At 46.0% G+C, this 57,671-nt stretch carries 53 protein-coding genes (2 of these 53 only partly in view); 17 read left to right on the forward strand and 36 right to left on the reverse strand.

From position 1 onward, the window contains the following. Window positions 1–270, forward strand: the 3' end of a protein-coding gene (pth, locus tag EZE20_RS03490; protein ID WP_132114544.1) for an aminoacyl-tRNA hydrolase. It extends 291 nt beyond the left edge of the window; only the last 270 of its 561 coding nucleotides appear in the window; its start codon lies off the left edge, out of view; the stop codon is at window positions 268–270. Between the two features lie 243 nt (window positions 271–513). Further along, window positions 514–984 (forward strand): hypothetical protein, encoded by a 471-nt coding sequence (locus tag EZE20_RS03495; protein WP_132114546.1) that lies wholly within the window; start codon window positions 514–516, stop codon window positions 982–984. Between the two features lie 81 nt (window positions 985–1,065). Here EZE20_RS03495 and EZE20_RS23950 read toward each other — a convergent pair whose 3' ends face one another. The 8 genes from EZE20_RS23950 to EZE20_RS03535 all read right to left on the reverse strand — a co-directional run bounded on the left by EZE20_RS23950 (window position 1,066) and on the right by EZE20_RS03535 (window position 8,998). Further along, the gene (locus tag EZE20_RS23950) at window positions 1,066–2,451 is read right to left on the reverse strand and encodes an OmpA family protein (RefSeq protein WP_165933400.1); all 1,386 of its coding nucleotides are present in this window, start codon (window positions 2,449–2,451) and stop codon (window positions 1,066–1,068) included. Window positions 2,452–2,496: 45 nt separating this feature from the next. After that, window positions 2,497–3,285, reverse strand: a complete 789-nt coding sequence (locus tag EZE20_RS03505; RefSeq protein ID WP_132114548.1) for a PhzF family phenazine biosynthesis protein — start codon at window positions 3,283–3,285, stop codon at window positions 2,497–2,499. 18 nt (window positions 3,286–3,303) lie between these two features. Next, a complete protein-coding gene (gene hxpB / locus EZE20_RS03510; RefSeq protein WP_132114550.1) occupies window positions 3,304–3,972 on the reverse strand; it encodes a hexitol phosphatase HxpB in 669 nt (222 codons plus the stop codon). Further along, window positions 3,969–4,673 (reverse strand): hypothetical protein, encoded by a 705-nt coding sequence (locus EZE20_RS03515; protein WP_132114552.1) that lies wholly within the window; start codon window positions 4,671–4,673, stop codon window positions 3,969–3,971. Before EZE20_RS03515 ends, hxpB begins: the two co-directional genes overlap by 4 nt. A gap of 96 nt (window positions 4,674–4,769) precedes the next feature. Continuing rightward, the gene (locus tag EZE20_RS03520; RefSeq protein WP_132114554.1) at window positions 4,770–5,057 is read right to left on the reverse strand and encodes a YciI family protein; all 288 of its coding nucleotides are present in this window, start codon (window positions 5,055–5,057) and stop codon (window positions 4,770–4,772) included. A 13-nt stretch (window positions 5,058–5,070) separates the two neighbouring features. Continuing rightward, the gene (gene treF, locus EZE20_RS03525) at window positions 5,071–6,642 is read right to left on the reverse strand and encodes an alpha,alpha-trehalase TreF (RefSeq protein ID WP_317129153.1); all 1,572 of its coding nucleotides are present in this window, start codon (window positions 6,640–6,642) and stop codon (window positions 5,071–5,073) included. 137 nt (window positions 6,643–6,779) lie between these two features. Continuing rightward, complete coding sequence (locus EZE20_RS03530) at window positions 6,780–8,105, reverse strand: amidohydrolase (RefSeq protein ID WP_132115095.1); 1,326 nt, start codon at window positions 8,103–8,105, stop codon at window positions 6,780–6,782. A 32-nt stretch (window positions 8,106–8,137) separates the two neighbouring features. Continuing rightward, complete coding sequence (locus EZE20_RS03535) at window positions 8,138–8,998, reverse strand: 3-keto-disaccharide hydrolase (RefSeq protein ID WP_228713512.1); 861 nt, start codon at window positions 8,996–8,998, stop codon at window positions 8,138–8,140. Between the two features lie 296 nt (window positions 8,999–9,294). Here EZE20_RS03535 and EZE20_RS03540 point away from each other — a divergent pair, with 296 nt between their 5' ends. Next, window positions 9,295–9,813, forward strand: coding sequence for an ankyrin repeat domain-containing protein (locus EZE20_RS03540; protein ID WP_228713549.1), 519 nt, complete (start codon window positions 9,295–9,297; stop codon window positions 9,811–9,813). A 64-nt stretch (window positions 9,814–9,877) separates the two neighbouring features. Here EZE20_RS03540 and EZE20_RS03545 read toward each other — a convergent pair whose 3' ends face one another. The 4 genes from EZE20_RS03545 to EZE20_RS03560 form a co-directional block, all read right to left on the reverse strand. Then, window positions 9,878–12,862 (reverse strand): glycoside hydrolase family 3 N-terminal domain-containing protein, encoded by a 2,985-nt coding sequence (locus EZE20_RS03545; RefSeq protein ID WP_132114562.1) that lies wholly within the window; start codon window positions 12,860–12,862, stop codon window positions 9,878–9,880. 163 nt (window positions 12,863–13,025) lie between these two features. Next, complete coding sequence (gene chrA / locus EZE20_RS03550) at window positions 13,026–14,198, reverse strand: chromate efflux transporter (RefSeq protein WP_132114564.1); 1,173 nt, start codon at window positions 14,196–14,198, stop codon at window positions 13,026–13,028. Window positions 14,199–14,265: 67 nt separating this feature from the next. Further along, window positions 14,266–15,222, reverse strand: a complete 957-nt coding sequence (locus EZE20_RS03555) for an isopenicillin N synthase family dioxygenase (protein ID WP_132114566.1) — start codon at window positions 15,220–15,222, stop codon at window positions 14,266–14,268. A gap of 302 nt (window positions 15,223–15,524) precedes the next feature. Then, entirely contained in the window at window positions 15,525–16,391 is an 867-nt protein-coding gene (locus tag EZE20_RS03560; RefSeq protein ID WP_132114568.1) for an SDR family oxidoreductase, read from the reverse strand. 302 nt (window positions 16,392–16,693) lie between these two features. Between EZE20_RS03560 and EZE20_RS03565 the strand changes: the two genes are divergently transcribed. The 3 genes from EZE20_RS03565 to EZE20_RS03575 all read left to right on the forward strand — a co-directional run bounded on the left by EZE20_RS03565 (window position 16,694) and on the right by EZE20_RS03575 (window position 20,137). Then, window positions 16,694–17,629: a D-2-hydroxyacid dehydrogenase gene (locus tag EZE20_RS03565; protein WP_132114570.1), complete on the forward strand. Its 936-nt coding sequence runs from the start codon at window positions 16,694–16,696 to the stop codon at window positions 17,627–17,629. A gap of 71 nt (window positions 17,630–17,700) precedes the next feature. Continuing rightward, entirely contained in the window at window positions 17,701–18,873 is a 1,173-nt protein-coding gene (gene galK, locus EZE20_RS03570; protein ID WP_132114572.1) for a galactokinase, read from the forward strand. Window positions 18,874–18,943: 70 nt separating this feature from the next. Next, complete coding sequence (locus EZE20_RS03575; RefSeq protein ID WP_132114574.1) at window positions 18,944–20,137, forward strand: aldose epimerase family protein; 1,194 nt, start codon at window positions 18,944–18,946, stop codon at window positions 20,135–20,137. A gap of 12 nt (window positions 20,138–20,149) precedes the next feature. Here the strand turns inward: EZE20_RS03575 and EZE20_RS03580 are convergent, their stop codons facing one another. After that, on the reverse strand, window positions 20,150–20,368 hold the full coding sequence (locus tag EZE20_RS03580; protein WP_132114576.1) for a VF530 family protein: 219 nt from the start codon (window positions 20,366–20,368) through the stop codon (window positions 20,150–20,152). 362 nt (window positions 20,369–20,730) lie between these two features. On the opposite strand from EZE20_RS03580, the gene EZE20_RS03585 reads away from it, so the two are divergent. After that, entirely contained in the window at window positions 20,731–21,888 is a 1,158-nt protein-coding gene (locus EZE20_RS03585; RefSeq protein ID WP_207104697.1) for a hypothetical protein, read from the forward strand. A gap of 12 nt (window positions 21,889–21,900) precedes the next feature. Here the strand turns inward: EZE20_RS03585 and EZE20_RS03590 are convergent, their stop codons facing one another. Genes EZE20_RS03590 through EZE20_RS03600 form a run of 3 tightly spaced genes read right to left on the reverse strand, consistent with a single transcriptional unit; the run spans window position 21,901 to window position 26,379 of the window. Beyond that, window positions 21,901–24,192, reverse strand: a complete 2,292-nt coding sequence (locus EZE20_RS03590; protein WP_132114579.1) for an FdhF/YdeP family oxidoreductase — start codon at window positions 24,190–24,192, stop codon at window positions 21,901–21,903. Between the two features lie 15 nt (window positions 24,193–24,207). Then, the gene (fdhD, locus tag EZE20_RS03595) at window positions 24,208–25,026 is read right to left on the reverse strand and encodes a formate dehydrogenase accessory sulfurtransferase FdhD (protein WP_132114581.1); all 819 of its coding nucleotides are present in this window, start codon (window positions 25,024–25,026) and stop codon (window positions 24,208–24,210) included. A gap of 21 nt (window positions 25,027–25,047) precedes the next feature. Continuing rightward, entirely contained in the window at window positions 25,048–26,379 is a 1,332-nt protein-coding gene (locus tag EZE20_RS03600; RefSeq protein ID WP_132114584.1) for a DEAD/DEAH box helicase, read from the reverse strand. Between the two features lie 135 nt (window positions 26,380–26,514). On the opposite strand from EZE20_RS03600, the gene EZE20_RS03605 reads away from it, so the two are divergent. Continuing rightward, entirely contained in the window at window positions 26,515–27,372 is an 858-nt protein-coding gene (locus EZE20_RS03605; RefSeq protein ID WP_132114586.1) for an SDR family oxidoreductase, read from the forward strand. Window positions 27,373–27,696: 324 nt separating this feature from the next. Here EZE20_RS03605 and EZE20_RS03610 read toward each other — a convergent pair whose 3' ends face one another. The 4 genes from EZE20_RS03610 to EZE20_RS03625 all read right to left on the reverse strand — a co-directional run bounded on the left by EZE20_RS03610 (window position 27,697) and on the right by EZE20_RS03625 (window position 33,005). Continuing rightward, window positions 27,697–29,043: an APC family permease gene (locus tag EZE20_RS03610; RefSeq protein WP_132114588.1), complete on the reverse strand. Its 1,347-nt coding sequence runs from the start codon at window positions 29,041–29,043 to the stop codon at window positions 27,697–27,699. A 56-nt stretch (window positions 29,044–29,099) separates the two neighbouring features. Continuing rightward, entirely contained in the window at window positions 29,100–30,335 is a 1,236-nt protein-coding gene (locus tag EZE20_RS03615; RefSeq protein WP_132114590.1) for a nucleoside recognition domain-containing protein, read from the reverse strand. Between the two features lie 80 nt (window positions 30,336–30,415). After that, window positions 30,416–31,717, reverse strand: a complete 1,302-nt coding sequence (eat, locus tag EZE20_RS03620) for an ethanolamine permease (protein ID WP_132114592.1) — start codon at window positions 31,715–31,717, stop codon at window positions 30,416–30,418. Between the two features lie 67 nt (window positions 31,718–31,784). Next, window positions 31,785–33,005 carry an ABC transporter permease gene (locus tag EZE20_RS03625; RefSeq protein ID WP_132114594.1) on the reverse strand — a complete coding sequence of 407 codons (1,221 nt, stop codon included), beginning with the start codon at window positions 33,003–33,005 and terminating at the stop codon, window positions 31,785–31,787. 60 nt (window positions 33,006–33,065) lie between these two features. Between EZE20_RS03625 and EZE20_RS03630 the strand changes: the two genes are divergently transcribed. The 8 genes from EZE20_RS03630 (at window position 33,066) to EZE20_RS03665 (ending at window position 39,642) form a co-directional block, all read left to right on the forward strand. Continuing rightward, on the forward strand, window positions 33,066–34,274 hold the full coding sequence (locus EZE20_RS03630) for an exo-beta-N-acetylmuramidase NamZ family protein (RefSeq protein WP_132114596.1): 1,209 nt from the start codon (window positions 33,066–33,068) through the stop codon (window positions 34,272–34,274). A 358-nt stretch (window positions 34,275–34,632) separates the two neighbouring features. Then, a complete protein-coding gene (locus EZE20_RS03635; RefSeq protein ID WP_132114598.1) occupies window positions 34,633–34,854 on the forward strand; it encodes a hypothetical protein in 222 nt (73 codons plus the stop codon). 2 nt (window positions 34,855–34,856) lie between these two features. Further along, on the forward strand, window positions 34,857–35,279 hold the full coding sequence (locus tag EZE20_RS03640) for a PIN domain-containing protein (RefSeq protein WP_132114600.1): 423 nt from the start codon (window positions 34,857–34,859) through the stop codon (window positions 35,277–35,279). A 302-nt stretch (window positions 35,280–35,581) separates the two neighbouring features. After that, window positions 35,582–36,307 (forward strand): 6-phosphogluconolactonase, encoded by a 726-nt coding sequence (locus EZE20_RS03645; RefSeq protein WP_132114602.1) that lies wholly within the window; start codon window positions 35,582–35,584, stop codon window positions 36,305–36,307. A 130-nt stretch (window positions 36,308–36,437) separates the two neighbouring features. Continuing rightward, complete coding sequence (locus EZE20_RS03650) at window positions 36,438–36,803, forward strand: hypothetical protein (protein ID WP_132114604.1); 366 nt, start codon at window positions 36,438–36,440, stop codon at window positions 36,801–36,803. A 115-nt stretch (window positions 36,804–36,918) separates the two neighbouring features. Further along, complete coding sequence (locus EZE20_RS03655; RefSeq protein WP_132114606.1) at window positions 36,919–37,158, forward strand: hypothetical protein; 240 nt, start codon at window positions 36,919–36,921, stop codon at window positions 37,156–37,158. 151 nt (window positions 37,159–37,309) lie between these two features. Next, entirely contained in the window at window positions 37,310–37,618 is a 309-nt protein-coding gene (locus tag EZE20_RS03660) for a hypothetical protein (RefSeq protein ID WP_132114608.1), read from the forward strand. A 167-nt stretch (window positions 37,619–37,785) separates the two neighbouring features. Beyond that, window positions 37,786–39,642, forward strand: coding sequence for an AIPR family protein (locus EZE20_RS03665; protein WP_132114610.1), 1,857 nt, complete (start codon window positions 37,786–37,788; stop codon window positions 39,640–39,642). Window positions 39,643–39,839: 197 nt separating this feature from the next. Here the strand turns inward: EZE20_RS03665 and EZE20_RS03670 are convergent, their stop codons facing one another. The 11 genes from EZE20_RS03670 to EZE20_RS03720 form a co-directional block, all read right to left on the reverse strand. Next, window positions 39,840–40,682: a universal stress protein gene (locus tag EZE20_RS03670; RefSeq protein WP_132114612.1), complete on the reverse strand. Its 843-nt coding sequence runs from the start codon at window positions 40,680–40,682 to the stop codon at window positions 39,840–39,842. Window positions 40,683–40,703: 21 nt separating this feature from the next. Next, window positions 40,704–41,594, reverse strand: coding sequence for a F0F1 ATP synthase subunit gamma (locus tag EZE20_RS03675; protein WP_132114614.1), 891 nt, complete (start codon window positions 41,592–41,594; stop codon window positions 40,704–40,706). After that, on the reverse strand, window positions 41,594–43,144 hold the full coding sequence (locus tag EZE20_RS03680; protein ID WP_317129150.1) for an alternate F1F0 ATPase, F1 subunit alpha: 1,551 nt from the start codon (window positions 43,142–43,144) through the stop codon (window positions 41,594–41,596). The genes EZE20_RS03675 and EZE20_RS03680 overlap by 1 nt, the downstream gene beginning before the upstream one ends. Window positions 43,145–43,226: 82 nt before the next feature. Then, on the reverse strand, window positions 43,227–44,009 hold the full coding sequence (locus tag EZE20_RS03685; protein ID WP_132114616.1) for a F0F1 ATP synthase subunit B family protein: 783 nt from the start codon (window positions 44,007–44,009) through the stop codon (window positions 43,227–43,229). Window positions 44,010–44,016: 7 nt separating this feature from the next. Beyond that, the gene (locus EZE20_RS03690; protein ID WP_132114618.1) at window positions 44,017–44,286 is read right to left on the reverse strand and encodes a F0F1 ATP synthase subunit C; all 270 of its coding nucleotides are present in this window, start codon (window positions 44,284–44,286) and stop codon (window positions 44,017–44,019) included. Between the two features lie 15 nt (window positions 44,287–44,301). Further along, entirely contained in the window at window positions 44,302–44,982 is a 681-nt protein-coding gene (locus EZE20_RS03695) for a F0F1 ATP synthase subunit A (protein WP_132114620.1), read from the reverse strand. Further along, window positions 44,972–45,292 carry an ATP synthase subunit I gene (locus EZE20_RS03700; protein WP_132114622.1) on the reverse strand — a complete coding sequence of 107 codons (321 nt, stop codon included), beginning with the start codon at window positions 45,290–45,292 and terminating at the stop codon, window positions 44,972–44,974. Before EZE20_RS03700 ends, EZE20_RS03695 begins: the two co-directional genes overlap by 11 nt. 164 nt (window positions 45,293–45,456) lie before the next feature. Then, on the reverse strand, window positions 45,457–45,762 hold the full coding sequence (locus EZE20_RS03705) for an AtpZ/AtpI family protein (protein ID WP_132114624.1): 306 nt from the start codon (window positions 45,760–45,762) through the stop codon (window positions 45,457–45,459). Window positions 45,763–45,764: 2 nt separating this feature from the next. Next, window positions 45,765–46,169, reverse strand: a complete 405-nt coding sequence (locus EZE20_RS03710) for a F0F1 ATP synthase subunit epsilon (RefSeq protein ID WP_132114626.1) — start codon at window positions 46,167–46,169, stop codon at window positions 45,765–45,767. Then, window positions 46,166–47,629, reverse strand: coding sequence for a F0F1 ATP synthase subunit beta (gene atpD, locus EZE20_RS03715; protein WP_132114628.1), 1,464 nt, complete (start codon window positions 47,627–47,629; stop codon window positions 46,166–46,168). Before atpD ends, EZE20_RS03710 begins: the two co-directional genes overlap by 4 nt. An 882-nt stretch (window positions 47,630–48,511) precedes the next feature. Beyond that, a complete protein-coding gene (locus tag EZE20_RS03720; RefSeq protein ID WP_132114630.1) occupies window positions 48,512–49,942 on the reverse strand; it encodes a S41 family peptidase in 1,431 nt (476 codons plus the stop codon). A gap of 547 nt (window positions 49,943–50,489) precedes the next feature. On the opposite strand from EZE20_RS03720, the gene nadE reads away from it, so the two are divergent. Then, window positions 50,490–52,520 (forward strand): NAD(+) synthase, encoded by a 2,031-nt coding sequence (gene nadE / locus EZE20_RS03725; protein ID WP_132114632.1) that lies wholly within the window; start codon window positions 50,490–50,492, stop codon window positions 52,518–52,520. Window positions 52,521–52,613: 93 nt separating this feature from the next. Here the strand turns inward: nadE and EZE20_RS03730 are convergent, their stop codons facing one another. From EZE20_RS03730 to EZE20_RS03750, 5 genes are all read right to left on the reverse strand, one after another. Further along, window positions 52,614–52,997, reverse strand: coding sequence for a hypothetical protein (locus EZE20_RS03730; RefSeq protein WP_132114634.1), 384 nt, complete (start codon window positions 52,995–52,997; stop codon window positions 52,614–52,616). Between the two features lie 196 nt (window positions 52,998–53,193). After that, window positions 53,194–53,793 (reverse strand): DUF6624 domain-containing protein, encoded by a 600-nt coding sequence (locus tag EZE20_RS03735; RefSeq protein WP_132114636.1) that lies wholly within the window; start codon window positions 53,791–53,793, stop codon window positions 53,194–53,196. Next, the gene (locus tag EZE20_RS03740) at window positions 53,790–55,154 is read right to left on the reverse strand and encodes a flavin monoamine oxidase family protein (protein WP_132114638.1); all 1,365 of its coding nucleotides are present in this window, start codon (window positions 55,152–55,154) and stop codon (window positions 53,790–53,792) included. Before EZE20_RS03740 ends, EZE20_RS03735 begins: the two co-directional genes overlap by 4 nt. A gap of 138 nt (window positions 55,155–55,292) precedes the next feature. Beyond that, complete coding sequence (locus EZE20_RS03745) at window positions 55,293–57,149, reverse strand: STN and carboxypeptidase regulatory-like domain-containing protein (protein ID WP_228713513.1); 1,857 nt, start codon at window positions 57,147–57,149, stop codon at window positions 55,293–55,295. Between the two features lie 33 nt (window positions 57,150–57,182). Further along, window positions 57,183–57,671, reverse strand: partial view of a FecR family protein gene (locus EZE20_RS03750; RefSeq protein WP_228713514.1) — the final stretch only. The gene runs 555 nt beyond the window's last position; 489 of the gene's 1,044 nt are visible here — the last part of the coding sequence; its start codon lies beyond the right edge, outside the window — the gene reads right to left on this strand; it ends in the stop codon at window positions 57,183–57,185.

Raw genomic sequence — 57,671 nt, forward strand, 5'->3', positions numbered from 1 at the left:
GGAACGCTGCGACTGAAACCCAAAGGCTCGCACGGAGGACATAATGGCCTAAGGAATATTGAAGAAATTCTGGGCACCCAAACCTACGCCCGCCTGCGCTTCGGAATTGGCAGTGATTTTCCGCGGGGACGGCAGGTAGAATACGTACTTAAAGCATTTACCGACAGAGAGATGGACGAACTTCCCGTGTTTTTGGACCGGGCAGGAGATATAACGCTCTCATTTTGCACGTCGGGCGTTCAGCAAACCATGAATATTTTCAATCAATGATTGTATTAAATAAAGAATTTTAATCTATTGTTCCGGTAGAATAAAACTGTATCGCATACAAGTGGATATAAAATTTAATTTGGTTTAAGGTTCGTAGAAAGTATTTAAATGAGCTTTTATGTAAAAATAAGAAATAATATACAAAATATTATTCGGTAATTGGCCAGATATGCATTTGGCGGAACGGAACAATACATGGATATTTGCATGTTCATTAACTGAAAATAAAAATTGAACAAAACCATGAATAGTTCTAAAAAAAGATTTATATTTGCGTCAGTATTGGGAGTAATACTTTTTGCAAACCCCCTCGCTAGTTTTTCTAATGTAAGTAAAAACGATTCGAGTGCAAGAGCACAGGTACTTTCAAAAGGAACCGAAGTAAAGTTTTCAGCGTATATCTCTGAGAATTTCTCCAAGTTCAGCAAGAAGTCAGAGTGGAGTGTGATTGAAAGAATTGTGACGCAGTACAGCCTTTCACCGTCTAAGTTACTTAGCACCCCCGAAACAGACCGAGTTGCATTTTTGAAAGCGGTAAAATCGCTCAATACAAAACTGAACCGTCAACGGGGCGAAGAAGCCATACAGTGGACGCGTGATTTGAACAAAACAGTTCAGCAAGTTCAGTTTATCTGGAATTTTGATATGAATAGCCTGACCCCCGTGGTTTTTGAAACACCGCTCTATGTAGCACCCACGGCTCCGGCTTTGTAATAAAGATAATTAGTTTTTTCAAGTAGAAAAGGTTAAGGGTTTAGGAATAGTCAGTATAAAGCCTTCTCATATGAGAAGGCTTTATCTTTTTATAGCTTCCACCCAAATCTCTACCCGTCGGTTGCGCTGTCGTGCCGGTTCCGAATTGTTGCTCGCCCGCGGGCGCGTAGGGCCGTAGCCTTGCCCGCTGATGCGTTCGGCAGAAATTCCTTTCTGCACCAAAAAAGCTTTCACAACCAGTACCCGCTGCTCAGAAAGCGCCAGGTTTTTGTCAAATTCACCTACATTATCGGTGTGTCCGTGCAGGATTATTTGTAGATCCGGCCTGCTTTTCAAAAAAATCAGTGCGCTGTCCAATCCTATGATTCCATTTTCTGACAAAGCTGAATCGCTTTGTAAAAAGGGAACGTGTAAAATAGGTTCGTCAAAATCTTCTTCACTGAGATTCAGCAGTGTTTGTACTTCCGTAGTTTCACGCGTAGGACTCACCAAAATACTTCGCTCTTTGAAGCCCTGACTTACGGCGGTAATTTTATAGGTTTCAAAAGGCTTCACCATCACCCGGTAAATCCCATTGGTCGCTTTGGTTCGGGCAACAATTGAGTCGTTACTTACTTTCCGTACAATCAGATCCACACTTGCCAAAAAATCCAGATTCCGATTGTTATAAACCTTGCCTGTGATCTCAATTGTAGGGGTTCTTTTGGGCGCTGTAACCCGTATTTCCGGCAAAATAGGTGTTTCTTTCGGGGGATTTGGAACCTGTGCGGATGCATCAATCGTCCGGGCCAATTGCTGAAACTGCTGCCGCACGAGCACCGGAGTCATGACGCGGTCATAGAGCCGGATCAGCGCCACAGCGCCACTGCTTGCCTCGTTGCGGGCAATCAGATCGTCCTGAAAAAAGTTCAGTACCTGATCTTTCCCCAGCACGGCTTCATCGCCGGGATCGCGAAAGGCTACTTTGGACTCGCCATCCACGTACATTTTGATTTCGTGTGTCTCCACATCTCGTGAAAACACATAGTGTACGTACTCATTGGGTTTGACGGGTGCTTTTTCGCCCGTAGCGAAGTTGAAGAAATTGAGCCTGCCTTCGTAAATGTAGCAACCATTATCAGACTGACGATTTTTAAAATCCAGTACACGTTTCCAGCTTTCGAGGTCGCGCAGGCGAAAGTAAATTTCAATGGTAAAAGATCCGTTCAGAAATCCGTCTGCCGAGCTATTGTCAAATTGTAACCCAGAGTTTTCTTCAAACTGATACACTATTCGCTTTTTTTTACCAAGCTCCGGCAGAACTTCTTCGACAAACTTCCCGGGTTCTCCCAAAGGCAGCAACGACGGGCCGGTACTATCTGTGGAGGACAATCCTTTGCTGAAATCATAGGTCAGCTCCTTTTGAGCAAATACACCTGAAAATGGAATCAGCAGAAGGCCTAATAGAGTTAAAAAAAAGGAACGCACACAGATCATGAACACAACAGATGTAAAAATACGATTTGAAAACCGTTACTCAGTTTCTATTTCTCCGGTCAGATATAACCGAACCTGTCCGCTGATCAAGGTGCGATCTCCGGCAAGTTCACACCGAAGAAAACCGCCTCTTGGCGAAAGCTGACGGGCGGTCATAGACGTTTTATTGAGCCGCTCGGCCCAGAAAGGAATCAGCGTTGTGTGTGCTGAACCGGTTACAGGGTCTTCGTCAATGCCTGACTGAGGGGCAAAAAAGCGGGATACAAAATCGACCTCATCGCCGGGAGCAGTCACAATCACTCCACGGGTAGGAATGGTAGAAAGCACGAGAATATCCGGCGTCATTTCCCGAATTTGCGTTTCGTTTTCGACTACTACCAAATAGTCTGATTTTCCCTTAAATACATCAAAAGGTTCCAGAGCGCTCATACTTTCGTGGAGTGCGGGTGGCGCTACGGCTATATGTAGCGTATCTGCCGGAAAATTGAGCGTAAACCAGGAATCCGTGCGGGAAACTGTCAGTAAACCGCTGCGTGAGTCGAAGGAGATTTCGGATTCGGGATATTCTTTTATGATAAAAATTACGTAGGCAGCTGCCAGGGTAGCATGTCCGCAGAGATCTACTTCGGTCGTTGGTGTAAACCAGCGAATGTGAAAACCGGTTTCGGTGGCTACATAAAATGCAGTTTCGGCCAGGTTGTTCTCACAGGCAATTTGTTGCATCAGTTCGTCCGGAATCCATGATTCCAGCGGAACAACGGCCGCAGGATTGCCCGCAAAGAGACGATCAGTAAAGGCATCCAACTGATATAGGGGGAGTTTCATAAGATTTACGGGAAAAACTTAGCGAAATTTTTGTAACAAGGTATTAAAAATATTCTGGTCAAAATAACGCAGGGAAGGAATTTTTATGGTGGCTACGTCAAACTTAGGGTCCGAAAGTTCGTAAGCTGCCGGAACGGCCACCGTGAGCATGCCCGCGGCTACCGCAGATTTCAGGCCATTTCCCGAATCTTCAAATGCCAGACAACGGGCAGGATTGGCCCCCAACCTTCGGGCAGCGCCCAAATACACATCCGGGTAGGGTTTGTTGCGGGCTTCGAGTAGGGCAGAATGCCAGAGTTTAAAATAAGGTTTAAGTTCCAGGCGATCGAGCACACTTTCGATAATGTTCATAGGCGAAGCCGACGCAATGGCCAAAGGAATATTTTGATCGGCAAAGAAACGAACGGTTTCCGGGGCTCCCGGCATTTCCTGCGCATCATGGGCAATACGCACATGCGCAAGAGCCAGAATTTCTTCACCAATTTGAAGCTGAGTTTTCCCGGTCCAGGGCATTCGGTCGTAGATGTATTGTACAAATTGACTCGTTCCCAGGCCAGTAGCTTCCTGACAAATCTCGACCGTCAGCGGAACGTTTACGGTTGCAAATACGTCCAGGGCCACTTGCTGCCAAATCGGTTCCGAATCGACCAACAGGCCATCCATGTCAAATAGTACAGCTTCTATCATTTGAATCGGATCAGCATAGACTGTACCCTGGGGTTGAGTTGGTACATGCCGGGTTGACTTGACGTGAAGAGGTTATCACCAGAAACGGAGGTCGCAAGCTGTACCTGTTTTTCATCTTCTGAATCATACGCAAAAATCAGGCTCAGGTAGCTTCGGCGATCCGTTGAGAAGGAAAGTTTTCCACCTTTCCAGTCGTTTACGGTGCCGCCAAAATCCCAGTCAAAACCGGTAAGAACAAAAGGTTTGCCATTTGCTTTTTCAACTTCCTGCAAGGTAGAACCCAGCCTCAGGTCGCCTTCCAGCAGCCATTCACTTTGTTCCGGATTTTCTACTGTCCCCAGACGAACCCATTCGGGTGTAGCGCGCTGCAGGGTGTCGGCCCACATGATGTGCGCTTCGTTGGGTGTCCCCTTAAAAAGCGTAGTGCCCCATATATAAGCTCCTTCGCCGATGTAAATAGAATCGGCCTGAACGTTTTCATTTCCCAGAAGCTCCATAAGCGCTTGTTCGCTGGAAGTTTTATGAACCATGCCGACTTTTTTACCGGGTATTACGTAAAAATCGTTGGGCGACGATTGTATGTCGGGGCTGTCCTGTACCACAAGCGGTTCGGAAGATTGTCGGGAAGTGACGGAATTACAGCCGGAGAGAGTTGTGCCAATAAGCGAGCAAACCAGAAAAATAAGTTGAACGTTGCGCATGAAGTAAAAAAAGGTTTCGACAGTTGTGAGGCCGATGCTCCAAAAAGAGGAAAGTTAGGTTTGATTTAATCCACAAAAAATAGGCCAGCGGTTTATTTAAATATCTGCCTGCCGAAAAGGCTTCACATCCAGTGTGTTCCAGACTTTTCCGGTAACGTAGGGGTCACTTTCCAGCCACTCATGAAGTTGATCTTCGGTTTCAAAATCGACGAGCATCATCGAACCAATCATCGTGCCTGCGGGGTCAAGTAAAGCGCCACCCAAAATAAAATTCCCGTCTGCCTTTAATTTGCGGGCTCTTTCAAAATGAGCCGGGCGCGCCTGCATGCGGCGTTCGTATGCCTCAGAGTCGATATGGTCGTAAGCGTGCAATACGTATTTCATGAATCACAGATAATTAGATTGATTTTTGTTTTTTCAACTTCAAATATACACCATTGGTCCAGCCAAAACCTTCCTGCACGGCATATTCTCCTCCACAGGCCACTAATTTTGTATTGGAAACATTATATTTCTCCAAAATATCGCCAGTAGCCTGATAGTGTTTTTCTACCAGATTCATGAAATTAAGTCTCAGATTTTCAGCAGTTTTATCAAAGTTATAGTTGCGAAGACCCTTGTACACAATCCATTGCAGGGGTGCCCATCCGTTGGGTACATCCCATTGCTGTCCGGTGTTGTTGAGGGAGGTCAGTACGCCGCCTGAACGCATAAAGTTAAGGCGGATGTAGGCATTTATAAAACGCGCCTGCTGATGAGAGGCTAATTTGAAGTACAGTGGAAACACTCCGGCCAGGGTAAAAACAGGTGTGAAGGCATTTTTTACAAAATTGAAATCCATATAAAATTGCCGCTTCGGATCCCAAAATACCTGCTGTATAGCGGCCTGACGCAAGCGGGCTTTCTGATCAAAGCGTCGGTAGAGCTCATACTGATCTGCCAGGTAGTAGGCTTCGGCAAGCGTATTTTCCAGATAGTACATCAGGCAGTTGAGGTCTACGGGAAGTATATCGGTCGTTTCGGTGGATTCAAAGGTTTTGCCGTCGGCCATCCACCGACTGCTGAAATCCCAGCCCGACTCGGCGGCGGCCCGGATGTGGCGGTAGGTTTTTTCAGGTTTCATCCCAAATTTATCGCGGGAAGCGTGGGCGTGCTCCACATCTTCAAAGTACGATTCAGGACGCGGCGTAGCCCGGTCATCCCAGTAGCGATTTAGTACGGTTCCATTTGGTAAAAGTACAGCGCGACGATTCGCAGAGTAGGGTTTCGTCAGCCGATCGGCCCCATCCATCCAATAGTCATATTCCCGCCGGAGCTGAGGAAGGTAGCGGAGCAGGATTTTTTTACCTTCCATTTCGCTGTACAACCGTATCATAAGTGCAAAAAATGGCGGCTGGGACCGGCTTAAATAGTAGGTACGATTGCCCGTAGGTATATGGCCGAAATTATCCAGTAAATACACGAAGTTGTTAATCATGTGCTCGATCATTTCCTGTCGGCCCGACTCCCGCAACCCAAGCATGGTAAAGTAGCTGTCCCAGTAGTAGATTTCACGGAAACGGCCTCCCGGCACTACGTATGGTTCCGGCAGTGGAATCAGCGAACCGCCGCGCCGCTGATCTTCGGGCTTTCGCGACAACCGCGACCAAAGCCGGTGAATATGCTCGGATAAAGGCCGTGGCTCGTCGGCTTGATCTTTGGTCTTTATCAGGTGTGGCAATCGAAAGTACTCCCGAACAAATGCTTCCAGGCTAAAATCAGGATGATCTTTCTGATGAATATATTCTTCAATGATGCCCGGTGGATCCATCCTGGGAATACAGTCGGCGAAGGTTTTGGAGTCATCAAAAATACGACTCATCTGAACGGCTTCAAATAAGGGTCCCAGGAGGTCGTCAGGAGAAGTGTGTGCCTGCCCAAAGCTGGCCGATGTTGCGAGTTTCAATGAAGTTATCAGCGTTGAATGAATAAAATTCCTGAGTCGGGGCGAACGTTTCTGTGACCCTGCTCAGGAATAAACCGGGGCAGTTTGGGAGTTTATTTCTCCAAACTGCTTTGAAATATAAATCAGAAACTATAAAAAATGTTTACCAGAGCCTCCTGATTTTACTTTTTGAACAAATCAAGAGCGGCGCTGCTCATGGCCAAAACTCCCGTTTTGATGGTTGGCTCAGGCACAGGTGCAAACAACGGTGAGTGCAGCGAGGGGAGCTGTTCGCCTTTTGCTTTGGCCTCCCGAATCCGCTCCTCAGATAAAGTACCAAGCCAAAACATAAATATCGGAACGCGATTATTTTCGAGCGCAAAACGGCTGAAATCCTCACCAACCATGTACAGTTCGGTTTCAACGAGTTTATTTTCTCCGAAAATATTTTTGAAAAGTCCCACCATCCGTCGTGTGAGCGCAGGATCGTTGACCGTGGCGGGCGTCATGGGCTCGCGAATGCTGATGTGGGGCATTTTGTCGGCAGGTAATCCCACCGAAAGCGCCAGATTTTGACTGATTCTCTTAATGGATTCAATCGTTTTGGTGCGCACCTCTGGCGAGTAGGAGCGTAGCGTTAGCTGCATTTTTACCTCATCTGAAATGATGTTGTGCACGGTTCCGCCATGAATCGAGCCAACCGTAACTACCGCCGGGTCGATGGGGTTGATGGTACGACTAACTATGGTTTGAAACGCCATGATTAGTTGGGCGCTCAGGACCACGGGGTCAATGGTGGTTTGCGGAGCGGCCCCGTGGCCTCCCTGCCCAAACACTGTAATATCCATCATATCCACACTTGCCATCAGCGGCCCCTCGCGGTAGCCGATGGTTCCGGCGGGCAGGTACGAATTATCGTGCAGCGCCAGGGCATAATCCGGCACGGGTGCAAAATCAAAAAGCCCGTCTTTCAGCATCTGATCCGCACCCAATCCATTTTCTTCAGCAGGCTGCCCCACCATCACGAGCGTACCTTTCCAGCTATTTTTCAAACTGATCAGCGCTTGCGCTGTACCTACAAACACAGTCATGTGAATGTCGTGCCCGCAGGCGTGCATAACGGATACTTCGTTGCCGGCGGCATTTATTCCGCGGGCCTTACTGGCGTAGGGCAGGCCGGTTTTTTCTTCCAAAGGCAAGGCATCCATGTCGGCCCGAATGAGTACCGTCGGACCGGGGCCATTTCTAAAAACTCCAACAATTCCGTGGCCACCTACTTTTTCTTTCACCTCAAAGCCCAGCGCTTTAAGTTCAGAAGCCATCCTGGCGGCACTTTTTTCTTCCTGCAAAGACAGCTCCGGATTTTGGTGCAAATGCTTGTAGAGAGCTTCGAGTTGCGGGTAGGCTTTATTGGTAAGATCCTGAATTTGTCGGGTTGTACCGGATGGCTGAGCCACGAGTTGTGCGCTCAGTCCAGTTAGGCAAAGGGCAAAAAAGAGTACTTTCATACCAAGGGGGGAATACATCGTAGGGTGAAAAATTAGTTGGCAGGAGTGATGACAATGTTGCGGTATTCTACCGGACCGTGGTCGCCCTGAATGTACAAGGGGCCCGGTTCGCCTTCGTTGCTATCGAGCGCACCGCCGGTAATTCCCGGAATTTCCTGATTGGTAATGACCGTTTTTCCATTGACCGCAAGCGTAATCATTCGCCCGATCAGCGTCACGTCAAATGACTGCCACTCGCCGGGTTCTTTGGCCATCATTTCGCTTGGGCTGATGAACCCGTATACACCGCCCAATTCGCCGGGCGAAGGTTCCATGCCTTTGCCGTCGGTTACCTGCACCTCATAACGCCCGCGCAGATACACGCCGCTGTTGCTTCCCTTGGGAATGCGGAATTCTACGTGCAGCTTAAAATCGTTGAATTTTTGATCCGTTATAAGATTTGCCCCCGACTTTTCACTTTTCAAAACACCATCCTTAATTACCCATTGATTGGTACCCTCGGCATGCCAGCCGGTAAGTGAGTTTCCCTGTGTCAATTTGATCGGTTTTCCCCAAACCGGCGGAGAAGTCCGGCGAAGGGAAGGTGCCCTCACGCCCGTCCAGCTATACGTTTTGCCATCGGGGGTTGTCAGTGAGCCGCTGATTTTATCGCCCTGAAAGGTTCCTTTAACCGAAAAATCGCCCGTTCCGCTTTCCCACTGCGGAGGAATGGCGAAATGGAATGTATTGTCTTTAACGTGTACTTCTGAAATAGGCCGGGCACTTCCCGAAACGGACACAAATTGCCCGACCAACGTACGATTGCCCGAATGCCGGACTTCCAGCCACGAAGGAGCCGGTTTGCCGTTCATATCCACCGTAATATCCCAGCGCCCTTCCAGAGAAATCGCCATTGGGCTGGCTGACAGTAGGTTAGGAGTAATTGTCCAAAATGTAGTAAAAACAAGAGTTAGTACATACAAGTAAACCGGTTTAGGAATTATTTTAAAAAATCTGTTCATGTTGATGCATTTGGTTAAAAATGTCAAGTTACTTAGATTTTTTAAAAAATACGATTGTCACGTAAACTAGTAGTCCGAAGGGTTTTTATAATCCTGACTTAGCCTATAAGCGAGCGAAGGAAAATCGTCTATTTTCAAAGACAACCCCAGGGAAGTCATCCTTAATACCAGCAAGTCATGTATTTTTACTGGAAAAGGAATTTTTACTCAACAAAACAAAAAGAACGATGACTGCACTAATGACCGCCGTTAACCGAAATAATGTATCGCTTGTCCATCAGCTGATTCAACAGGGAGCTGATGTAAACGAGCTGGATTCCAATCAGGATGCACCGCTTGTGATGGCTGCCTACAAAGGCTATCACGAAATTGTGAAGGTACTTTTGGAAGCAGGAGCCGATGTACACGCCCTGGACCCCTCGATGAAAGCCACCGCGCTGCACGCCGCAGCCTATGCCGGACGAGCCGAAGCAGCCAAAGTATTGATTGAGAATCACATAGATATTAACCGGCAGGGTCCTTATAACGGCTACACAGCGCTGCACGATGCCATTTGGCAAAACAACGTAGAGGTTGTGAAAGTACTGTTGGTTGCCAATGCTGATCTGTCGATCCGCTCAAAGGAAGGTAAAACACCGCTCGAATTTGCCCGATCAAAGAATCACAAAGAGATTGTGGCGATGATTGAAGAGAAGATGAAGGATTAAATTTTCAACTTGTTTTTAGGAGAAGAATTAAGGAATAGTAACTCTTCTCCTAAAAAAATAGATTTTATTTTATACTGTTCCGCTTGCCCAATTCCTCATAAACAACATCCATGATGGCTGTGCGGATGTTGAGCTGATACAATCTGGAATTTTCGCGGGTAGGATACACCCGATTCGACAAAAACACAAAGTCAAGATTGATCGCAGGATCCATCCAAACCATGATGCCCGTAAAGCCCGTATGTCCAAAACTCATCGGGTGTGCGTAGCGGGGCGCGTTGCCCGAATATTTGAACGTCGGTTTGTCAAACGCAATGCCTCGTCGGCTGCCGAGTTCGGGAAATTGGTAGCGGGTAAAATCAAAAAGTGCCTGAGAACTAATGTGTTGCTTACCCCCATAGTAGCCATTTTGAAGGTACATCTGCATGACTTTCATGAGGTCATTGGCATTGCCAAAAAGTCCGGCGTGGCCGCTGAGCCCGCCCAGCATCGCCGCGCCTTCGTCGTGTACTTGTCCGTGAATAAGCGTTTGGCGAAAAAATGTATCCCGCTCGCTCGGCGCAATTTGATCCAGCGAATAAAAACGTTTTGGATTGAAAGTCAACGAATTAGCTCCCAGATATTTATAAAAATTTTCTTTTAAATACGTTTCAAAATCCACGCCGGTAATATTCTTAACAACTGTCGGATATAAAATAAACGAAAGGTCGCTGTACACATAGCCTTCTTCGGGGTTAAGGGGCGAATCTTTGATCGATTTAAAAATGACTTTCTGATAATCTTTATGAATAAACAGACTGTCGCCCACCACCGACGTGGGGTATTTATCAGAACGCGTCGTGCTGAACGTATTCTTTTTCCAGCTTCCATCGGGCTTTTGGGCTTCCCGCCAAAACTGAATCCAGGATTTCAGCCGCGCACTGTGGGTCAGTACTTTACGCCAGGACAAATCCGCTTTGTTTGATTTTTTCAGGAAAGGCAAATAATCCTTCATGGTTGCATCCAGGTCAAACTTTCCCTGATCGTACAGACTCAGCAGTGCCAGCGTGGAGGCCGTTACTTTGGTAACCGAAGCAAGGTCGTACAGGTCGTTGAGCTTGACAGGTTCATCGCCTTCGTAGGTATGTTTTCCATAGGCTTTTCGGAAAAACACTTTTCCATCTTTGGCCAATTGTACCACACAACCCGGCGTTGCCTGCTGCGTGAGCGCTACCTGCACAATGGAGTCAATTTTGGACTGAATGATTTTGGAATCTAGTCCCACCTCTTCGGGCAGTGTATATTTAAGCCGTTTCAGCGAAGGAGTAATCAGGCCGGCGCCGTAGGCATAGCGGCTGTTGACCGTCACGGGGAGTTTTCCTTCGGCAGGAATTGCTCCAAAAATCAACTGTGCGGACAAGTCTTCCGTAAAGGGAGTCAATTGATAAGCCATTACCAATGCTTTGGCGCGCTCGGGCTGATCAATTTTGTTGAGTACATAGGGATTGCCAAAAAGTGTAACCACGGCTTTGTTGGTAGCCATGAGCGATTCCAGCGCAGTTTTCATGCCCGGTGTCAGGCCAAAGTTCAATCGGGGGGAAATACTTCCCTGATGCACACCTACGAGCAATAAATTATACCCCCGAACCTGCGCCAGAAGCGTATCAATCTGCGCCGGGGTGGGTTTTGAGGATAATCTAAAATTGTCAATTTGCGTATAAAGTCCGGCTTTGTTTTGGAAAGTCGTAACAGTATCTGCCCCCAGCGAAATCGCTGCAATTTTCAGTGTATCGAGCCGCTGCAAAGGCAGTAAATTCTGGTCATTTTGCAGAATCGTCAGGGCTTTTTCGGTCAGGAGGCGGTTGGTAAGTTCGGCTTCTTTGGGATTTAGGTCTTCGTATAGATTTGCCAGTTCAATGGGTTTGATCTTGTTTAAACCGACCCAGGCTTTGGCCTGTAAAACCTTGTAGCAGCGGGCATTCACCTCTGCCTGCGTGAGGCGTCCTTCGGCAATTGACTTTTTTATTTCGGCAATTGCTTTGGGTACATCCTCGGTAAATTCCAGCAAATCCATTCCCGCTTCCAGGCCCATTGCGTCGGCTTTTCCGTCCGAAAAGTACTTTGTAACACCTTTCATATTCATAGCGTCAGAATAGATTAATCCCTGAAACCCGAGCGAATCCCGTAATAGGGAAGAAACTATTGGCTTGGAAAGTGTAGAAGGCAAATTGGGCGTACTGTCCAGCACCGGAATACTCAGGTGAGCAATCATGGTCCCACTTAATCCATTATTTATCAGAACCTTAAATGGATATAATTCGAGAGAATCCAGCTCTGCCCGGCTTTTGGCGATCAGCGGCAGGTCATAGTGTGAGTCGGTACCGGTATCGCCGTGGCCGGGAAAGTGTTTGGCACTTGTAAGCAGGCCGTTGTACTGCATGCCTTTCATGTAGGCAAGGGCTTTTTCGGCTACCCGGTATTTATTTTCCCCAAAGGATCTGAAATTTATAACCGGATTATTAGGATTATTATTGACGTCAGCGACGGGTGCAAAGTTGATATGTACACCTAATCGGCGTGCCTGCCGGGCCAACTGAGCACCCATGTCAAAAATCAAATTTTCATTTCCCTGAATAGCGCCCAACGTCATTTGGTAGGGATAGCGCACGGTGCTGTCGATACGCATAGCAAGGCCCCACTCAGCATCCATTGCAACCAACAGTGGTACTTTGGACAGTGCCTGATACTCGTTGGTCAGCCGGGCCTGTGGCAGCGGGCCGCCCTGAAAAAAAACCACCCCGCCAATTTTGTTATCCCGAATCATCTGCCGAACCGCCGCCGGATTGCTTCTGGCGGTATCAATCAGCGAGCGTTTGGTGTCCGAGGTTGCGGCAATCATGATGAGCTGAGCAATGCGTTCGTCGGGTGTGAGGCTGTTAAAAACGGAATCAACCCAGGCTTTTTGGGTAGCGTTGAGTCGCAGAAATTCAGGCTTGGTTTGGGCCTTCGCCGGAGAATAATTGATGAAAAAGAGTAAAGAAAACAGAAGAATGAACAGATTTTTTTTCATGTCAGGTCAGGCCGAAACGTTGTTTTGCCAAAGTTTGGAAAATACTGGGAAGATTGCAACGGAAAGGCGGATTTGCCGTTCGGGTACTAGTTGAACCATTAAGAAATTAAGGGAATAAAGTTTTTCTTACTTTTCTTAATTCCTTAGTGGTAAGCAATAGAAATCAAAGAATAAACCCAAGAAGCAGCCCGCCCAAAATAATGAGGTAGGAGGGGATTTTGGTAAATGTAAGTACGACGAGGGTTGCCATTAAGGTAATTAAAGGCGGCCAACTAACGACCATCGGCACAAAGAGCGTAGCAGCAGCCGAGAGCATCAGGCCGACACTCGTGGCATGAACGCCTTGCAGAGATGCCCGCACGCCCCGGTATTTTTTAAGCTGATCCCAAAACCGATACGCAAAGAAAATAAAGAAAGTGCCCGGCAGAAAAATCCCAACGGTAGCGACCAATCCCCCCAAAATAAGTCCTGAAATGCCTAAATGCTGCATGGACATAGCCCCCACGTAGGTAGAAATGGAGAAAACCGGGCCCGGTACCACCTGCGTCAGCGCCATACCTGTCAGAAATTCCTCCTGTGTGAGGTAGTGTTTGAAATTAACAAACTCATTAAAAAGTATCGGAATCAGTACTTGCCCGCCCCCAAAAACCAGGCTGCCGTTTCGATAAAAGTTCTCAAAGAGTCGAACCGGAAGCGATTTGGTTACAGCGCCCACAACTGCTGCCGCAATAAGTACGGCCAACCACAGCAAAAAGTTGCTCCAATTGATCCGCAGGCGTTCTTTATCCATTTTGGGTTGTTGTTTGAAATTCAAGGAAGCTACCACGCCTCCCAGCACAATGACCACGGGCGTCATGTAAGGGGAAGGATAAAGGTAAGTCACTGCTGCTGAAATAATCAGCAGTCCCCAACCTTGAAAATCATGGATCACTTTTCCGGCAATTTTGAAGCCTCCGTGAATCAGAAATGCCACGGCCATTGGACCCAGGAAACGGGCGAAATTGAGCGAAATTTCTTTTTCTTCGAGCAGGTAAATCCCGATTGCGGCCATAGTCATAAGCACCATCGCCGGCAACGACCATACCAGAACGGTGAGGTACGCCAGGCTCGGCCCACCTATTTTGAAACCCAGTGCGGTCACGGTTTGGGTGGAAGTGGGGCCGGGCAAAACCTGACAAAGTGCCTGTAATTCAAGGAGCTCGGCTTCGGTTAGGTAGCGCCGTTTGACTACCAGCAAATCGATCATCATCATCAAATGTACCTGCGGCCCCCCGAAGGCCGTACAGGCCAACAGGAGGACGTCCTTTAAGAAAATCAGGTAGCGAAATCGACGCATGATTTGTTGAGATAGACAAGAGAGGGTATTGGGGATGCCAAACAGAGGTAAAGGCAGGGAACTTCAATTATTTTTTTAAACCTAATTCCCGCAATCGCTCATCCAAAAATTCTCCGGCAGTCATGTCAACATATAATTTGGGATGATCGGCATCTACACAGCTGTCCAAACACGAAAGATTCATGTCGGCACGTGGATGCATAAAAAATGGAATCGAATAGCGGGAAGTGCCCATTTTTTCGATGGGCGGATTCACTACCCGGTGAATTGTGGACTTCAATTTATGGTTCGTAAGGCGGTCGAGCATGTCGCCCACGTTTACCACAATCTGATCCGGCAAAGCGGTAATTGCGATCCATTTTCCGTCGTGTCGCAACACTTCCAACCCTTCGGCGCTTGCGCCCATCAGCAGAGTAATGAGGTTAATATCTCCATGCGCAGCCGCCCGTACGGCTCCTTCGGGTAGTAATTCCGGATTCTGAATAGGAAAATAGTGCAGGGCCCGCAAAATACTGTCGCCGTTTTTTACCTTATCTTCAAAATACAATTCGGGCAAATTCAGGTACAGCGCGAGGGCGCGCAACAGCGTTTTGCCGGTGGTTTCAAAAGTACGGTAGACAAGTGTGGTGTAGGCCTCAAATTCGGGTAGATTATCCGGAAAAATATTGGCTGGCATTTCGCCCACAGGTTCGGGTTGCCCGATGTGGTAAAACTCCTTTAAATCAGCAACTTTGAATCCTTTGGCTGTTTCGCGACCTTTGCCGATATAGCCCCGCTGTCCAGCCAATTCCATAAATTCATACTTCTTTTTTTCTTCCTCAGGCAGGCTGAAAAACCGCTGAACCTGCTCGTACAATTGCAGGCGCATATCTTCGGTAAGTCCGTGATTTTTAATAGCAACAAAGCCGATAGTGTTAAATGCTGCACCCAAATCGGCCACAAATTTTGCTTTTACGGCGGGATCGGCCGAGGTAAAATCGCTCAAATCAAGCGAGGGAACTTCATTCATTGGTTCACTTTCCATAGATAATTTTTTATGCAAAATAGAATACAAACTATTGTTTATGCAACTGTTTTGACTTTGGATAAAATTCCTGATCGGTTGCGTTTTCTTCTGATTTATTACGCATCCCAGGTGATTTTTGCGGGGATTTCAAGTCGGAATTTACCAAAAAACTTTGTCCATTGAACATTTTCAAGTTTTTAACAGTAATTTCCATTCCGGAATTAAAGGTGCCTTAAATAAAAAAAACGTACGACCGATCCCTGAATTTGGGATAAATCATACGTTCGCAAGTAGAATTTCTGATGAAAATCAGGTAAGAATTATTTCTCAGAAATAAAATATTCCCGGTTCTTTTCAAAGAAGGTTCGAGCAGACGTATATTCCTTTCCCGTTATATTTTTGAAATCATCGGTATACGTATCTGTCCAGCCTTGTTTGATAATATAGTACAGTTCCATCAACGAATCTACCATCCATTCGGGGAGCTGATAGCTCAGCAAAGCATTGCGGGTATCGACTTCGGGAGTGTCGATATAGGAAATTTTCCTACCCATTACGTCTGAAAGAATCTCTGCCAATTCAACACTTGTGTAGGTAAGTCCCGATAACTCGTAAATCTTTCCAAGATGATCTTCGGTAGTCAGGGCAATCGCTGCTACCTCGGCCAGGTCGGCCAGGTCAAGCTGCGCCAAATGAGCATTTCCCAAAGGCAAATAGTAGGCATCCTGCGTACGAATGGTATAGCTACTTGCGGTTATAAAATTTTGTAAAAAACTATGAGGTCTGAGGATTGTGAACGGAATTCCGGAATCAATTAGCACGGCTTCGGAAGCGCCTGCCCAACGGGCCATTATGATCGAACCGTTTGGATCGGCTCCGGCTGCAGAGCTGCGGACAATGTGCCGAACGCCATTGGCTTTGGCGGCTTCCACCACGAGCGCCGTAATTTCGTCAGGATTTTGCATCAGGGGCGTAACCAGAAAAATCCGGTCTTTTCCCGCACAGGCTTCGTGCACCGTTTCGGGTTTGGTAAAATCCAGGGGTACAGGCTGAGCGTACGGGTTAACTTTGGCATGTGAGGCTTCATCACGCACACCGGCAAAAACCTGCACGTTCAGGTTGTGGAGGTGTTTCAACACTTCGGTGCCGGTAGAACCGGTAGCACCAATAACAAGAATGTTTTCCATGAGAGTAACGTTAAGTAAAGGATAGTGGTAAAAGGTTTTGGGGAGAAAATCCCAACTGCTAATTAACTGAATTATAGCTTTACTACACCTGTGTAAGCGCTAAGATTTCGGATTATTTTTTTGATTCAGTCGCTCATTATTCCCGGCAATATTTTTCTTTAAGCTCATTTTGGTACTACAAAAAGCGCGAAAAGGTCGCTTGTTATGCAGTGCTGGCATGAAGTTATTTCCTGTTTTTCATAAAAATCTTAATAAACTTGTAGGTAAATAAACCTTTACCTTGCTCTTTGCTTTAAAAAACGATGCAAATTTATATCCATACACTTTTGGCTCCGCCCCTGAGAAATCGCCTGCTGGAAGGGCTGGGAAATGGGCACACGATATTGTTCCGAGAGCCGGAAGACTCGTCGGAAACGGCCCGGGAAAAATTTACGGGCAGCCAATGGGTGCTGGGAAATCCACCGTCCGAATGGCTCAATGCAGACTCAGAAACGCTGGAATTCTGGCAGTTGGATTCTGCCGGATTCGATAAATTCAGTACGGTGAACGTTCAGGCCAAAGTGGCCAATATGGGCGATTGGTTTGCCCGGCCCTGTGCCGAAACGATTGTGGGTGGCCTCATCGCCTTTTTTAGGGGAGTGGATACGCTGACGGTTTTGAAGCAACAAAAAACGTGGGTAGGCCACGCCCTGCGGCCCCAATTGCGGTTGCTCGATGGTCAGAAAGTGGTCATTCTGGGAAGTGGTACGATTGGTAAAGCGATCAAAGAAATGCTGACCGGATTCCGCTGCGAAATATTGACGCTGGCACGCTCTTCGCCCGAGGCAGAGCTGCATACCAAAGAAGAATTGCTGGCACAACTGCCCACCGTTGATATTCTGATTAGTACCCTGCCCGGAACCGCCGACCGGTTTGTGGATCAGCAGGTGATTGACGCCATGAAGCCCGGCAGTGTGTATGCCAACGTGGGCCGGGGTAATACGACCGATGAAGCCGCGCTGATCGACGCTCTGCAACGCGGACACCTCAGCGGCGCTGTGCTCGACGTAACCGAACTGGAACCGCTGCCGGAAGATCACGTCCTGTGGACAATGCCCAATGTGGTGCTTACGCAGCATACCGGAGGCGGACAAGCCGATGAAGATAGTGGAAAAGTAGCTGTTTTTGTTCGCAATTGTCAGGCGCTTATGGAGGGAAAATCCATTGAAAATCAAATTGATCTTACCAAAGGATATTGAAATTTTAATAAAACCTAACCTACACACGTCCTAATTTTTAGCCGAAGCGCCTGCTTTGATAGATTCACTTTATGCAGAATACCATGCTTTCTACCGCCGACCGCATCCGGGAGGCCTATCTTGAAACCTTTGGAGGCACGCCCCGTTTGTTCAGATCGCCGGGACGTATCAATTTGATTGGCGAACATACCGACTACAACCACGGATTTGTACTTCCGGCGAGTGTTGATAAAGCCGTATATTTTGCCATTCAGCCCCGCACCGATTCCGTGGTTCGGTTGCTGGCGGTTGATCTAGGCGAATCGTATGAATGCACGGTTGATGCCCTCGAAAAGCCTTTGCAGGAATGGCCGCAGTATCAGCTTTCGGTGCTGGATCAGTTGCAAAAAGCCGGATATTCTATTCCGGGTTTTCAGGCAGCCTTCGGGGGTGATGTGCCCGTGGGTGCAGGAATGTCTTCGTCAGCGGCGCTGGAATGTGGGTTACTTTTTGCCCTTAATGAGGTTTTTGGCCTGGGGCTCGACCGGCTGGCAATTGTAAAAATGGCGCAGCGGGCCGAAAACGAATACGTAGGGGTCAAGTGCGGCATTATGGATCAGTTTGCGTCAGTTTTTGGGAAAGCCGAGTCGGTCATTCGGCTGGATTGCCGTTCGCTCGACTACGAATATTTCCCGTTTCCGATGGAAGAATACCTGCTTATTTTGTGCGATACGAGCGTCAAGCATTCGCTGGCAGATTCTGAATACAACACGCGCCGCCTTGAATGTGAACAGGGCGTGCAGGTACTGAGAAAGCACGATGCCACGATTGAGAGCCTTCGGGATTCTACGCCTGAGCTGGTTCGGGCGCACCAAAGCGAGATGCCCGAGGCAGTGTTTCGTCGCTCCTTGTTTATTACAGAAGAAATTCAGCGTGTACAACGAGCTTGTGAACTTTTGCTGGAAGGTAATCTGTCGGAATTTGGGCAGAAAATGTACGCCACACATGACGGCTTACAGCACGACTACGAGGTGAGCTGCGCTGAACTTGACTTTCTGGTAAACTGCACCCGCACCAATGACGATGTGCTCGGGGCGCGCATGATGGGCGGGGGCTTTGGCGGCTGCACCATCAACCTGGTAAAAAGAAGTGGTGCCGCGCTTTTTGAAGAACGCATGAAACGTGCCTATCTTGAAAAATACGGAATAGCGCTGCCGTGTTACCGAGTCACGATTACGGACGGTACGTCTGAACTAACTGATTAGCCGGGGCCGCTTGATTTTTTTACCTGTTTTATCCAAATTTTAAATAATCCTAAACCTTAGCTGCCTGTATATGAACTCCCGATTTGTAGTAAACAAAAAAAACCTGAACCGCCGCACCTCGGCCTTTTCAGGATTTGCCCTGGCTTTATTAAGCCTCCTATTAGTAAATTGTCAATCAAAAAACGAACAAAAACAAGCAATGGAGCCCACAATTACGAGGGAAGTATACGGCACCCTGGCCGATGGCCAACAGGCAGATTTATTCACACTCACCAATGCCAATGGCATGGTTGTGAAGATTACCAATTATGGTGGAATTATTACCCAATGGATGGCGCCGGACAAAAACGGTGAAATGGCCGACGTGGTTCTTGGTCTGGATTCGTTGAACAATTATGTAGAAAATAATCCATTTTTTGGCGCTTTGGTTGGCCGCTACGGTAACCGCATTGGCGGTGGTTCATTTTCGCTGGATGGACAGAAATATTCACTCGTAACCAACAACGGTCCCAATCATTTGCATGGAGGTACCAAAGGTTTTGATAAAGTGCTTTGGACGGCAGAAGAGGTGCCGGGCGATACGATTGTGGGCCTGAAACTAACCTATGTCAGCAAAGATATGGAGGAGGGCTACCCGGGTGAGTTGAAAACCGAAGTCAATTATACGTTATCAAACAGCGGGGAGCTAACGATTGATTATAAAGCTACAACCGACAAACCTACAATTGTTAACCTGACCAACCACAGCTATTTTAACTTAACGGGCATGAAACGCGACATCCTTGCCCACGAAGTTACCATCAACTCGGATAGTTTGGTAGAAGTAAACGAAACTCTGATTCCGACCGGAAAACTGATTGGCGTTTCTGCTACACCCTTTGATTTTCAGAAAGCTACGGCAATTGGTGCACGTATTGACGACACTACGCACGTACAAATCAAACATGGCGGCGGTTACGATCATTGTTGGGTCATTGAACGGGCTGACGATGCGTTGCTTAGAATTGCAACCGTGCACGAGCCCGAAAGTGGCCGGGTGCTGGAAGTTTTTACAACGGAGCCGGGCGTACAGTTTTATACCGGAAATTTTCTGAATGGTAAAGTCTCAGGTAAAGGCGTGACTTACACCAAACGCATGGGCTTTTGCCTCGAAACGGAGCATTATCCCGATTCTCCAAATCAGCCTAAATTTCCGTCGGTAGTGCTGCGGCCGGATGCTACCTACCATACCACAACGGTGTATAAACTTTCGGTTCGGGAGTAGATTCATAGGTTTTCAGCGAAGGCTGCGTATATACAATTCTTCTACTTTTTGCCTGGCCCAGGGCGTTTTTCGTAAAAATTTCAGGCTGGATTTGACACTCGGATCCAGCCTGAAACACCGAATCGGAATCATTTCCCCCATTTCTTCCCAGCCATACTCGGCTACCAAATGATTCAAAATTGCTTCCAGCGTGACGCCGTGCAGCGGATTGTTGGGTTGTTTTTCCTGCATATAAGTAGCTGTTAGATAAGTTGCATTGGTGAAAGCAAGTACGACGATTAGAAGTTCCAACGGCCGGTGTAAATTTCAACGGCATCTGTTCGCGTAACATTTCCAATGAGTGCCATGTAAGCATAAGTGAATGACCTTTTGGAGGTGATACTTGTCGTTCTTAAAATGATTCAGACAGAAAGTGGCTGAAATTTTAATAGTAACAAAATGATGAATTCAAACATTAATACCCTGCTTTAAAGTTGATTAAAAAATTTCTTAGCAACTTAAAATAAAGGGAAAGGCACCTTGAAGCGGCAGATTGTATTTCTTATTTTTGAAAAATATTTGTAAAAACACACACTATAATCTACTTGACAATCATGCAAATACGTCTTTTTCTTCCTCTCTCGATCTGCATCTTTTTCATCCAAAATAGCATAGCCCAGGTTACCCCAAAGCGTTTATTGATTTATTACGGATGGCCAAGTGTGCTTAATTCAGCAGTTCATGGAGGGAATCTGCAAAGTATTTTTGCAGATTTTGCCCAGTATCAATATGTCATTCTTGGCGACGGCTTAGAAAAAAACACGCACGGCGATCATGCCAATACAGTGGCGCTACTAAATAGCCCGCTAACAACTGCCACAACATTTTTTGGGTACATCGATGCCAGTACAACCATTCAAAACCTACCGTTATCAGAAATCGAAATTCGGGTAAATGAATGGGCAGCCATGGGGATCAACGGTATTTTTTATGATGATTTTGAATACGATTATGGGGTTAGTCGCCAGCGTATGAATACGATAATAGGCTATGCCAAAGCAAAAAATCTACCCGTATTTGTGAACGGCAATCGTCCTGAAGAAATATTTGGTGCCATAGTTCATCCTGTCTACAATCCAGCCGGGTTGCCTACGGTGCTGACAAGTACTGATTTTTATTTAAATGAAAGTTACCTGATTACGGAAGGAAACTTTCAGGATGCAGTTTTTTGGAAACAAAAGGCTGATTTATTGCGAAATTATCAGCAAAGTATTGGTTTCAAAATTATGTCTGTGACGACTAATGCGAGTTCAAATGAATTTTCTCAAACTAAATTTTTCTACAATTGGTATGGGGCTCTGCTCTATAATCACGAAGCGACCGGGTGGGGCGACTATTGGTTTTCTTCCTCAACGGGAGTTGCGCCTTTGCGAGCTGTTCCGACGATTAGCCCGGGAAGTAGTTTTTTCAATCAGCCAACGGTAGAAGGCAGCGAAGTTGTCCGCTTTACCAACAATGGAAAAATTTGGCTAAATCCTACAGCGCATAGCTTTGGTTTTATTCAGGCAGCCACCTGCCGAAGTCTGAGTTCTGGAACTTGGCACGACGCAGGCCGGTGGAGCTGTGGGAGAATCCCACTTTCGTGTGATGATGTTCAAATTGCCTCGGGAACAACCGTTACGCTTAGTTCCGCAGACGGGCAGGCGCGAACGCTAAGACAGGAGGGGACGCTCACGATCCAGAACCGTCAGATGATTTTATCTCCCCGCTGAGAAAAAGTCAGTTTACTTTGCAGGTTTCTTTATTTGAATTACCACTGTTTTGTAGGCAGGTGTGTGGCTGCCTTTGGCAACTTTTCCGATGGGAACCAACACGTTAGCTTCGGGAAAGTAAGTGGCCACGCAGCCTTGCGGAATGTCATAGGCTACCACCACGAAGGTCCGGGCCATGCGTTCTACTCCGCCATCCATATTGACAAGATCGACCACCGAGCCGGAACTGAGGTGCGCCTCCATCATATCCATCATGTTCATAAAAACCACGCGCCGTTCCTGATGAATGCCCCGGTAGCGGTCGTCCAGGCCATAGATGGTAGTATTGAACTGATCGTGGCTGCGGATAGTCATCATCAGGTACTCACCCGGTTGGCAGGCTGGAACGGTTGCCTCGGCCCGGTTAAACACAGCTTTACCTACTGATGTATTAAATTTTCCTTCCCGGGCGCCATTGGGCAGGTAAAACCCTGCTGGCCGTCGAACCTTATGATTGTACCCTTCGCATCCTGGAATCACGCGTGCAATATCGTTGCGGATGTTATCATAGTGGTGGGCGTACAACTCCCAATCTACCTTTGAGCGGGTGCCGAGGGTAGCTTTGGCCAATTCACAAATGATAACAGGTTCGCTCAGCAGCTGCTCCGAAATGGGTTTGAGCATTCCCCGTGACGCCTGTACGACTCCCATCGAATTTTCGCAGGTTATAAATTGCTCCTCTCCGGCCACGACATCGCGGTCGCTGCGGCCGAGCGTGGGTAAAATCAGCGCTTCCTGCCCGTGTACCAAATGACTGCGGTTCAGCTTGGTCGATACCTGCACGGTCAGGGCACATTGGCGCAGGCCCTGCGCGGTGTAGAGCGTGTCGGGAGTAGCGGAAAGAAAATTTCCCCCCAAAGCAAAAAACACCTTTGCTTTGCCCTGATGCATCGCATGAATGGCGTTTACGACGTCGTAGCCGTCTTTTTCGGGGACTTCAAAACCATAAACCGAGCGGATATTTTCGCGCCAAACCGGATTTACTTTTTCCCAGATTCCCATTGTGCGGTCGCCCTGCACGTTGCTGTGTCCGCGCACGGGGCAGGTGCCCGCACCGGGCTTGCCAATGCTGCCTTTTAGCAGAAGCAGATTGACCACTTCTTTGATCGTATCTACCGAGTTGGCGTGTTGGGTCAGGCCCATGGCCCAGCAAATGATTATTTTTTGTTTATGTAAAATAAGGTTGGCCAATTCACGAACCTTATCCGAATGTACCCCGCTCATGGCAACCAAAGCATCAAAATCAAGCGAACGCAGATGATCCAGAAATTCCTGACTACCGTGGGTTTTTTGTTGAATAAAATCCAGGTCAAACACACTGCCGGGAGCTTTGTCTTCTTCATCCAGTAGAAGTCGCTCTACCGCCTGAATCAGCGCCATGTCTCCGTTGGTGCGGATTTGAATGTACAAATCCGTAAGTGAGCTATCGATGTTTAACAAACCCCGGACCGTTTGTGGATTGTTGAAACCGATGAGACCGGCTTCGGGAAGAGGATTGATGGCCACGATTTTGGCGCCATTGCGTTTGCCTTTTTGCAGGGCGGTCATCATGCGGGGATGGTTGGTGCCTGGATTTTGACCGATCACTAAAATCACCTCGGCTTCATAAAAATCATCCAGCGTCACGCTGCCTTTGCCGATACCCAATGATTCGTTGAGCGCCAGTCCGCTGGACTCGTGGCACATGTTGGAGCAGTCGGGCAAATTATTGGTACCGTACTCCCGAACAAACAGCTGATACAAAAAAGCCGCTTCGTTGCTCGTACGACCGGAGGTATAAAAAATCGCTTCATCCGGAGAATCAAGGGCTTGCAGATGCCGGCCTATTTTTTGAAAAGCATCCTGCCAGCCAATCGGACGATAGTGCGTGGCGCCCTGGGCTAAATACATGGGCTGAGAAATGCGGCCTTTTTTACCTATTTCAAAATCTGATAATTGCGAAAGATCGTAAACCGAATGTTCTGCAAAAAAGTCGGTCCCAAGCGCTTTTTGGGTGGCTTCTTCGGCCAGCGCTTTGGCACCGTTTTCACAGTACTCAGCCACGGGCGAGCGGTGTTCATCAGGATCGGGCCACGCGCAGCTTGGACAATCAAAGCCGCCTTTTTGATTCATTTTTAACAAAGCCTTATTTCCCCGGACTACGCCTGCTTCTTCAATGACCATTCGTAAGCTGATGCCCACGGCGGTTAGTCCGGCGGCTACGGCCTTGCGTCCTTCAACTTGCAGGCCGGTCAATTTTTCAGGATTTTCAGCAGATGGTGTCATGGCAATTGCGACTCGTTAAAGGTAAAGAATACGTTCATTTCCTGAATATACATTGAAGCGTTCATTTCGTAAAAAACCGACAAGCGTCATGTGTTGTTCCTGCGCCAGCGTAACCGCCATTGACGAAGGCGCACCCACGGCAGCGACAAACGAAATGCCCGCCATAGCTGCTTTCTGAATCAACTCAAAACCTGCCCGTCCACTCAGCAATAATATTTTGGAAGAAAGAGGCAATAGGTTGTTTGTCAGGGCATAACCTATCAGTTTATCAACCGCGTTATGTCGGCCAATGTCCTCACGGACTATCGCCAATCGACCGTCAGGTTCCAGCAGAGCAGCCGCGTGAAGACCGCCAGTGGTTGCAAAATCGGTTTGATTTTCGGATAAAATCTCAGGGAATCTCGTGAGAAGTTTTGCCTCAATGCTCCACGAAGGAGCATTAAAATCTGAAACAGCAACCGGCTGACGAACTGCCGCAAGCGACGATTTGCCGCAAATGCCACAACCCGAAGCGGCATACACATGTCGTTCAAAATCGGTGGGATCAAAGGCAACGTCTTCATGCAGCAGAAAAGTCATGCAGTCGGGCGCTTCCTGCACCGTGCCGATGACCTGATCTTTATGGCTGATAATGCCCTCCGAAAACAGAAAACCCAGCCCCAACTCGTCGTCGTGGCCAGGCGTACGCATACTGACTGACAAGCTTTTGTGCAGCAACGACATTCCGTAGCGAATCCCTATTTCAAGTGGCTCCTCAACTGTCAGCAGGTCGTTCGTGCCGAAGGATTGCCCGGACTTGTAGCGGGTAATGTGTACCTGTTGCGTGGAGGACATAAGGCTATCAGTCAGTTTATTCTATTTTTTCTTACCGCTGCGCTTAATCGGTCGGCCATACTTTTGCATTTTTTCCTGCGCAATGTTCCGGCGTATGTTTACCTTTTTGTTTTTATCAATTTTTTCATGAAAAGCCGGTCCTACATCTTCTCTCTTTGGGGCTTTAACCAGCACATTTTTCATGTGAATTTTCGGTAACTCATCTTCAGTCAGCACTTCCGAAAGAATGACACCCTCGGGCAGCGGATGTAAAGGGAGCGCCTGACCCATGAATTCCTCAATCTGTTCTACAAATGCTTTTTCCGCTTCGGTCATAAAACTAATCGCAATGCCACTTTTGTCGGCCCGCCCGGTCCGGCCAATGCGGTGGATGTAGTTTTGGGGCTCGTCCGGAATATCAAAATTAACCACGTGCGACACGTCCGTCAGATCAATGCCCCGCGCCATTATATCCGTTGAAACGAGCAAAAGCAGCTCGCCATTTCCAAAACGTGATACGGTTGTAAACCGGTTATTTTGCGCTTTATTGGAATGAATCACGCCCACCTGATCCGGAAAACGCGCCTCCATTTCTTCGCCTACCTGATTGGCCAAATGCTTGGTACTGACAAAAACCAGCACTTTGGACATAGACAAATCTTTGGTTACCAGGAATTTCAGCAGGTTTATTTTGGAATAAAAATTAGGAACTTCATACCCCACCTGTTCAATATTTTCCAAAGGAGTGCCCATCGATGCGGCCTCAATTCGCTCTGGAGCATTAAAATAGGTATCCATCAATGTTTCTACCTCGGCGGTCATTGTGGCGGAAAAAAGTAAATTTTGCCTTTTTTGAGGAATAGCGTCCAAAACCAACTTCAACTGCGTCCGAAATCCCAAATTGAGCATTTCGTCTACTTCGTCAATTACCAATTTTTTTATGGCCTTGGTTTTCAGTGACTTATTTAAAATAAGGTCAATCAAACGCCCCGGCGTTGCGACCACCACGTCGGCACCTTCGGCGAGTTCTGCCATTTGAACTTTGATGTTTCCGCCGCCGTACACGCCTACCGCCCGCAGGTTCATGTATTTGCCCAGCGCCTGAATGCTTTCAAGCACCTGTACCACCAACTCACGGGTTGGAACAATGATCAATTGCTGCGGAAGGCGATCTTTTGAAAAAGTCCACTGCCGAAGGCAGGGTAATAGATAAGCGAGGGTTTTTCCGGTGCCGGTTTGGGCCAGTCCGCACACGTCTTTGCCGGACATCATGACCGAAAAAACTTTTTCCTGAATAGGTGTGGGCGTTACAAACCCCATATCGTTCAGGGCGTTGCGCAGGGGATTGGTTAAATTTAGTTCGTCGAAAGTCATGAATATAATACGTATAAAGCACCGAAAAAGGTGCCCGAAAATAGAACGTCAATGGATTGCATTTGGGTCAAAGGTACGCAATCCCTGGCATACTATTTTTTGCGTTTCACTTAATCAACCAATTGAAAAACGCTCATGAACAACGACATAGAGATTAAAGGACAAACGCAGGATCAACAACCGGGACTTGAAAACAAAATGAACCCTGAACCCATCGTGATTCGGGATTCGTACGAAGGCAGTGGAAAACTGGACGGCAAAGTTGCACTCATAACGGGTGGCGACAGCGGAATTGGCCGTTCGGTGGCCGTACATTTTGCCCGCGAAGGTGCGCAGGTTGCTATCGTTTTTTTGAATGAAGATGAAGACGCCCTTGCGACCAAAGAGATGGTTGAAGCCGAGGGAACGGAATGCCTGCTGATTCAGGGAAATATTCAGGACGAACATTTTTGTCGGGAAGCTGTGGTAGAAACAGTGGAAAAATTTGGCAAGTTGAACGTATTGGTCAACAACGCGGCGGAACAGCATCCTCGCGAAAGTATTCGCGATATTAGCACTGAACAACTCACAGAGACGTTTTCGACTAATATTTTCTCCATGTTTCATTTTGTAAAAGCAGCTTTGCCGCACTTGCAGGCGGGAGACTCCATCATCAATACGACGTCCGTAACGGCCTATCGCGGTAGCGAAGAGCTGCTTGACTACTCGTCTACCAAAGGAGCGATTGTGTCTTTCACGCGGTCGCTGTCGGGAAATTTGGCCGAAAAGCAGATTCGGGTAAATGCCGTAGCACCCGGCCCGATTTGGACACCGCTGATTCCGGCGACGTTTGACGAGGAAAAAGTAGAAAAATTTGGCAAATACACGCCGCTTGGCCGGCCGGGTCAACCCAGCGAAGTTGCACCTTCGTTTGTATTTCTGGCCTGCGAAGATTCAAGTTATTTTACCGGACAAGTACTCCATCCCAATGGTGGACAGGTGCTTAACGGCTAAAAAATAGACAGCTGACGGTTCAGAAGGGCCGTCAGCTGTTTTGGTTTAACGGACTATTGGCTTTTCAAATCGTTAGCTTTTTATAATTTATGGAACATAGATAAGCAAGTCTAATTTCTCATTTTTTTTGACACCCGATATAGCTACCATCCCTTGCTCAGTCAAAACAAATGGCAACGCTGCTTCAAGACTTTGTCTCGAAGGTATCGCCTTGTGCGATACCATAAAATCTATTTATCCGTGGGCTATGGTGAGACACAGCCCACGGAAGGGGCGTCAATAAGCAGTTCTAAAACTCACTACTTCTAAAAAAAACTGCCACAGCTACAACCACCGTTTCAACACCCAATACAGCGGCGCACCTCCCAAAAACAAAAGCCAGCCAATGAGCGCGGCTTCGGGATCAGTAAGAACGACATTTACGGCGATTCCAAGCAAAAACAGCACAAAAAATGCCGGGAGCCAGGGATAGCCCCAAATCTTAAATCCGGTATGCGCATCGGTAGTATTTTTTTTAGGACGAAAAACAAAAAGCGTAGCAGCCGCACTTGCCAGCGCCAGGCTGTCGATCGACATCACGTAATTTACAATTTTTTCAAAGGTATCGAGCCACCACAGCGAACCTATCGCCGTTACGATCAGGAAAGTCAGGGCGTATTCCTGCGTTTGCGTTTTTTCATTTATTTTTTTGAAAAACGCTGGAAGAATTTTGTCATCGGCCATGGCAAAATACACGCGGGGTACCGACAGCATCGTAGCATTGATAAAACCGAGCACGGACATAAAAATGGCAAGTGAAAAAAATACTTCTCCCCACGGCCCAAACAGTGACCGGGCAAGGTCTGCGGCAATGAGACTGGAATTTTGCAACCCCTCAAAACCCAGGGTTCGGTAGTAGGCCAGATTGATGGTCAGGTACAGGCCAAGCACAAGACCCATGCCGATAAATATTCCTTTGGGGGTATTCTGAACCGGATTTTTGATGTCCGCACCGAAGTTAAGTGTTTGCTGATAACCTCCGTAGGTATAAAAAACGGCAATCAAGCTAGCGCCAAATGCTGTAAACCAGGAGGTTGCCGGTAAGATGGGGATGAGCGGTGCCAACGGATCTTCGGCAATAGGGCCTGTATGAAAAACCCCGAAACAAAGCACGAGCATCATCACAATTTTGGAGCCGCTCAGCAGGTTTTGGGTGCGCGAACCCGCCCGAATTCCCAACAGATTGATGCAATAAAAAAACAACAGCGTAATAACTGCCGTGCTCTGAATACCGCGACGATTGTGGAGTACGTCCGGAAGTAACGGGTTGATGTATTCGGAACCCAAAAGGGCCACGCCTGCCATGCCTGCACCATAGGTCAGGACGAGCACCCAGTTAATCATGAAGGCATACAGCGGGTGAAAGGCCGTCGAAATAAGTTTATAGAATCCGCCGGGAAAGTGATGCCGGGAGCCGATTTCTGCAAAAACCAGCGCCCCAATAATACTCACAATACCACCCGCTATCCAGGCAGAGAAAAAGATTTCGGGTGAGCCCGCCGCTCGGGCCACAATGCTTGGGGTTCGGAAAATTCCTACGCCAATAACGAGGCTGATGACGATCATGCCCACGTCGAAGGCGTTGATTTGCGGACGGATTTCGTTGGAAGGTTCAGGCTTTTTTTCTAACATAAAAATGAATGCAGCAGGACGTATCCTGCAATTGATTGGATGAGGCTGAAAATGAATTAATGAAAGAATAAATACCCAAGCCAAATGCCTGCTAAAACTCCGACAAAATCGGCAATGAGCCCGGCTACGATGGCGTACCGAGTGTTTTTGATGCCTACCGAACCAAAATACAAGGCCACGATGTACAGGGTTGTGTCGGCTGACCCCTGAAAAATACACACCAAACGGCCAATGAATGAATCGGGGCCAAACTCCTTCATGGCGTCAATCATGAGCGCCCGGGCACCGCTTCCGCTGAGGGGTTTCATGAGGGCAACGGGCAAAGCGTCGGTGAATTCGGTGTTGAAACTGGCGAACGAAAACAGGTATTTTAATCCATCTACAAGATATGTCATGGCCCCGCAGCTTCGAAAAGCGCTAATGGCTACGAGCATCCCTACGAGGTACGGAATGATTGTCACGGAGGTACTGAAACCGCCTTTGGCTCCTTCAATGAAGGAGTCGAAAACATTGATTTTTTTATACAATCCGCCCAACAAAAATCCTGCGACAATTAATAGTAGAACGGAATTTCCAAAAACAACGGAGACCGTTTCAATCTGTTCTTTGGGAAGTTGGGCAAGATAAAAAAGCATGAGGGAAATGAAAGCCGTGAGTCCACCCAAACCCAGCATGACCGTCCGGTTGAAGAGGTTGATGCGCTGCCAGGTAGCCGTTATGAGCATGCTGACCACGGTTGTGACGTAGGTGCCTACAACGCAGGGAATAAAAATGTCAGACGGACTTTCGGCGCCCAAAATGGCACGTTGCGCAATGATGCTGAGTGGAATGATCTGCAAACCGGACGTATGCAGTACCAGAAACATAATCTGAGCGTTGGAAGCCGTATCGGGTTTTGGGTTGAGTTCCTGCAAACTTTGCATGGCTTTCAGGCCAAAGGGCGTAGCGGCGTTGTCGAGGCCGATCATGTTGGCCGCAAAGTTCATAATCATCTGCCCATTGGCCGGGTGATTTTTCGGAACTTCGGGAAACAGCTTATTGAAAAAAGGCCCAATGACGCGCGCCAGTACGTTAATGGCTCCGGCTTTTTCGCCTACATTCAGAATTCCCAGAAAGAAAGTCATGACGCCCGCAAGCGGCAGGGCAATATCCATGACGGCGACTTCTGCCATGTCGAGCATCCCTTCTACGACGAGTTTGAAGGTGAGGGTATCGCCCAGAAAAATAAATTTGATCAGCGCAATGACAAACGCAATGACAAAGAAGAAGACAAAAATGTAGTTTAGCGCCATATGGGGTAGGTTTGAATAACAATGCTAAGCAAAACCAGCCTATTTATCAACGATACCGGCCATAAAGCTTTTATTTATCCTTACCCGACTATTTTTTTTAATCCAAAACTTCCCCCCAAAATTCCTGCAAACCAAAGCGCCGACATCGGGTTGTAGACCGTAAGCGCCACCAGCGAAATCAGGGCGATTGTGAGCGTCAGCCACGGCACTAACGGATAAGCCGGCGTGCGGAACGGACGGGGCAGATTTGGCTCTTTTTTTCTTAAAATAATAAAAGAAACCAGCGAATATGAATACATGGTTAGCGCCCCAAAGGCTGATAGAATTATAATTTCCGCCGTGGACTGAGTCATCAGTGCGGCTAGCCCGATCAACATATTGATCAGAAGGGCGTTGGACGGTGTTCTGAACTTGTCATGAACTTTTCCCAAAAAGGCCGGGCCGTTGCCCATTCGGCAAAACTCGTAGGTAGCGCGCCCGGCGGCGAGCAACAATCCATGAAAAGAAGCGACAAGCCCAAAAAGTCCGAAGATGATTAGTAACGTATATAGCGGGTGTTTGGCTGTGCCAATCCTCTGCAAAGCCAATGGCAGAGGAGAATCGGAAGCAGCCCCGTTTTGGTCGAAAACGACTCCTTCCCAGCCCGAAACTCCGACCGCAGAAACGAACGTCAGTCCACAAAGCAGGACGAGGGTGGTCATGGCAAAAAGAAATCCGCGGGTTAAGTCGCGCTGCGGATTCAGGCTTTCTTCGGCTACGTTGGCAAGTCCTTCAATGCCCAGAAAAAACCAGATTGCAAACGGAATAGCTGCAAAAACTCCGCCCCATCCGTTGGGTAATGCATTGGCTGTGAACGACTCTGCTGAAAAATCAGGCAGGGTAATTCCAGCAAAAAGGATCAGGCCGAGCACGGCTACAACCGTTACAAAAAGTTCAAAACGAGCCGCCAGGTGCGTGCCCAGGATATTCAATAGCGTAAAAAGGATGTAGACCGAAAAGGCAAAAACCGCCGGAGGAATGTTCGGAAAAAACAGCGAGAGATACGCGCCGATACCTGCGGCAATAGCAGGAGGCGCAAAAAGAAATTCTATGTTTTGGGCCATTCCGGCCAGAAAACCACCCGTGCTGCCCATTGCCCGGCTTGCATAGTCGAATGCGCCGCCAGCTTTGGGAATGGCGCAGGCCAGTTCAGCATAGCTTAGTGTAAAACCAACGTACATCAGAATGGCCAATGCAGTAGCGAGAGCCATGCCAAGCGTGCCGCCTTGTTGCAAACCTAGGTTCCACCCAAAGTACATGCCGGAAATGACGTAGCCAACGCCAAGCCCCCAAAGCAGCGTAGGGGTCAGGGTTTTTTGGAGATTTGGGTTTTCGGTGGCCACAGGAAGTCTCGGGGTTTAGGTTATTTAATAGATTCGGCTATTTCTACCGCTATTCATTTAGGTTTTATTACTTCTTAAACAGCAGCGCCTTAATTGGCTGAATGCGTGTGATAACCCAGGTCGGGATAATTAACACCAAACTCACGACGAGCAAAGTCAGCAGGTTGACGAGCAACACTGTGCCCCAGTCAAACACAATCGGCACCTGAGCCATGTAGTAATTGATGGGGTCGAGCGGCACGAGTCCAAACTCGTATTGGAGCCAGCAAAGCAGTAGTCCAATTGCATTGCCAAAGAGCATTCCCCGCGTAATCATATACACGCCAATCCGCATAAAAATGGCCCGAATCTGCCGGTTGGGACTTCCGAGGGTTTTGAGCAAACCCACCAACGGCGTGCGTTCCATAATCATGACCAGCAAAATCGAAATCATATTGAAAGAAGCAACGAAGAGTATCAGCACCAGAAAAACAACCGTGTTGCGATCCAGCAGTAGCAGCCAGTCAAAAATTTGGCGGAAGCTTTCGGTAACTTTTTGCAGGTACATATCCGGTGACATCCGATTGAAAATATCAGCAGCTGCAACTTCGAGCTGTTCAAAATCGTGGAGGTAAATTTCGTAGGCCCCCACGCTGTCTGTGCCCCAGTTGTTCAGGCGCTGAATCAATGCCAAATCGCCCACAATGAGCGAGTTGTCAAACTCTTCCATGTCGGTTTTGTAAATACCCGCTACGGTCAGCTTGCGTGCTCGTGGAGGATTTTGAACAAAATACATCAGCACTTCGTCACCCGATTTGAGTCGTAGCTGCGAGGCGATTTTATAACTCAAAATAATTTCATTGGAATAGCCGCTGTCCGGAAACTGAATCAGACGACCTTCAATAAGACTTTCTTCAAAAAGTGACCAGTCAAAACGAGCGTCAACGCCTTTCAGCACCACGCCTTTGAGCTCATCGGGAGTTTTCAGAATACCGGATTTGTGTGCCACCGGCTGCCAATGCCGGATGTAGGGCAAGAGCGAAAGGTCGTCTGAAAGCGGCGTGTGAAGCGGCAACGGGCCTTCTTCGTAGCTGTTGTTGAGCGTGAGTGAACTGACCCGCAGGTGCGCACCAAACAAAAATACTTTATCCTGAATGACGTTTTTAAACCCAAAAAGAACCGCAAACGCCACAATCCCGACGGCCGTGCTGATGGCAATGCTCGCCACACCGATGCGGGAAACGGTTGCCGAAAAAGAACCTACGGCGTTGTGTCGAATACGATTGGCAATGAAGGCTGGAAATTGCAAGGCAGGCGGGGATTTTAAGTTTTAGTAGTAATTTGGCAAAAATAACGAAAAACCTTTCCCATGACATATCTTCTTTCTTTTCTGCTGATTTGGAGCACCACCGCCTGCGCATTTTCCAAACCTGAGCAAACCAAAAATGCGGCTATACAAACCGACAAAAATTCCTCCGCCAACCTGCAACTGGGACTGGAACGAATCGGCGAGTATCTGCCGCTGCTGAAAGGAAAGCAGGTGGGGCTGGTTGTCAATCACACCACAATTTTCTCAAACGGCACGCATTTGGCCGATTCGCTGCTGGCGCTGGGCGTGCAGGTAAAAACCATTTTTGCGCCCGAACACGGGTTTCGCGGGGAGGCAAGCGCCGGTGATATAATCAAAAATGGACGCGACACCAAAACCGGGCTGCCGATTGTGTCGCTGTATGGCAAAAACAAAAAACCTACACCCGAACAACTCAAAGAACTTGACGTGGTGATTTTTGATATTCAGGATGTTGGCGTGCGCTATTATACCTACCCGAGCACGATGCACTACGTGATGGAGGCCTGTGCCGAAAACAATAAACTTTGCCTCGTGCTGGACCGCCCAAATCCGAACGGTGACTACATCGACGGCCCTGTACTGAATCCGGCCTATGCCTCTTTTGTGGGGCTAAACCCGGTGCCGATTGTGCACGGACTTACCTCCGGCGAGCTGGCGCTGATGATCAATGGGGAAGGTTGGCTGGCAGGCCGCAAGACCTGCAATTTGTCCGTGATTCCGTGCCTTGGCTATACGCATCAAACGCCCTACGTGCTGCCCGTGAAGCCTTCGCCCAATTTGCCAAATCAACAGTCGGTGCGGCTGTATGCGTCTATTTGCCTGTTTGAACCTACAATCGTGAGCGTTGGCCGGGGAACTGATACGCAGTTTCAGGTGATTGGCGGGCCCGTCAAAGCGTTTGGCGATTATCAGTTTACGCCCGTTGACAAGCCCGGAGCGCAGAATCCACCGAACGAAGGGGTGCTGTGCTATGGACTGGATCTCCGTTCGGTAGACACCCAAATCGAGAAGTTTACGCTGAAATACCTGATTGATTTTTATAACAAAACACCTGACAAGACGAAGTTCTTTACCAGCGAAAAATTCTTTGATAACCTCGCCGGTTCAGATTTGATTCGGACGATGCTGAAAGCCGGAAAGTCAGAAGCTGAGATAAAAGCTGCCTATGCGCCCGACCTGGAAAAGTATAAGGAAATGCGGAAGAAATATGTGTTGTATGCGGATTAGTTTAGATAGATTGATTGTTTGCGAAAGTTTCGGAAATGTAAGTAGATAGGGGCGGAATAAGGCATGGACCTACGGGCCGCTCCTACGGAGCTAGTCAATTTATGGGAGATTCAGCATCTACAAACGGTTAGCTCCTACGGAGCGATAAGAAGTGAATTGTAAGTATATGTAGTTGATAAATAATTACTTATAAAATAGAATTCACTAATTTACAAAATATAAATGGTCCAGATTTACCCAGCGTACGACGAACTTTCGCTAAGCTGCAAATTAAGTCCCTAGGAAGCCCGCGCCCAGGTGAAAGGAATACTTATGGCATATGTTCGTAAATTTATGTAAACTTTAAATTCAGAATAAAATGGTAGAGTTCAAAATTCAATTGGAAGAAAGCTTTGTGCAAACAATGGGTTACAAGCAGATAGAAACTTACTTGCAGGAATTTATGCAGAAAGTTGTTCTCAAACTTGCTGCACAGGATATTTTGAAAGACCTGGAAAGCATTGACCTTGAAAATGATAAAGAATGGCAAGTGTCAAGGAATTTGGCCTGGCAACAAGAGAAACATAAATATTTTGCGTAATAATGACAGATTTCGTAATTGACGCAAATATTTTAATGAGCATATTGATAAGCGGTAAGGCGAGTTACAAACCCTTGTTAACGTACTATAATTTCATTCTTCCCGACTTTGTATTGGTAGAAGTTGAAAAGTATAAGCATATTTTAAGAACGAAGCATAGAATGCAAGATGATGAGTTTTTGCAATGGACTTATTTTGTGTTTTCGCAAATTACAATTTTACCACAATATGCTTTAAACGAAGAAAGTCTTAAAAAGTCTAAAAAGTTGCTTGACAAGATAGATTTGAAAGATACGACTTACGTAGCATTAGCAATGCAGTTGGATTTGCCACTTTTGACAAGGGGCAATCCATTATATGAAGGTTTGAGAAAGCAAGGATTTCGAAAGGTTATGCTTTTTAAAGACTTTTTACAGACATTTTGACGATGTGATTTGAAATCCTTCCACCCAGACCCATATCTCACGAGCCTAGGTTAAGGAATACGTGTTGTATGCAGATTGGTTCAGATAGATTGATAGTTTACGAAAGTTTCGGAAACGTAGGTAGATAAGAGGCGGAACAAGTGCAAGTCCTACGGGCCGCTCCATACGGAGCTAGACACGTTAAAGGTCGATATAGTATCTATAAACGGTTGGCTCCTATGGAGCGATAAGAAGTGGATTGTAAGTGTATGTGGTTGATAAATAAGTGTTTATAAAATAGATTTTACTAAATTCTAAAAGTAATGGTGCAGATTTATCCAACCTACGACGAACTTTCGCTGGCCGCTGCCGGGCAGGTAGCGCAGCTTTTACATCAAAAACCCGAGGCCGTGCTGTGTCTGCCTTCGGGAAGTACGCCGCAGGGTATGTTCAAAATCCTGGCCGATTGGAGCAAAGCCGGAACCGTGGATTTCTCGCGCTGCACCTTTGTCGGCCTGGACGAATGGGTGGGCCTGGGCCCAGACGACGAGGGCAGTTGCCGCTATTGGCTGGACCGCGATTTCCTGCATCCCGTCGGTTTTCGGGCGGAGCAAATCATATACTTTGATGCCAAAAGCGCAGATCTTCAAGGGCAGTGCAACTGGGTCAATCAAAAAATTGCGGAGCTGGGTGGACTGGACCTGATGGTGTTGGGCGTTGGAATGAACGGGCATCTGGCTCTGAATGAGCCGGGTACGTCTTTTGGCTGCTATGCGCACCTGAGCGAGCTGGCGCCGATTACGGTTGAGGTGGGGCAAAAATATTTTGCTAAACAAACTCCGCTTACCCGCGGTATTACCCTCGGGTTGCGGCATGCACGGGAAGCAAAAAAACTGCTGATTCTGGCAAGTGGTGCAGCAAAGGCGGAGGTTATGCGGCAGGCACTGACGGGGCCCGTTACCGAAGAATTTCCGGTAAGTTTGGTGCAAACCGATGAGCAAATTTTGGTAATGCTGGACGCCGATGCCGCTTCTGAGCTGGACAGGTAGTAAGTATAAAAGCCTGAGTATCATTGATTGATTCAGGTCAAAATCGTGTGACAGAAATTTTTCTTTATTGGATAGTAATTTGTTCATTAGTAAATAGTTAAAAACCATAAACCCCTAAATCTAACTACCTATGAAAACGCTGCAAGTATTTATTTTTTGTTTTGGGCTATTTTCTGCAAATAGCCTTTTTGCACAAACGCACATTGACCTGACGGGCGGCTGGGAACTGAACGTACAAACCGACATGGGCAGCGGCTCGCCTACGTTTCAATTGAAGCAGGATGCGGAGGGAAACCTGACGGGTACCTACGAAGGACAACTCGGGGAAAGTGAAGTAAAAGGAACCCTAAAAGGCAACGTATTTCACATTGAGTTTTCGGTGCAGGACAACGTGATTATGTACGACGGAACGGTAGAAAACGATGCCCTGAGCGGCAAAGTCGTGCTCGGATCAATGGCCACCGGAACGTTTACCGGCAAGAGAAAGAAAGGGTGAGCTCAGTTAATCAACTTGAATAGCCGTCACTACAAGGAAAATAAGCGTAGAAGAACAGGGGAGGGGTGCGGTTGTATGGGGGTTGGTGGAATTTTTAGGACGATACCAACAAATAATGGACAGAATTAGAATAACGAAAGAAAATATCAAGAATTGGCCAAAATTTGAAGCATTACTAAATGATGGAAAAATTAAGTTCGACTCAATTGGTCGGCTGCGTTATTTACACGGTTCACCAGTTGGAGATTTAATTCAGACAAAAATGGATAAAAAAGGACAGCCAATTTTTCAAGAAATTGCCGAAGAATGGTTCGACCCAGAAAGTCAAAAAGCGAAAGATTTTATTTGGCCTTAATAAAGTAATGAAAATGAACTAATCTAAAAAAAATGCCCAAACTTTTTTACTTGACACACATCAAGACATAGTTGAGTATGCAGATACCTTGGTAACCAATATTCTTGACAAAAAGGAGTTTGATTTTTTAACATATCCACCAAATTGAGGTTTGACGGAATTAGAAGTAAACGAACTTAAAAAACTTAACAACAACGAGTATTTGAAAAGTGCCTTAAGAAAAGTAGTTGCAGACAATTCAGCAGGTATTGTTTTCATTATGCTAAACTTATTTGATGGAACTGGCTTTCCCAAAAACGATAATAACGATTGGACTGGTCTAAAAGTTATTGACGATGAACCTAATGAAAATTCAGAACTTGTTGACGACTGGTTACACGATAAATTTTACGAAACTTATTGGGACTGGAAGAAAATTAGAGTCGATAAAAAATGGAAACTGGACACTCACGAAGAATAAATAAGGATACTAATTAGCGGTTGGCTCAATGTCGGGTGAAGTAGTTAACTTAGTATTTGTACTAAATCCAAGCTAAGTGTAGCTAATGAAGTTTAGTGCTGAAAATCTAAGGCTTCGTCGGGCGGTAAAACGTTGGGCATAATTTTAAAATAAAAATTAATAATACAATGTTGACAAAAGACTTTTATAGTACCATAGATGCTGAACTTGATACACTCATCACAAAATACAAAGATGATACACTCATCCAAAAGCACAAAAATGCCATTAATAATCAAAAGTCTTATGCACTTTTGATTTGGTTTCTTGACTTTTATGGAAGAATTTCCAATTATTCTAACTTTATCACAGACGGAGATAATGACAGTTCTTGTGATATTGTATTTGACTCCCTGAATAATCAAGGAAATAGAGTTTTCTATGTTGTTCAATCAAAGTGGAATAATGCGAATAACTCTGAAAAAGAAACCAATAAAGATGAAATTTTGAAAGCCTTAAATGATTTTGAAACTATTTTACGAGGCGAAAAGAAAAGTGTCAATGAGAAATTAAAATCTAAGTTGGAAGAACTTGATGTACACCTAAAGGCAAATGGAGAGGTGAAGTTTATTTTTCTTTCATTATCTCAATACAAGGGGGGAGCAGATGAAAATATTGAGGCATTTAGACGTAATGATGTCAAAACTAAATTTGAGGTAATTGACATCAATAGAATTAGAGTAGATTATATTGATAGGAAGTATAAAAAAATAGATCCCATTAATCCTCTTGACACTTATCAAGACCCCGAAGAAAGTCCTATTAACATTGAAATTGTACAAAAAGGCGGTAGTGTTAAGATTGAGAAACCTTTTGAGGCTTATATGTTTCTACTTCGTCCAAAATCAATTTGGGAGCTTTTTAGAACGTATGGTTTTGCCTTGTTTTATAAGAATGTTCGAAATCCACTTTTACAATCACAGTTTAATACTGATATTGAAAGAACAGCACTTGAAAACCCATCATACTTTTGGTACTATAATAATGGAATAACTGCAATAACATTTTTATTGCCTGAAATTGGGAAAAAAGCAGAGAAAGTATCATTAACAGGCTTGCAAATTATAAATGGTGCGCAAACAGTTTATTCTATTTACCGTGCCTATGAAAGTGCTTCTCCAACAAAACGTATTCAAATGGATAGTGAGGCATTGGTTACTTTGCGTTTGCTGAAATCAGGTGGGAAAGATTTTGACCTAAACGTAACAAGATATACTAATTCCCAAAATCCCGTACAAGATCGAGATTTTTGCGCAAATGATGAAATTCAGGTGGATTTACAAAATGAGTCCTACCAAACAAGTATTTGGTATGAAAAAAGGCGTGATGAGTTTAGAGAGACCCCGGTAGGCGTTAAGAAAGTGCCTAACTTTGTATTTGCCAATGTGTATTTAGCCTATCATTTACAAGATCCTGTAAGCGTACTAAAAAATCATACACAACGATTTGGAACCCACAAAGACCTTAATTTCATTTCACACAAAGATCATAAAGACGGACTCTATGAAAAAGTATTTAATAAAAATACATCTTTTGAAGATATGCTCTGTGCTTTCTATATATTTAATACTATTGAAAGCACGACCCAATTTTCTTACGAAGATACATTTAAAACTAACCTTTATCATTTGCTTGCTTTATTTAAGGTCGCCTTTACAAAATATCTTACCGCTAAGTATGGAGATAAAATTAATGTAAATAGACAGATAGTTAAAATCTATGAACTAGGAGAAAAGGAAATCATTTTAAAGACTTTTAAATTCCTTAATCAGTTTGTTGAAAAACAAATTGAAGTAGCCAATAATGAAGAAAAAACAACAGAGCGTATGATTAAATTCTTGTTCACCTTGTCTCACTATCAAAAGATTTACGATACATTAGAAGACACTGAAATATATGTAAAGGATATTGATGATATTGTGTTGAAAGATGATGACAATATGATTGAAGGCAATAAAGACACCGAAATGGCAAGGGAGCAGTAATAAATACCATGCCCAATAGCATGTTTGCAAGAAGTCGGGACAATATGCGTAATTTACTCCTATGTGCTTCGTATCAAGTTTAGTGTTAACGGACAGTTTATTGCTTTGAAATACGACCCCACCCAGGCCCAGGTGAAAGCACAAGGCCTCGAGTGAATCCAAATAAAGAAACTCGCCAAATGTCTGACTCTGTATATTTAAATAGGAATGGTCAGAAGTGGAATAGTGATTTTGTGTGCGGTGGATTTGACAAAATTTTTCCGAAAAATCCAGTTCCATATACCTTCTCTTTTGATGGGCGAAATCGCCAGAATGTCCGTTTCGTTGTTGGTTGCCAAAGCCAGAATTGACTCAATAATATTCTCACTATCGACTTCCAGCAATTGAGGTGTTTTATGTGTGAAATGTTGGTCTATCAATGTTTTATACGCTGAGCGAATTTCTTCTTTACGCTCTTCGGAATATTCATCATCCCAAACATGCAGCACGCACAACTCGGCACTAAACTCGTTGGTAAAATCATTAAGAAAAACCAGGGCAGGGCCTTCCTTTGCCTCATAGCCCGACGCATACATCAACTTTTCCGGATGTCTAAACACCGTATCCCCGGGAATAGCCAATACGGGGCAGGTAGATTGGGTCATGATTTCTGCCGTGAAACTGCCAATTGTAACTTCCTTTAAACCGCTTGCACCCTTGGTGCCCATCACAATCAAATCTACGTTTGTTTGTTTACAGTAGTCGAGCAAACGAATGTGTTCCGGGCCGCGGTCCAGTTCCACCGACACGGAGATTGAATCGTCCTGTGACCGGATTTTTTCAGCCATTTTGGAAAGTTGCCGGAGTAGGTTTCGCTCCGTTTCATCATTGCCTTTTTTCCTTTGCGCAGGTGGATAAAATCCACTTTCGAAAGGTATAAATGCGTGGTAAAGTATGACAGAGGCTTCGAGTATTTTGGCAAGCTGTATCGCATATTCCAGCGCATATTCGGCCGGAACAGAGAAATCAGTAGGAACCAGAATTGTTTTTATTTTTTTCATGAATTAGTAACATTTAAGTAGTTAATCGTTGCCTTTAAGCGCCTCAAATCCTGCAACAACATCAAATAGTTCTTCATCAATGGAGCTTTGGCGAAGGCGGTGAAATTTAAACCCAAGTTCTTCCAATAATTCTTCAATACTCTTTTCGGCCCGTTGCATGGCAATCAGCCGACTTGCGTTTTCGCTAGCTAATGATTCGGCACATGCCTGAAATAATGAGATATAGAGATATTCACGAATGAGGGCAGAAAGGGTTTTCATTGGATTGCCTACCACCTGAGGTGGATTTTTTGTTGGCCATTTTTTTTCTTTGAAAAGTTCCAGCCAATTTTCATTCAAAGGAAGTATTTGTTGGACTACCTGTGAGTACCCAAACTCTGGATTTGGTTTATTATGAAAAATATGCAGGTGCGTGGTACTCTCATAGTCAGTTTCTTCCTGACTCTTGACTAAGAGTTCGCCCACAAGTGGAGAAATATACTTGACAGATCCCGGAACGGGAAACAGCTTTTCCGGCAAAAAACCTTCGTCCGACAATAGCAATTGAATGCGCTCGCCAACGGCCCAAACGCTTTTTTTGCCGGGCAGATCTTGCAGCGTCTTTGCCACAAAGCCGGCAAGAGAATCGTTGAATTGGCCAACAAGGCCCTGATCTGATCCGAAAACAATGGCAATGTGGGAGGTTGCCTCTTGTTTTAGCGCATTTTTGGCCTGTACAAGCGATTTGGATCGGTTAGTTCTAAGGTAAGCCACGATACCCAGGGCCACGGTGGTGCTGTAATCTTCCAGCGAGCTCAGGGCTGTTTCATATTGCCCGATATTGGAGGCCGCCATGGCTTTCATGGTGCTTACGACCGATTTCAGGTCTTCGGCTCCATCCAACTTTCGGCGAAGACTTTCCAGTGTATCCATTAGTCTTTGGTGGTTGTAGCCTGCTGCGGGTGTACGGATTGAAGTACTTCTTCGGCAATATTCAAAAGTACCTGCCGATGCTGATCCGGTAATTTTTTGTTTGCAAACAAATTTTCCAGAGTATCAGCCGGAATCAGGCGTACGCTTTCAATCAGCGCATCCTGAGCCTGCTGCATTTTTTCTACGGGGATTCTGTCCAAAATACCGGCGGTAAGTGCCAGAAGAACAATGAATTGCTCCGGAACTGACATGGGATGCAGTTCTTGCTGTTTGAGACAAATCCGGATACGTTTTCCGTGCTCAATAATTTTCATGGTATTTTCATCCATTCGTGTTCCAAAGCGCGAAAAAGACTCCAATTCCTCAAATTGAGCATAATCAAGTTTTAGATTGGCAATAGCCCGGTAGGCAGGCAGCTGGGCTTTTCCGCCCACCCGTGATACCGACTTTCCAACATCTACCGCTGGCAGGATACCCAGTTCAAATAGTTTTGGAGAAAGGTAAATCTGCCCATCAGTTATAGAAATCAGGTTGGTTGGAATATAGGCGGAAATATTCTGAGCCTCTGTTTCTATAATCGGCAATGCCGTAATGGAACCTCCGCCCAACTTTGCCGATAGGCGGGTGGAGCGTTCGAGAAGTCGGGAATGAATATAAAAAATATCTCCCGGAAAAGCTTCCCGACCGGGCGGTCTTCGCAGCAGTAGCGAAAGCTCCCGATAGGCCCGGGCGTGGTTGGTAAGGTCGTCGTATACAATCAGCACATCACGTCCCTGTTCCATAAAATACTCAGCAATGGAAGTTGCGGCATATGGGCAAATGTATTTCAGGCCGGGCGAGTTGTTGCCCTCTGTCACCACCATAATGGTGTAGTCCATGGCGCCGTTTTCTTCCAGATTTGCGCGGACTTTGGCAACCGAAGACGCGCGCTGCCCGATGGCACAATAGATGCAAATCACATTTTTATCACGCTGATTCAGAATGGTATCCATAGCGATGGCCGTTTTCCCGGTTTGTCGGTCACCTAATATCAGCTCGCGCTGTCCGCGGCCAATCGGAATCAGAGCGTCTATGACCTTGATGCCTGTTTGCAACGGCACACTCACGGCCTGCCGGTCCATGATAGCATGAGCAGGGCGTTCGATGGGTAAACGTTGTCCGGTCAGAATCTCGCCCTTGTTGTCCATAGCCTCACCCAACGGATTAATGACCCGGCCAATGAGGGCATTTCCAACGGCTATGTCCGTAACTCTTCCGGTCCTTTCAACCTGATCGCCCACGTGCAGCAGCGAGTCTTCGCCAAGCAAAATGACGCCGATTTCGTGCTCATCGAGGTTGTAGGCAATGCCAAACAACCCGTTGGGGAATTTTAATAATTCCTCAAAGCCCACGCCGGGTAAGCCATTTACCCGAACGATGCCAGTAGATACGCTGGTTATAAAACCCGTTTCTTTAATTGAAAGGGTGAAATCGTGGTTTTCCCTGCTATTTTCAAGCGCTTCAAACGCACGATCGATCATTTTTTCTGCCTGACCTGAAAACATAGTCATTGGTTCAATATGAATAAAGGCACTTTAAATACCATCCGTACTTGCACTCAATTCTGAGTGGAGGTCGAAACAATGGCTCATTCTATTTCTGTTGGGCCACGGCGTCGGAGGTTTGCTTGATTGTTTCCGAAACCTCCTGCTGCAACTCGTCCAGGTAAGCAGAAACTGTCCAGGAGAATTTGTATCCGTTCAAGGATAGCTCGATACCGTTTGTGAGCTGTGAGGATACCCTGAATAAATACTCAGCCGAGGCGCCTAGTATTTTGTCCACCTCGCTTTTAATCTCATTCTGTAAATCTGAATCCAGGTTAAAAGCGGTTTGTACCCGCACGGGATTTGCTGCCGATTGATAGGCCTGAATCAGCTGCAACTTTTCTTCGGGCTGTACAGTGCGTAGTTTTTTTAGAAAAACGGCGATCATCTGTTCGTCCAGACTTACGGTTGCCAGGTCTTTCAGCGTTTTTCGGGAAATCTGCAAAACTTCTCGTTGTGTTTTTTGTGCAATTTCCTTCAACATATCGTTCTGCTTGGTGAGTAGTGCATGTTTGTGCTCGGCCCGAAGCATTTCTGCTTCGCCCGCTACCGCATCCAGACGTTTTTTACGCTCAGCTTTTATCTCATCAAGCAGATCATTCAAATGCTGCTGTTTTTGCTCATCAAACAGTTTATTTTTTTCTATGTACAGGGCTTTCTCCCTTTGAGCGTCTTCTCGTTTGCCTTCTGCATCCTGTATCTGACCATTAATCTTCTTTTCCCGTGCGTCAATTGCGCCCAGAATAGGCTGGTATAAGTAGCGTTTAAGGAGCCACACAAGAATGAAGAAATTAATGATTTGGGCTATTACCGTAAACCAGTCAATTTGCATAGTTTGGTTAGTTTGAAATGAAGTGATTCCAGAATGGATTCGCAAAAATCAGGATCATCGAGACTACGAAACAATAAATGGCCGTGGATTCTATCATGGCCAAACCTACAAACAGAGTTCGGGTGACGGTGGGTGCGGCGTCAGGTTGCTGAGCAATAGATTCGAGAGCGGCAGAGACCGCTTTTCCCTGACCAATAGCCGGAAACATACAGCCTATGCTCGTTGTAAATCCTGCCATTATGATTGAGACCATTCCAATAAGTGCTATACTGTCCATTTTTTTTATGATTATTTATTTGTCGGTTATACTCGGTTTTTTAACGGCAGCAGCAATATATACCGTTGCCAGGATACTGAAAATATAGGCCTGAACTATTCCCGTGAGTAGTCCAAGGGCATTCATGATGACAGGGAAAATCAGGGGGGTAATTGTAATCAGAATGGCCACGACCATGCCTCCGCTCATCATATTGCCAAACAGACGTATGGCCAGTGCAAGCGTACGCGATACCTCACTGATGAGGTTGAATGGTAACATGATGAATGTGGGCTGATAGTAGGATTTTAGATAGTTGATAAAACCCTCTGACCCGATGCCATAAAACGGAACTGCCATAAAGACGCAAATCGCCAGGGCGGTGGTGGTAGAAAGAGAGCCGGTGGGCGGGTGGTACCACGGTAAAATGATGCTGACATTGGCAACGGCTATGAAAAGGAATAGCGTCCCAATGAAGCTGATGTACTTTTCGGGCCGGTCAAGTCCTACTTCTTTGATTTGGCTATTGATACCCGTAACGATAATTTCCAGAACACACTGCCAACGGGAAATCCGAATATCAGATTTTAGATTTCGGGTAATCAGCGCGGCGCCAGCTACCATCACAAACATAAGGGCCCAGGTAGTGACAATGGTCAGGTTAAGATGAACAAAACCCAACTCCCACAGGATGGTTTCGTCCGGGCTAAGCTTCATGACTCTTAAATTTAGTGGATGATTTTTCCTGTTTCTCTATTCGCTTGGTTGCAAAAAGTACCAGATAGCGTGCCATGATAAATCCTGCCAGGCAGATGAGCGTAATTTGCCAGCTGCCCATGCCGACGTAGTAAAAACCAGCCAGGCATATAACAACCCGCAGGACGTAACTCCCTAAAAAATATAAACCCGGCGAGCGACTTGTTAAGGCGCGCCTGACCGTTAACCAAAGCCCCCCAAAATACACCGCGCCAAGGATTAAGCCCGGCAAGAAGGCAAAAGCAGGATATCCGTTTACAAATTCTTTCATATCCAATTGTTTACTATTTATTGTTAAATAAGGTAAGTTTATCTACCCTTGACTAAAAATTTATGAAAAATAGGAGAGGATTCATGACTTGTAAAAAATGAATGTCAGTTTCCAGCATGATTATCCTCTGTTGGTATTCTTCCCTTGGGGGATTTTCTATTTTCTCATTTATTTATTTCCTTATTTTCTCTCGCAATCCAATATCCACCAATGACACAGCCGGTCGTAAGCCCAACGAGCAGGAGCGTTAGGGCCCATGAAAAGGACTGCGGGTAGTTTTTGTCGAGCCATATTCCGGCGGCTGCCCCCAACAGGGCCGGTACAGCCACCGACCAACCGACCATCCCAAACATTCCTAAACCAGCCCATACGCCCGGACGATTTTCGTGTAGTGCTTTGAGTTTTCGTTTTTCCATTTCGGAAACCTTGCGACTAAATTCACTTTCCTTGTTGTGTTCAGCAGGTTCCATAGTTATTCTTTTCGAAATTTTTCTAAACTCAGCAGTAGTCCGGTTTCAAGTTTCACCATCACCGATCGTACATTCTTTTCGCTTTCGGTCAGCTCTTTGAACTGTTGCTGAACGGCCTCATGAAGTTCCCCAAGATTGAGTCCCGCTATGGCATTGCGGACAGAAATGAGTACCTGGTTTCCTGCTTTTACGAAAATACCTTCATCAATTGCGACATAGGAATAGCCTTCCGATTGGATCTCGTAGCTAAGAATGCCAGCCTGTAACGAGGCCACGCAGTCGAGCCTTTGGGGCAATATTCCATACGAGCCATCATTTGTTTGAATAACCAGGCGACTTACCTCCCGAACTTCCGCAAAAACACCGAAGGGCAAAAGGATTTTTAAGGTCAAGAGTTTTTCTTTCATTTTTCGTCGACATTAATTGCATCATTTTTAGCCACAGCAGCCGTTTGCTTTCCTTTATTTTTGGTAAGCGCTTCTTCTACCTTCCCAATCATGTAAAAATTGCGCTCCGGCACATCCGCAAACTCATCTGCCAGAATACGCTCGCAACCATCAAGTGCATCTTCCAGGCTCACTTCTTTACCTTCCAAATCACTGAACTGCTCGGTTGAAAAGAAAGGTTGTGTGAAGAAACGTTCGAGTTTTCGCGCGCGGTTGACCAGCCGCCTGTCGGCGAGAGACAATTGTTCCAAACCAAGCATTGCAATGATATCTTTTAGCTCCTCATACTGCGCAAGTGTCTGTCGAATTTGCTGAGCGAGCCGGTAGTGTCTTTCTCCTATTATGGCAGGGGTCGCCATTTTTGAATCGGATTGAAGCAAGTCAATGGCCGGATAAAGCCCTTCACCTGCTTTTTTTCGGGAAAGAACAATGGACGCCGAAAGATGTGAAAATGTATGCACGGCAGCAGGGTCTGTCAGATCGTCGGCGGGTACATACACCGCCTGAATGGATGTAATGGCACCAGTATTGGTATGGGCAATCCTCTCTTCAAGCTTGGATAAATCCGTGCCCATCGTGGGCTGATACCCAAGCCTTGAAGGCATTTGGCCCATAAGGCCCGAAACCTCCATTCCTGCCTGAATAAACCGAAAAATGTTGTCAACGAGCAAAAGTACGTCGCGCTGCTCGTCGTCGCGAAAGTACTCCGCCATCGTAAGCGCCGCATGACCTACCCGAAAGCGTGCTCCGGGCGGTTCGTTCATCTGCCCAAACATTAGCACCATATTGTCCAACACCCCCGCGTCTTTCATTTCGTAGTACAGTTCCTGTCCTTCCCGGGAGCGTTCTCCGATTCCGCAAAAGATACTGACCCCCTGATTCTGTCCTACCATGTTATGAATGAGCTCGGTAAGTAAAACCGTTTTGCCTACTCCGGCCCCGCCTAACAATCCCGATTTGCCGCCTCTTTCCAAGGGCAGAAGTACATCAATAGCCTTGATGCCGGTAACAAAAATCTCTGACTTTGTAGACCTGACCGACAGAGGAGGCGGTGCCTGATGAATGTTGCGTCGTTCTCCTTCCGGCAAGGGGTCGAGCGTATCAATCGTATTTCCAAAAATATCAAACATCCGTCCCAGGATTTTTTTTCCAACCGGCACAGTCAGTTGCTGTCCCTCAGTCTTTGCCGACATGCCTCTTGCCAGGCCCTGAGTTGGCGTCAGAGCAATGCAACGGACGGTTTTGCTATCAAGTTGAGTCATCACTTCAAAAGCAATTTCATCCATGTCTCCCGCCCGCAACAAGGTATGTATAGCAGGCAAATCTGTTTGGAAGCGTACATCTACCACGCTGCTTCTCACCGAAATGATTTTTCCAACAGTGGATATATTCTGAAAGCTATCATTCGAGTTTCTTGTCATAAAATGCAAATAATTCAGTGTTCAGGCTTAATTGGCAAACGAATCATTTTTATTAAAAACAGAGGCGGATTAACTACTGCTAAGTTTCCAGCACCTGCAATTCTTTGATTACCAAAATGCCGAGAATAAGTTATGAATATATAAGTTTATTATTAATAAATTAAGGTTACAATATAGCTTAATAACAAGTTCAGGCTCTCACACAATGGTAGTCTTGTGCTGGTTTTTTAATTTAATAAAGGTTGTATGATGAGTATGCTAACTTTTTGTAAAACAAATGGTTAGGCACGCAACTCTGGTAGAGTATTAAAGCAATTTAGTTTTGCTTACGATAGGATTACATGCTTGAAGATACATCCCAAGTACCAATAATGCTACGAAAAACCTTGTTTTTTTGTTATTACTTGCCCAATAGCATGAGAAGGAATTGTGAGTTTTAACGGAATCAGGGTTTTAGGCAGAAGATCTTCTGCCTAAAACGTAGTCCGTAGGCAGACCCGTGAAACACGGGCCTGGCTGAAGAAAAAGCTTCCCTGCAAAACTTCTCTCATCCATTTGTCTGGAACATTTTCCTCCTCCCAGGCATGTATCTCCTTAGGCACAATGTCACTATTTTTAGAATCAAAAATAAAATCTTCTATTGATCGGTGAATAATCCTGTAAAGAAAAGTTAGATTTTGAGGAATTTGTCAGGCTGAGCGTAGTCGAAGCCAGTCTATACAGTCGGGCTTCGACCGCCAGGCGGCCCTGTACGCTCAGCCTGACATTCATGTTCTTTACGGGCCAATTCATCCATCAATAAACTCAAAATAAGCTTGTGGCAGGTCCATAAGACATGAACCAAAGTGAAGTGGAAAGATATTTCTTACTACTTTTCAATCGTTACTTTTTAATAAACTGTATGGCCTGATCTTCCCAATTATCTCCTTGCAAATATATGTCAGGCTTAATGCCTTCTTTATCTACCGAAAACCCGGTATCTAGCCACAAGTTTCTGTTGGTCGGCAATTGAACACGAATAGTAGAACATGTAGTTGCGTAATTTACAATATTCCCATAGTCAATCATTCCTCCGGAATTTGTACCCATCACTACCACCTTATCGCTTTGCCTTGCTGCTAAGGTGAAAAACTCGCCGCTGCTAACGGTATTTTGATTAATAAGTAAAGCTACCTTTTTTGGAAAAGGTTTAACTTTATCAATCTTCAAAGTGTCAAATAGTGTGCCATCATTATTGAACATTTTACCGTAGCTTGCTTTCATTTTATTCAGCCTTTCATCCAATTTACTTTTAGTTAAGCTATCAGCTTGTTCGTAGTAATCTGCAATGTATTGATACCATTTTGTAAAGTTGGTCTCGGTCATTCGCATTTCCGCATTATATATCTGTATGGGTTTGGAATAGATATACTCAATTACCTGCATGCCAATGCTATAATCTCCCCCAGTATTGTTGCTCAAATCTACAATCCAATAGGGAATAGACTCTAACTCCTTTTTGTATTTTTTTAGTAAAAACTGCGTTTGCTCGTAAGAATTATTTTCAAAGGAAGGGAATTTCCAAATAGCAACATCGGTATTGATTTTCAGACTTGGCGCATATCTATCCTTCGACATTTCATATTCTGTCAAGTCCAGTTTTACCTGAGGTTCCGGAAACTTTTTTTCAAAAAATATAATATCAAAATCCAGAATGTTATGTACCACTTTAACCTCGTGCGTCGAAATATCAGATTTGTCTCCTTCATAAAATGATCCGGTATAGGTATCGCCCATTTTTTGTATGACTAATTTGACTTCGCCAACTTTCCAATTTTCATTGGCAGTTGCCAGTATGGTGGCGTAATACAGATTTTCTTTCGCCTGTGTGATTCCAAGAGTATAGCTCGAACTTTCATAAATTCCTTCTATTGGATCAATGTTTTTAGTAGTGGATATATAAGATTTTATTTCGCTTTCAGTCAGATAAGTCGTAAGAATGTCAATCGTTTTATTTTTTTCGACTTTATTTGTATATACTTTGGGTTTATTGTACCGGATTCTTAAATGCTTATCTGTAAAAAAGGAAATCCACTCCTGCAACACTTTGGCACAGGTGCTATCGTCTTTAATATTTTGAACCTTTAAATACTGATTATTTGTCCAGCTTGTGTAGGCATTTTTATTGTTGACTGTTACTTTATCAAACCAGCCTGCATAATTGTCTTCTACAATTTTTTGTGTTTGGAAAAACAAACTATCACAAGCACAATTTTGACTATAAGTAATTGTACAGGAAAGGAATAAAAGACTGAGAATTAAAGTTCTTTTCATACGTTAAATTTTGGTTGTGTGTCTGGTATACGAAAGCTGCAAATTGAGAACCGGTTGTTTGAGTAATTGTACACGAAAAAACTCTTTTTGTTTTTATGTAACCAGTTTAATATAAGTGTGTGTTTTCTATAAGCCCCAAGGAAACGATTTCCTGTCAAATTTCCAGCTAACTTTCTTAATTTATTATTTGGTGACATAGAGTCGAACTAGTATTGATGAAAAGTAGAAGAAAAATGGATAGAAGCGTGCGTAGAAGCTGTTTCCCTTCTCTGAGGCTTGTGTCTCACAAGCCTCACGCATAATGTATTCGTTTTGAAAAGCTTCCTTGCAAAACATCTCTCATCCATTTGTCTGGAACATTTTCATGAATAACTTGCCGGAGTAGCGGAGGGTAGTTTATTTTTGAGCAAACAGGTCAAGTGTATTAGTTCCTTGGTATGATGCTTTTGGTGCAAATTTTTGCCTGCTTCCAACCTTTCTGCATAAATGTATTGTTAGTGTTAAAATCGCAGTTCAAATCCATAAAAGATAAATAAAATAGCCAAATATGCCTCGAATAAAAGTTGCGACCGGAGTGCTCAATCAGGTGCCAATGGCCTGGGAAACCAATACAAAAAATATTGTTGATTCGATAGAAGAAGCTAAAAAACAGGAGATTAGCCTGTTATGCCTGCCGGAGTTGTGTATTTCGGGTTATGGTTGTGAAGATTATTTCTTTGCCCACGACCTCGTCGAGCAAGCCCAAAAGTGCCTGATGGAGATCGTGGAGCACACGGCGGATATTGCGGTGGCGGTGGGTCTGCCGCTGCGGCATCACAATCGTCTGTACAACGTAGCCTGTCTCGTGGCCAACAAACGCATTTTGGGATTTTATGCCAAGCAAAACCTCGCCAATAACGGGATTCACTACGAGCACCGGTGGTTTCATGCGTGGCCGGCCGGAAAGGTAGAAGCCATCGAAATCAACCACACGCCAATTCCCATTGGAGATCTTATTTTTGATTTGTCGGGTACGCGTGTGGCCTTCGAAATCTGTGAGGATGCGTGGGTGGCCAACCGTCCCGGACGGCGCCATTACGAGCGGGGCGTAGATATTATGCTCAACCCGAGTGCGAGTCATTTCTCTTTTCACAAATTCATTACCCGTGAGCGCTTCGTAATTGACGCCTCGCGATCATTTGGATGTAGTTATTTGTATACCAATTTGCTGGGTAATGAATCGGGCCGGGCGATTTTCGACGGGGATGCTATGATTGCCTCCAACGGAGATTTTCTGGTGTCGAGCAGGCGGTTTAGTTACGAAGATTATTTGATTACGACCGCTGTCATTGATACCGAATATACCCGCCTGAGTCAGGTGCAGTATTTGGCCGGACTACCGCAGGATAAGCTGTGGCGCGTGAGTGCACCTTTTACTTTTCCAGACATCAATCCCGTGCCGCAGCAGGTAGCAGTTCTTGAACATTTTGAATTGGGTGGATCACTGAAAGAGGAAGAATTTGCGCGGGCGGTGTGCCTTGGCCTGTTTGACTACCTCCGCAAAAGCCGTTCGCAGGGATTCACTATTTCGCTGTCCGGCGGGGCCGATTCGAGTGCGTGCGTGGCGCTGTGCGGGCTCATGATCCGGCTTGCAGAGGAGAGCATCGGCCTGGAACGATTCAAGCAGAAGCTAGGACATATTACCAAAATTCAGTCGGCCCAAACGGTAGAAGAAATAGCCCGTGAACTGATTCATGCCATCTATCAGGGTACAGAAAACAGCTCGCAGGATACGCTCGATTCGGCGCGCTCGCTGGCGGAATCCATCGGAGCTACGTTTTACGATATTAATATCAACGGTCTGGTAGAAACGTATACGAGCCTGATCGAGAGTCAGATAGGTCGGGGTTTGACGTGGAAACAAGACGACATTGCGCTGCAAAACATACAGGCACGGGTGCGGGCACCGGGCGTGTGGCTGCTCACCAATTTGTCCAATCACCTGCTGCTTTCGACCTCCAACCGTTCCGAAGTAGCCGTCGGTTATGCCACAATGGACGGCGACACGGCCGGGAGCATCAGCCCGATTGCGGGCATTGATAAGTTCTATCTGCGGCAGTGGCTGCGGTGGCTTGAAACGGACGGCTGTGAGGTTGACGGCAAACATATCCGAATCGAAGGACTGCAAAAAGTCAATAGCCTGCAACCCACCGCCGAGCTGCGGCCGCTGGATCAGAAGCAGACCGACGAAGATGACCTGATGCCCTACGAGTTTCTGGATGCCCTGGAAGAACCCGCGATTCGTGATAAAAAACCACCCGTAGAATGCTTCCGGATCATGCAGGCACGGTTTGGCGAGCAATACACAGATGCGCAACTTCTGCTGTGGACGGAGCGGTTTTTCAAACTTTGGAGTCGCAATCAGTGGAAGCGGGAGCGTTATGCCCCTTCGTTTCATTTGGATGATTACAGCCTTGATTCCCGCACGTGGTGCCGGTTTCCGATTTTGTCCGGTGGCTTTGAACGGGAGTTGCAGGAATTAAACGAATATGCTGCGACGGTCAAAATCCCAAAGAAGGCCAATCGGATAGGGTTCTGACATGAAAAAGGGCACGGGTTATTTCCGTGCCCTTTTGAATTTTTTTGGGGAATTATCGAAAATTATTCTCCGATTTTATCTATTGACGTTTATTTAATAAACACTTTTGGTATACTCCCATTTCTGGTATAAAGCGTTGTAGTTGTGATGTCCGGTTAGCTTTCCCTTTGAGTCAAAAACATCGAAACGCTCAACCAATTGATTCCATTTTTTGTAACCAATTCGAGTTCCATTTTTGTCATAAATAGCTATATTCTTGTAAAGATCATTTTGTTTTTCATAGGTGACAAGGATTCCATTTTTGTCAAAATACTCCATGCGATTGTTCAGGGTATTTTGTTTTGAATAACCAATCTTGTTCCCAGCAGAGTCGAAAATATCCGTTCTTTGGTAGAGATTGTTATATATTTCTGAGGTCTGAGCCTTTACAAGTAAGGTTGAAAAAGAAAGAATCAGGAATAGATGCAGCGTTTTCATTGGTGTAGTTTGGTGCTTAGTTATGCTAATTGGATTCCATTTCTATGAATAGGTAGCCTAATTTACAGATATTCGGTTAGTAAATTTTATTGGTGTCCTGAATTTTAATTGGTAATAAGTATTTGAGCCAGATTAAAATAGAATATTTTTTTAGGTCAAAAAATCATTTATGCCCAAAACGTCACAGTCAGCACTCTCACTCCTCCACCCAACCCACCGCTTTCCTCCAAGCATTCATCTCCTGCCTTCTTTTTTTATAATCAGCAGGTGGCGATTGATTCTCGATTTTTACTTGCTTTTGCAGGAGTTCGGTTTGTTCTTCCAGCGTGTTGAGCCCGATTGCCTGCCTACGTTGATTGACGAGACTCAGGTCGTCATAGTCATTGGGCACCAATTCTCCGCTTTCATTCCAGTCAAACTGCGTTCCGTATAGTTGCGGGTTGCCTTCCAGCACCGCGATTCGGTCAGTTAAGTAGGCCAATTGTCGGGCGTTAGCTTGTTTCGATTCAATGGCACTTTCGAGCAAATTATGGCACTTTTTCATGAAATCAGGTTGGCCGATTGCGTGTTGAATCACGAGCCACGCGGCTTCGGAGGCTTCTTCTCCAACTTTGTCAGCAGTTGGATAGCCGATTTCCTCAATAATTTCTTCCAGTTTGGCGGCATTTCGGTTGTGCAGTTCTGCCATTTTGGGATTGTATCCATCAGACAACTGCCCCTTTTGTATGAGTTCATTGCGGAGCTTTAGGTCTGCGTCTCTCAGGCTTAGAATGGTTTTTGCGATTTCAGGAATCATAACAAAGCGGTGATTTTATCTGCTTCCCGTAGGCCGCTTAAATATGCGCCATGAACGGTTGAAAAATAATCGGCTTCGGTATGTTCACCGGCAAAAAATATCGTGTCGTTCACTTCTTCTGCCAGATCGTCAAAATGCCGCATTTGTGTTCCAACGGCCGTGTACGAATACGCTCCGAAGGAGTTTTCATTGGTTTGCCAGTTGGTTCTTAAAAATTTGGTTGGGTTCGGAATGTTGCTTCCGTACATGTCTTTGAGATGCAGCATAATTTCATCGATTATCTGCTGATCTGACATACGCTCGGTTTGCCGCCCATATTCCGCATAGGCAAAAGTCAGCAAGGCATTGACCTCGGGCGTATATTTCCTGACATTCACAAAGTAATTGAACTTATCCATTAGTTCGGGGCTATACGAAATATACTGTACATCGTCCCAAAATGCAGTGTCCCAGGTCAATAGGAATTTATTTACACAATTCATTCCTACTTTTTGAATGGCACTTTGTTTTGCTGCCGGCAAGGCAGGCGTAAACTGAATACTATTTGCTTTCAACACTCCCAGCGGAACGGTTACCAGCACATAATCAGCTTCACTGACGCTGCCGTTATGGGTTATTTTTACTTTTTTAGTTGAATAATCAATTTTTGATACCCGTTGATTCAGCTTTGTACTCAACCCGCTTGCCAGGTAGGTTGTCAGGGTATCATAGCCATTGGTTGCAATCGTTTCGATGCCCCCGAACTCTTCGCCTTCGTCATACAGTTGAGACGAGAGCTTGTCCAAATCTCCCGTGTCGAACGTCACATAAGTTGAGAGCAAAAATTTCCAGAGGCGGTCCTTAGCTTTGGTGGGATATAAAGACGTGAATACCGACTGAAAACTTTGATCGGCTTTCCCTCGTGTCATCATTGTTTCTAAAATGGTGTAGAACTCATCTTCTGCTTTCTGATAAACGGCGGCGTTTCTCAAAACACCTCCCAAATCATACGAAACGATACTTTCGTCATCGGTATGAAACGTGGTCATTCCTGCCTGTTTAGCTAACGCGGTAATTGGATTTCCGTCTATTCCGTGAATCCAGCTTGCGCCTTCGTCAAAGGGCACTCCGAGACTTCGGTTTGTTTTGAGCCTGCCGCCCACGGTGTTTTGTGCTTCCAGTATAGTAACGTCAAAGCCTTTTTCTTTTAACTTTTTGGCAGCAGCCAACCCTGATATTCCCGCTCCCACAACGAGTACTGATTTTCCATTGGGACGAATGTCTTCCTCCGCTTTTGTACAAGCCGTTGCGAGTAGGGAGGATGCTAGCAGTAATTCGGGTACAAGGGTAAAACTATCTTTTAAAAACCTGCGTCTTTGCATATACTATATAGATCGATCAGAGGATTAAGTAATCGGGCAAAAGTAGTATACAGTAAATAGTTTTTGTATAGTTGAAATTTCTTTTTGGAGTAATTATTTACTTAAAAATCTATTTTTCAGGCAAATAATCTGGATCATTTATCCTTCAAACAGCCGATTGCACAACCTAAGGCTCATTTGAAAACCAAGCCAGCCGTAGGTGGTATTTTGGCTTGTTGGTTTGCCGCCAATCCAGAGCGGTTCAAGGCCGGCGTAGGAATTGTTGAGAAGTCCTTTGTAAGAAGAGTAGAGGAGATTGAAGGTTGGGCCAATTGAAAATGCCAATCGCGGACTGATTTTTTTCTCCACCGCTACGGCAATACGGTAGTGGTTTACGTTAGGCTGTCTGGAAAATAACCGCTCGATGGCCACCTGATTTGAGATAAGATCAGCATTGAACATCCATCCCCGACCCCACGAACGAGCCGTTCCCAAACCGAATCCGAAACTACCGAGCGGTTTTCCTGCCACAAAACCACCGCTCGTGCCAAGTGTAAATAAGGTATAAAATTTTGGAACTCCCGTTTTGAAAGTCAGAGAAACGATATTGAACTCATCCGTAGCTAATTCTAGTCGTCGATAGCCATTTTTTTTCACAAAACTAAATAAACCAAAAGGCGTGGTGGCCGACGAATCGGCATAGTTGACCAGTCCGATCTGATGACCGCTCCGTACTTTACCGGCATAATTGAGCCCACTCGAAATCTGCCAGCCATTGAGCGTTCCGGCCACAATATTGGCTCCGCTGGAAAGCTGCATGCCCTGAAAATCCCTCCCCGTCAAATTGAGCGCCGAGGCCATTTGGAGGCCATAGAAGTCACGCCCGGCCAGGTTTATTGCTCCTGATGCCTGAAAACCATCGACATCACCTACTACCAAATTGGCCGCTCCGGCGAGTTGCAGACCCGACACATTACGCCCTACGGCATTGGCCGCTCCGGCAAGCTGCACGCCGTGTACATCTTTTCGCACCACGTTCAGTACGCCGCCCATTTCAAACGCATTGACACCCATCGAATACCCGGCAATTAGATTGAGCGAAATATCATTAACCACATTCCCGCTCAGCTGATGATTGGTGCCGATAAATGGCAGGATGGAAGCCTGAAACGTGCGGTGGAGCGTATCAGAAATATTCTCGGTGTGGATTGCCTGCTTGGCCGTTGAAAAAGCGTAGATTAAGCCGTTGCGGATCGTTTGCAACGTTTGCTGAATAGATTCTTTGTTTCGTTCTTTAACAGGCGGCACTACTTCTACGGTATCGGGCGTTGGTGGGTTGGACACGGTAAAAACCGGAATTTCAATTTTGGGCGACAGCGTATCGTGCCTGGTAGACAGCTTATAATCTGCCGAAGCAAGGCGTTGCAGCGTGTCGACCGAAAGCGGGATGGTCAGGTAGGTGTCTTTGCGGCTGACTACCGGCACCGTTCGGCCCGAATAAGCTTCTTTACGCACTTCCAGTGTCAGGCCTTCGGGTTGCAGCGGAAGTTTTATTTTGTAGTAGCCAAACTGATTACTAACCGTAGAAACCAGCGAAACAGGTTCGTAAATACTGGCATTGGCAAGTTTTTCACCCGTTTTAGCATCAGTAATGTAGCCATTGAGATAAAAACTATCCGGTTGTTTTTTTTCTGAAACGACGGCTTTTTGTAAAATAACGTAGGAGCGACGTTGCCGGAAAGTTACCGTACCATCAAACAATCCCGTCAGGATTTCCCGGACGGTTTGGTTGGTGGCCGTGAGTGTTACGCGGCTCTTGACATTAATGGCATCAGGGCTATACGAGAAGTTGAACTGTCCTTTTTGAGAAATGAGCCGAAGCACATTGTCGAGTGGTTCATTGACCACCCGCAGGCTGATGCGTGCTTCGAGAATCGGCGACTGCGCCCAAACGCTAACGCCACTCAGCCAAAGCAGGCTCAGCAGGAGACCAAAAGATGTTCGAAAATTCTTCAAAATGTCGAGTTCTTTTTTTATCTCAGGCACAATTTACAAACAACCCGAACCTTCGAGCCAATAGATATTTCCTTCGCGCCTGATGGACAATTGCAGGGTTTCGGCCACCATCGAAAGCGTGTAGTCGAGCGTTTCCCGCTCGTAGCGGGCCGTCAGGCGGCAGCGGGCGAGTTGCGGATTGGCCAGGCGGATATCGGCATGAAATCCCTGATTTAAGGTTTGTACTACGGAGTCCAGATTTTGGGCCGTAAACTCAAAAACCTGTGTACCATAAGCAGCAAGGTTAAGATTTGCCTGAATGGTTCTGAAAACGGTATCTGCTTGTATATCAACTCCTTCGCCCGGTGAGAGTTCTACCCGGTGCTCGTTTTTACGGACAGCTACTTTTCCTGAACGTACATCTACCCGCACGGCATCCCCGTAGGCTTTTACATTAAAAGAAGTTCCCAAAACGGTAACTTCCGTACCGTTGGCATCGATTACGAACGGATGAGCGGGGTCGGGAGCTACGTTAAAAAATGC

This window comes from Arundinibacter roseus, assembly GCF_004348825.1.
Taxonomy (GTDB): domain Bacteria; phylum Bacteroidota; class Bacteroidia; order Cytophagales; family Spirosomataceae; genus Arundinibacter; species Arundinibacter roseus.

Coding starts and splice junctions, on each gene's coding strand:
- EZE20_RS03645 (WP_132114602.1), top strand. CDS start 35,582: ATGGTGCAGATTTATCCAACCTACGACGAACTTTCGCTGGCCGCTGCC.
- EZE20_RS03650 (WP_132114604.1), top strand. CDS start 36,438: ATGAAAACGCTGCAAGTATTTATTTTTTGTTTTGGGCTATTTTCTGCA.
- EZE20_RS03720 (WP_132114630.1), bottom strand. CDS start 49,942: ATGAAAAGAACTTTAATTCTCAGTCTTTTATTCCTTTCCTGTACAATT.
- EZE20_RS03505 (WP_132114548.1), bottom strand. CDS start 3,285: ATGAAACTCCCCCTATATCAGTTGGATGCCTTTACTGATCGTCTCTTT.
- EZE20_RS03735 (WP_132114636.1), bottom strand. CDS start 53,793: ATGATTCCTGAAATCGCAAAAACCATTCTAAGCCTGAGAGACGCAGAC.
- EZE20_RS03665 (WP_132114610.1), top strand. CDS start 37,786: ATGTTGACAAAAGACTTTTATAGTACCATAGATGCTGAACTTGATACA.
- EZE20_RS03495 (WP_132114546.1), top strand. CDS start 514: ATGAATAGTTCTAAAAAAAGATTTATATTTGCGTCAGTATTGGGAGTA.
- EZE20_RS03655 (WP_132114606.1), top strand. CDS start 36,919: ATGGACAGAATTAGAATAACGAAAGAAAATATCAAGAATTGGCCAAAA.
- chrA (WP_132114564.1), bottom strand. CDS start 14,198: ATGCGTCGATTTCGCTACCTGATTTTCTTAAAGGACGTCCTCCTGTTG.
- EZE20_RS03600 (WP_132114584.1), bottom strand. CDS start 26,379: ATGACTTTCGACGAACTAAATTTAACCAATCCCCTGCGCAACGCCCTG.
- EZE20_RS03535 (WP_228713512.1), bottom strand. CDS start 8,998: ATGGCGATTTCTCTGGAAGGGCGCTGGGATATTACGGTGGATATGAAC.
- EZE20_RS03635 (WP_132114598.1), top strand. CDS start 34,633: ATGGTAGAGTTCAAAATTCAATTGGAAGAAAGCTTTGTGCAAACAATG.
- nadE (WP_132114632.1), top strand. CDS start 50,490: ATGCCTCGAATAAAAGTTGCGACCGGAGTGCTCAATCAGGTGCCAATG.
- EZE20_RS03685 (WP_132114616.1), bottom strand. CDS start 44,009: ATGCAAATTGACTGGTTTACGGTAATAGCCCAAATCATTAATTTCTTC.
- EZE20_RS03740 (WP_132114638.1), bottom strand. CDS start 55,154: ATGCAAAGACGCAGGTTTTTAAAAGATAGTTTTACCCTTGTACCCGAA.
- EZE20_RS03575 (WP_132114574.1), top strand. CDS start 18,944: ATGAACTCCCGATTTGTAGTAAACAAAAAAAACCTGAACCGCCGCACC.
- EZE20_RS03680 (WP_317129150.1), bottom strand. CDS start 43,144: ATGACTATGTTTTCAGGTCAGGCAGAAAAAATGATCGATCGTGCGTTT.
- EZE20_RS03580 (WP_132114576.1), bottom strand. CDS start 20,368: ATGCAGGAAAAACAACCCAACAATCCGCTGCACGGCGTCACGCTGGAA.
- EZE20_RS03700 (WP_132114622.1), bottom strand. CDS start 45,292: ATGAAAGAATTTGTAAACGGATATCCTGCTTTTGCCTTCTTGCCGGGC.
- EZE20_RS03610 (WP_132114588.1), bottom strand. CDS start 29,043: ATGTTAGAAAAAAAGCCTGAACCTTCCAACGAAATCCGTCCGCAAATC.
- EZE20_RS03605 (WP_132114586.1), top strand. CDS start 26,515: ATGAACAACGACATAGAGATTAAAGGACAAACGCAGGATCAACAACCG.
- fdhD (WP_132114581.1), bottom strand. CDS start 25,026: ATGTCCTCCACGCAACAGGTACACATTACCCGCTACAAGTCCGGGCAA.
- hxpB (WP_132114550.1), bottom strand. CDS start 3,972: ATGATAGAAGCTGTACTATTTGACATGGATGGCCTGTTGGTCGATTCG.
- EZE20_RS03670 (WP_132114612.1), bottom strand. CDS start 40,682: ATGAAAAAAATAAAAACAATTCTGGTTCCTACTGATTTCTCTGTTCCG.
- EZE20_RS03515 (WP_132114552.1), bottom strand. CDS start 4,673: ATGCGCAACGTTCAACTTATTTTTCTGGTTTGCTCGCTTATTGGCACA.
- EZE20_RS03555 (WP_132114566.1), bottom strand. CDS start 15,222: ATGGAAAGTGAACCAATGAATGAAGTTCCCTCGCTTGATTTGAGCGAT.
- EZE20_RS03565 (WP_132114570.1), top strand. CDS start 16,694: ATGCAAATTTATATCCATACACTTTTGGCTCCGCCCCTGAGAAATCGC.
- galK (WP_132114572.1), top strand. CDS start 17,701: ATGCAGAATACCATGCTTTCTACCGCCGACCGCATCCGGGAGGCCTAT.
- EZE20_RS03640 (WP_132114600.1), top strand. CDS start 34,857: ATGACAGATTTCGTAATTGACGCAAATATTTTAATGAGCATATTGATA.
- EZE20_RS03545 (WP_132114562.1), bottom strand. CDS start 12,862: ATGAAAAAAAATCTGTTCATTCTTCTGTTTTCTTTACTCTTTTTCATC.
- atpD (WP_132114628.1), bottom strand. CDS start 47,629: ATGACAAGAAACTCGAATGATAGCTTTCAGAATATATCCACTGTTGGA.
- EZE20_RS03530 (WP_132115095.1), bottom strand. CDS start 8,105: ATGAAAGTACTCTTTTTTGCCCTTTGCCTAACTGGACTGAGCGCACAA.
- EZE20_RS03560 (WP_132114568.1), bottom strand. CDS start 16,391: ATGGAAAACATTCTTGTTATTGGTGCTACCGGTTCTACCGGCACCGAA.
- EZE20_RS03675 (WP_132114614.1), bottom strand. CDS start 41,594: ATGGATACACTGGAAAGTCTTCGCCGAAAGTTGGATGGAGCCGAAGAC.
- EZE20_RS03730 (WP_132114634.1), bottom strand. CDS start 52,997: ATGAAAACGCTGCATCTATTCCTGATTCTTTCTTTTTCAACCTTACTT.
- EZE20_RS03705 (WP_132114624.1), bottom strand. CDS start 45,762: ATGGAACCTGCTGAACACAACAAGGAAAGTGAATTTAGTCGCAAGGTT.
- EZE20_RS03690 (WP_132114618.1), bottom strand. CDS start 44,286: ATGGACAGTATAGCACTTATTGGAATGGTCTCAATCATAATGGCAGGA.
- EZE20_RS03710 (WP_132114626.1), bottom strand. CDS start 46,169: ATGAAAGAAAAACTCTTGACCTTAAAAATCCTTTTGCCCTTCGGTGTT.
- EZE20_RS03585 (WP_207104697.1), top strand. CDS start 20,731: ATGCAAATACGTCTTTTTCTTCCTCTCTCGATCTGCATCTTTTTCATC.
- EZE20_RS03520 (WP_132114554.1), bottom strand. CDS start 5,057: ATGAAATACGTATTGCACGCTTACGACCATATCGACTCTGAGGCATAC.
- EZE20_RS03590 (WP_132114579.1), bottom strand. CDS start 24,192: ATGACACCATCTGCTGAAAATCCTGAAAAATTGACCGGCCTGCAAGTT.
- EZE20_RS03615 (WP_132114590.1), bottom strand. CDS start 30,335: ATGGCGCTAAACTACATTTTTGTCTTCTTCTTTGTCATTGCGTTTGTC.
- EZE20_RS03630 (WP_132114596.1), top strand. CDS start 33,066: ATGACATATCTTCTTTCTTTTCTGCTGATTTGGAGCACCACCGCCTGC.
- EZE20_RS03695 (WP_132114620.1), bottom strand. CDS start 44,982: ATGAAGCTTAGCCCGGACGAAACCATCCTGTGGGAGTTGGGTTTTGTT.